31 protein-coding genes and 1 pseudogene are annotated in these 40,423 nt (G+C 41.4%); 16 read left to right on the top strand and 16 right to left on the bottom strand.

Features of this window, described 5'->3' with window-relative positions; genetic code table 11:
• The 7 genes and pseudogenes from V7K49_RS19595 to V7K49_RS19565 form a co-directional block, all read left to right on the top strand.
• A pseudogene (locus V7K49_RS19595) lies at positions 1-375 on the top strand (photosystem II D2 protein (photosystem q(a) protein)); the annotation flags it as partial.
• 845 nt (positions 376-1,220) lie between these two features.
• Entirely contained in the window at positions 1,221-1,502 is a 282-nt protein-coding gene (locus tag V7K49_RS19590; RefSeq protein ID WP_334872178.1) for a 4a-hydroxytetrahydrobiopterin dehydratase, read from the top strand.
• Between the two features lie 610 nt (positions 1,503-2,112).
• Positions 2,113-3,834 (top strand): iron uptake porin, encoded by a 1,722-nt coding sequence (locus V7K49_RS19585; RefSeq protein ID WP_335206972.1) that lies wholly within the window; start codon positions 2,113-2,115, stop codon positions 3,832-3,834.
• Between the two features lie 356 nt (positions 3,835-4,190).
• The gene (locus tag V7K49_RS19580) at positions 4,191-4,628 is read left to right on the top strand and encodes an RrF2 family transcriptional regulator (RefSeq protein WP_335206970.1); all 438 of its coding nucleotides are present in this window, start codon (positions 4,191-4,193) and stop codon (positions 4,626-4,628) included.
• A gap of 426 nt (positions 4,629-5,054) precedes the next feature.
• Positions 5,055-6,017, top strand: coding sequence for a cysteine synthase A (cysK, locus tag V7K49_RS19575; RefSeq protein ID WP_334721911.1), 963 nt, complete (start codon positions 5,055-5,057; stop codon positions 6,015-6,017).
• A gap of 15 nt (positions 6,018-6,032) precedes the next feature.
• Positions 6,033-6,734: a J domain-containing protein gene (locus V7K49_RS19570; RefSeq protein WP_334721910.1), complete on the top strand. Its 702-nt coding sequence runs from the start codon at positions 6,033-6,035 to the stop codon at positions 6,732-6,734.
• 310 nt (positions 6,735-7,044) lie between these two features.
• Positions 7,045-7,929, top strand: a complete 885-nt coding sequence (locus V7K49_RS19565) for a 6-carboxytetrahydropterin synthase (RefSeq protein ID WP_335206968.1) — start codon at positions 7,045-7,047, stop codon at positions 7,927-7,929.
• A 225-nt stretch (positions 7,930-8,154) separates the two neighbouring features.
• On the opposite strand, the gene V7K49_RS19560 is transcribed toward V7K49_RS19565, so the two are convergent.
• On the bottom strand, positions 8,155-9,144 hold the full coding sequence (locus tag V7K49_RS19560; RefSeq protein WP_335206967.1) for a PrsW family intramembrane metalloprotease: 990 nt from the start codon (positions 9,142-9,144) through the stop codon (positions 8,155-8,157).
• Entirely contained in the window at positions 9,137-10,057 is a 921-nt protein-coding gene (locus V7K49_RS19555) for a class I SAM-dependent methyltransferase (protein ID WP_335206965.1), read from the bottom strand. The genes V7K49_RS19560 and V7K49_RS19555 overlap by 8 nt, the downstream gene beginning before the upstream one ends.
• A 302-nt stretch (positions 10,058-10,359) precedes the next feature.
• Here V7K49_RS19555 and mscL point away from each other — a divergent pair, with 302 nt between their 5' ends.
• Positions 10,360-10,791, top strand: coding sequence for a large conductance mechanosensitive channel protein MscL (gene mscL, locus V7K49_RS19550; protein WP_334872166.1), 432 nt, complete (start codon positions 10,360-10,362; stop codon positions 10,789-10,791).
• A gap of 81 nt (positions 10,792-10,872) precedes the next feature.
• On the opposite strand, the gene V7K49_RS19545 is transcribed toward mscL, so the two are convergent.
• Positions 10,873-12,552, bottom strand: coding sequence for a DUF3352 domain-containing protein (locus V7K49_RS19545; protein ID WP_335206963.1), 1,680 nt, complete (start codon positions 12,550-12,552; stop codon positions 10,873-10,875).
• 534 nt (positions 12,553-13,086) lie between these two features.
• Here V7K49_RS19545 and V7K49_RS19540 point away from each other — a divergent pair.
• The 4 genes from V7K49_RS19540 to V7K49_RS19525 all read left to right on the top strand — a co-directional run bounded on the left by V7K49_RS19540 (position 13,087) and on the right by V7K49_RS19525 (position 20,384).
• A complete protein-coding gene (locus V7K49_RS19540; protein ID WP_335206961.1) occupies positions 13,087-15,729 on the top strand; it encodes a M1 family metallopeptidase in 2,643 nt (880 codons plus the stop codon).
• An 825-nt stretch (positions 15,730-16,554) separates the two neighbouring features.
• Entirely contained in the window at positions 16,555-18,279 is a 1,725-nt protein-coding gene (locus V7K49_RS19535; protein WP_335206960.1) for an ABC1 kinase family protein, read from the top strand.
• A gap of 29 nt (positions 18,280-18,308) precedes the next feature.
• Positions 18,309-18,683 carry a hypothetical protein gene (locus V7K49_RS19530; protein WP_334872159.1) on the top strand — a complete coding sequence of 125 codons (375 nt, stop codon included), beginning with the start codon at positions 18,309-18,311 and terminating at the stop codon, positions 18,681-18,683.
• Between the two features lie 858 nt (positions 18,684-19,541).
• A complete protein-coding gene (locus tag V7K49_RS19525) occupies positions 19,542-20,384 on the top strand; it encodes a glycosyltransferase (protein ID WP_335206959.1) in 843 nt (280 codons plus the stop codon).
• 165 nt (positions 20,385-20,549) lie between these two features.
• Here V7K49_RS19525 and V7K49_RS19520 read toward each other — a convergent pair whose 3' ends face one another.
• From V7K49_RS19520 to V7K49_RS19480, 9 genes are all read right to left on the bottom strand, one after another.
• Positions 20,550-21,587 carry an Npun_R2821/Npun_R2822 family protein gene (locus tag V7K49_RS19520; protein ID WP_335206957.1) on the bottom strand — a complete coding sequence of 346 codons (1,038 nt, stop codon included), beginning with the start codon at positions 21,585-21,587 and terminating at the stop codon, positions 20,550-20,552.
• Positions 21,588-21,603: 16 nt separating this feature from the next.
• Entirely contained in the window at positions 21,604-22,494 is an 891-nt protein-coding gene (locus V7K49_RS19515) for an Npun_R2821/Npun_R2822 family protein (protein WP_334872154.1), read from the bottom strand.
• Between the two features lie 3 nt (positions 22,495-22,497).
• A complete protein-coding gene (locus V7K49_RS19510; protein ID WP_335206956.1) occupies positions 22,498-23,475 on the bottom strand; it encodes an Npun_R2821/Npun_R2822 family protein in 978 nt (325 codons plus the stop codon).
• A gap of 3 nt (positions 23,476-23,478) precedes the next feature.
• A complete protein-coding gene (locus tag V7K49_RS19505) occupies positions 23,479-24,438 on the bottom strand; it encodes a glycosyltransferase family 10 domain-containing protein (protein ID WP_335206955.1) in 960 nt (319 codons plus the stop codon).
• A 51-nt stretch (positions 24,439-24,489) separates the two neighbouring features.
• Positions 24,490-25,701 (bottom strand): glycosyltransferase family 4 protein, encoded by a 1,212-nt coding sequence (locus V7K49_RS19500; protein WP_335206953.1) that lies wholly within the window; start codon positions 25,699-25,701, stop codon positions 24,490-24,492.
• A gap of 4 nt (positions 25,702-25,705) precedes the next feature.
• Positions 25,706-28,024: an ABC transporter ATP-binding protein gene (locus V7K49_RS19495; protein WP_335206951.1), complete on the bottom strand. Its 2,319-nt coding sequence runs from the start codon at positions 28,022-28,024 to the stop codon at positions 25,706-25,708.
• 231 nt (positions 28,025-28,255) lie between these two features.
• On the bottom strand, positions 28,256-29,407 hold the full coding sequence (locus tag V7K49_RS19490) for a glycosyltransferase family 4 protein (protein ID WP_334872145.1): 1,152 nt from the start codon (positions 29,405-29,407) through the stop codon (positions 28,256-28,258).
• A gap of 109 nt (positions 29,408-29,516) precedes the next feature.
• Complete coding sequence (locus V7K49_RS19485) at positions 29,517-30,359, bottom strand: glycosyltransferase (protein WP_334872144.1); 843 nt, start codon at positions 30,357-30,359, stop codon at positions 29,517-29,519.
• Between the two features lie 48 nt (positions 30,360-30,407).
• Complete coding sequence (locus V7K49_RS19480; RefSeq protein ID WP_335206949.1) at positions 30,408-31,331, bottom strand: alpha-1,2-fucosyltransferase; 924 nt, start codon at positions 31,329-31,331, stop codon at positions 30,408-30,410.
• A gap of 412 nt (positions 31,332-31,743) precedes the next feature.
• Here V7K49_RS19480 and gloB point away from each other — a divergent pair, with 412 nt between their 5' ends.
• From gloB to dnaB, 3 genes are all read left to right on the top strand, one after another.
• Entirely contained in the window at positions 31,744-32,517 is a 774-nt protein-coding gene (gene gloB, locus V7K49_RS19475) for a hydroxyacylglutathione hydrolase (RefSeq protein WP_334872140.1), read from the top strand.
• A 280-nt stretch (positions 32,518-32,797) separates the two neighbouring features.
• Positions 32,798-33,256, top strand: a complete 459-nt coding sequence (gene rplI, locus V7K49_RS19470) for a 50S ribosomal protein L9 (RefSeq protein ID WP_335206947.1) — start codon at positions 32,798-32,800, stop codon at positions 33,254-33,256.
• Between the two features lie 127 nt (positions 33,257-33,383).
• Positions 33,384-34,727 carry a replicative DNA helicase gene (gene dnaB, locus V7K49_RS19465; protein ID WP_334872138.1) on the top strand — a complete coding sequence of 448 codons (1,344 nt, stop codon included), beginning with the start codon at positions 33,384-33,386 and terminating at the stop codon, positions 34,725-34,727.
• A gap of 166 nt (positions 34,728-34,893) precedes the next feature.
• Here dnaB and V7K49_RS19460 read toward each other — a convergent pair whose 3' ends face one another.
• The 3 genes from V7K49_RS19460 to V7K49_RS19445 all read right to left on the bottom strand — a co-directional run bounded on the left by V7K49_RS19460 (position 34,894) and on the right by V7K49_RS19445 (position 36,746).
• Complete coding sequence (locus tag V7K49_RS19460; RefSeq protein ID WP_334872136.1) at positions 34,894-35,415, bottom strand: FKBP-type peptidyl-prolyl cis-trans isomerase; 522 nt, start codon at positions 35,413-35,415, stop codon at positions 34,894-34,896.
• 78 nt (positions 35,416-35,493) lie between these two features.
• Positions 35,494-35,817 carry a phasin family protein gene (locus V7K49_RS19455; protein WP_322653544.1) on the bottom strand — a complete coding sequence of 108 codons (324 nt, stop codon included), beginning with the start codon at positions 35,815-35,817 and terminating at the stop codon, positions 35,494-35,496.
• 524 nt (positions 35,818-36,341) lie between these two features.
• Positions 36,342-36,746, bottom strand: coding sequence for a 2TM domain-containing protein (locus V7K49_RS19445; protein WP_334872134.1), 405 nt, complete (start codon positions 36,744-36,746; stop codon positions 36,342-36,344).
• Between the two features lie 603 nt (positions 36,747-37,349).
• Between V7K49_RS19445 and V7K49_RS19440 the strand changes: the two genes are divergently transcribed.
• Complete coding sequence (locus tag V7K49_RS19440; RefSeq protein ID WP_335206946.1) at positions 37,350-39,536, top strand: FAD/NAD(P)-binding protein; 2,187 nt, start codon at positions 37,350-37,352, stop codon at positions 39,534-39,536.
• A gap of 182 nt (positions 39,537-39,718) precedes the next feature.
• Here V7K49_RS19440 and V7K49_RS19435 read toward each other — a convergent pair whose 3' ends face one another.
• Complete coding sequence (locus V7K49_RS19435; RefSeq protein WP_334722700.1) at positions 39,719-40,369, bottom strand: PEP-CTERM sorting domain-containing protein; 651 nt, start codon at positions 40,367-40,369, stop codon at positions 39,719-39,721.
• Between the last annotated feature and the right edge of the window lie 54 nt (positions 40,370-40,423).

Raw genomic sequence — 40,423 nt, 5'->3', positions numbered from 1 at the left:
GCTAACACCTTCCGCGCTTTCAATCCAACCCAGTCGGAAGAAACCTACTCAATGGTGACGGCAAACCGTTTCTGGTCACAGATTTTCGGGATTGCTTTCTCTAACAAGCGCTGGTTGCACTTCTTCATGTTGTTCGTGCCAGTCACAGGCTTGTGGATGAGCGCCGTCGGCATCGTCGGTTTAGCCCTCAACTTACGGGCTTATGATTTCGTTTCCCAAGAATTACGGGCGGCGGAAGACCCGGAGTTTGAAACCTTCTATACCAAAAATATTTTGCTGAATGAGGGTATCCGCGCTTGGATGGCTCCTCAAGATCAACCCCACGAACAATTTGTATTCCCTGAGGAAGTTCTACCTCGCGGTAACGCTCTCTAAGTATTAAAAGCCGACCATGATCTGAATAAGAATTGTGGTTGCCAAGAATTGACACCACCCAGATTAAATAATCTCCTTGGCATAAGCCAAGAATGTGTCAATATTCCCCATTCTCCAGTCATCTCCCGCTTATTGGTGGGGGATTTTTTTATATATGGTTAATATCTCTAAATTTATGTGTTATATTAGATGAAGGTTATAAACCCGGAGCAGATGCTCTGCCCTTTTGAGACTAAGACCGCTTAGGCAACAAGGAGGTGATGCCCATGATAGAAAGTAGTAAATGCATGGGTCATCAGGTTGCAGTTAGCCGGCTGTGTGCCGGGGCTGTTCTCTAAAAGTTAGCCTTAGTCATCCTGAGATACTAAGTTAGCTCAAGTAGCTAGGCAAGCTCGGAGTTCCTTCCGGCAGTCTGGTTGCAACCTGAAGACCCGCTAGACCGCTCTGACTTAGATCACCTGATCTAAATCAGAGCGGATAGTTTTTTATGGGTGATTTTTGTTTTATCAAAGGTTGCTTTTGAAAACTTAGATGGCGATGCCTGCGGTGGTCACTGAGCGGCTGGTGAGCATCTCGGCTTCGCTCGATGGAGCCGCAGTCAAACCATGCCGAAGTATGGGCAAAGCCAACGCGTTTAAGTTTTCTTAAAAAGAAAAATATTTTGGCTCAAACCTTGGCAACTAATCAGATGTGAGTAATAGCGTCTATCTACTAAGTTTGATTTAAATATACATACACGCATTATGCCCTAGTTTATCCTCCCATACCTTCTGTGTGGAGAATAAAAGGGTTTGCCTTCATAAGATGCATGTAACAGATATATAGGTATATAGGAATTTTTTGATATGGCACAACTACTCACCGAGGCGGAAATTCAAGAAAATGCAAAGGTTTTGTCAGGTTGGACTGTTGAAGACTCCAAATTGCAGACTACTCGCAGATTCAAGGATTTTATCCAAGCAATTGAGTTTGTCAATAAGCTGGTGGAGCCGGCTGAGTCAGCAGGACATCATCCAGATATAGAAATTTCCTACAACAAAGTGAAGATTATCCTGACAACACATGATGCAGGCGGGCTGACGCAGACAGACTTTGATGTAGCGCGGGCGATTTCCCAAATCAACTAAGTGATTTTTCTGATATCTTACACTAGAAAACTGGAAGTCACGGCGACGCCAGACTCAGCGTTTAGCAAGCTTTAAAAGTGTAACTATGGGTTTTGCCTTTCGAGGGCGCAGGTTTCAAAACCCTTGATTCCTAAGCTGGTGTTTGTGATCACAATACCAGACAAGCAAACTTTGTTTGTATAGCCAAGCCAGTGTGTTTTAACTGGTGTTCTATTTCTACTAGGGCTAAGTACAAGAAGTTATTTTTGCTGACAAGCTGCTAAGTGTCTAAAGCTTTGAGCAATTTAGCCAAGTAGGGAGCAAATGCCCTAAACCCTACTCCCTACCTAGATATTTAGATAAGTATGTGTGACAGTTATTAAGCCGATCACTCCAATCTTGCCATCTAGATCAGATGTTTTATAATGTTATGATATAAACATATGTTTTTGCATAAGTTAATTACATAAGTTTTTAACCCCAAGTTAATCGTTTATTAGCTTTGCAAAAACTAAAATTGTAGTAGTGGCAACTATGCCTCATGCACAGGTTTCAATGATATGTCACATTTTTGAGATTTTAAGTGCAACGAATACAATTATCTAAACAAGGTGTGAGGAGTAAAGAAAAGATGTCTAATCTCTTGTGGAAATCCTTAGTGGTTAGCCCAGCAGTTTTGGGAGCAACATTGTTAGTTTCGACAACAGCAATTGCGGCTCCAACCACAACCACTAAAGTATCACCAGCCAAACAACCGGCTGTAACGGAAGTTGCCCAGCAGCCAGAAATATTGGCTCAAACAACCATAGATCAAGTTAATCGCTACAGCAATGAAGGCAACCAAAATAACTCTCAGTCTCAAGTAACATCGGTTTCTCAATTTTCCGACGTACAACCCACCGACTGGGCATTCCAAGCATTGCAGTCCTTGGTTGAGCGCTATGGTTGTATTGCAGGTTACCCAAATTCTACTTATCGCGGTAACCGTGCTTTGACCCGTTATGAATTTGCCGCTGGTTTGAATGCCTGCTTGGATCGGGTTAACGAATTGATTGCCACAGCAACAGCTGACTTGGTGACCAAACAAGATTTAGCGACTTTGCAACGGTTGCAAGAAGAATTTTCCGCAGAATTGGCAACCCTACGTGGTCGTGTCGATTCCTTAGAAGCGCGAACTGCTGAATTAGAAGCTAATCAGTTCTCCACTACCACAAAATTAGTCGGTGAAGCCGTTTTTGCAGTTAGTGATGCCTTTGGAGGTAAAACTGGTGACAACAACAAGGCCGTCTTCCAAGATCGGGTACGTTTAGACTTGCAAACCAGCTTCACAGGTAGAGACGTTTTACATACTCGTCTCGCTGCTGGTAATGCACAAGCCTTTTCACTAAGGGATAACGCTGGTAATCCGATCAACACTGCTGAAGGCACACAAACGTTTGAAGTCAGTGGCACTGGTAATAACAGTGTGAAGATAGACCGCTTGACCTATGAAGCTCCCATAGGGCCAGCCCAAGTTTACATTGCAGCTAGTGGCGGACGGCATAGCCATTATGCCGCTGTCAACAACCCTTACTTTTTTGATACTACTGACGGCGGTAATGGTGCTTTGTCTACCTTTGCTTCTGAAAGTCCCATCTATCGGATTGGTGGCGGTGCAGGTATAGCACTCAATCTACCCCTGGGTAAAGGTGGCGGCATCCTGGGAAATAGCTCAATCACTGCGGGTTACTTGGCATCGGAAGCTAATAATCCTGGTCTTGGTTCAGGTCTGACCGACGGTGATTATGCTGCTTTAGGACAGTTGAACTTTAGTGTTGGTAATCGCTTGGCTTTAGCTGCTACTTATGTTCACGGGTATAGTGGCGCAGGTGGTTTCTTGTTCAACTCAGGTTCCACGTCAGATGGAACTTTTGGAGATATTCAAGTAGGTACTGGACAAGCTAACGTTCTAAGTACTACAAATGCATCTTCAAGTAATTCTTATGGTGTCGAGGCTGCCTTTAGGCCCAGCGACAAACTGTCAATTAGTGGCTTCGTCTCTTACCACAATATCACCGGCTTTGGTGCAAATGATGATTTTGACGCTTGGAGCTATGGTGTTGGGCTAGCCTTACCTGATTTCGGTAAAAAAGGTAACGTTTTAGGTCTTTTTGCTGGTGTCGAACCCTATTCCTTTAACCGACCAGGTTTTGTTGGTAATGATAAACCCTATCACTTTGAAGGCTTCTACAAGTATCGCGTGTCAGATAATGTCTCAGTTACCCCTGGTGTAATCTGGTTGACCTCTCCTGGTCAAAACAGCGATAACGATAATGCGTTTATCGGTACACTCAGAACAACTTTCAGCTTCTAGAGTGCTGACTATCCACTGACAATTTTGAAATCTATTGATCCCCGCCATCAGGCGGGGCTTTTTGTTGTCGGTAGCAGCAATAAACCCCAGTAGGTAACCGGAGTATACTAAAAAGGTTAAGAGCTGTGAGTTAAGAATTAAAAAGTTCTAACTTACGGCGTGAGTAACTTTTTCTGAGCGAACTTTTCTAATAAAGGTTGGCGGTTACATGTTGCCTAATATCCTAACTCTGCCAATTTTAGATTTTGGTCGCACCTTTGGTGCGCTTCCAGCGCAACTTGGATTTTAGATTTTTCCTTCAATCTAAAATCAAAATTGAATGACTCCTAACTCCTAACCCTAACTTATTGCTGCTTGTGGAACTATCGTGTAAATCTGAATACGCAATTCTAGCCTTATTAGAGATGGCCGCTCATTACGAAAGCGGCGAACCACTGCAAATTCGACATATTGCAGCACAACAAAACATACCCGATCGCTATCTGGAACAGCTACTAGCAACCTTGAGGCGTGGGGGTATAGTCAAGAGTCAGCGTGGATCAAAAGGTGGCTATCTGTTAACGCGAGAACCTCGAAAAATCATCCTTTTTGAGATTTTGGAATGTTTAGAAGGGTTAGAGGCGCGGACTTGTGAAGAAAACGTTAATCTCAAAACGCTAGACAGTTCGGTTATAGAAGAAATTTGGCAAGAAGCAAGTCGCGCGGCAAATTCAGTGTTGCAAAAATATACGCTCCAGGATCTTTGTGAAAAACGAGATTCCCGGCGGCAGTTGGATATCATGTATTACATTTAGTCAAGAGTTAAAAGTCATTTGTTGATGACTTTTAACTCTTGACTAATAACTAAGTAAGTAGGCAAGAATAAATCAACCTATGTTACGCAATGTAAATATAATTAAATTAGCTCGCAGGAAGCGGCTCTCTCCCTAGAAAATAGGGCTGGAGCCGCTTCCCCTTATCACATTGGGAGACGCTCTTGCTACGCGTAGCGTCTTTAAGAGTTGCCATGCCGCAGGCTTTACGCTGCGCTATCGTTAGTTGTTCATGGGGGAAACTCCCTACAGCCCTTCTCAAAACAGGAGACGCTCTTGCGTTCGGGCATCCTACGGCAGGCGCTAGCCTCTCCCAATGTGAGAAGACCGCGCTAACTCCCAACAAACCTTTAATTATTCATACCCACTTAACTTAATAAGTAATAACTAATAACTAAGGACTAAATTATGCGAATAGCTCGTAACATTACAGAACTGGTTGGTCGTACACCCCTAGTGCAGTTAAACCGCATTCCCCAAACAGAAGGATGTGTTGCTGAAATTGTAGTGAAACTGGAAAGTATGAACCCATCGGCATCAGTCAAAGACCGGATTGGGGTGAGTATGATTAACGCCGCCGAGGAAGAGGGGCTGATTACTCCTGGGAAGACAGTATTGGTAGAACCCACCTCTGGAAACACAGGAATTGCCCTAGCAATGGCAGCAGCAGCCAAGGGTTATCGATTAATTTTGACAATGCCAGAGACGATGAGTGGGGAGCGTCGGGCAATGTTACGGGCCTATGGAGCAGAACTGGAACTAACACCAGGAATGGAAGGCATGAGTGGGGCAATTGGGCGAGCGCAGCAAATGGTTAATACTACACCAAATACCTATATGTTGCAGCAGTTCCGCAATCCAGCCAATGCAAAAGTGCATCGGGAAACCACAGCAGAGGAAATCTGGGAAGATACCGATGGACAAGTAGATATGATCGTGGCAGGGGTCGGCACAGGTGGTACGATCAGTGGTGTAGCAGAAGTGATTAAAGCACGCAAGCCTAGTTCTAAAGCGATCGCAGTTGAACCAGCTAATAGCCCAGTTTTATCTGGGGGACGGCCAGGGCCACACAAAATCCAAGGAATTGGCGCTGGGTTTATTCCCCAAGTGCTAAAGATAAAATTGATTGATGAAGTGATTACTGTCACCGATGAAGAAGCGATCGCTTATAGTCGGCGTTTGGCAAAAGAAGAAGGGCTACTATCTGGTATTTCCAGTGGAGCCGCTTTATGTGCAGCAATTCGCGTTGCCCAACGTCAAGAAAATAAGGGACGTTTAATTGTGATGATTCAGCCCAGTTTTGGTGAGAGGTATTTGAGTACACCGTTGTTCCAAGACCTGGAGGCAAGATTAGCCGCTAGCGTCAGTTAACGATAAATTGAATTAATGGTCAATTCTAAGCACGTTTCTAACCATTACGAAACTCTCAAAGTTAGTCCAAGTGCCAGCCAAGCGGACATTAAGCAAGCTTATCGCCGCTTGGTTAAGTTGTTTCATCCTGACAGTAATCAGGAAACAGCCGATCACGAGCAGATTATCCGCATCAATGCAGCCTATGAGGTCTTAGGCGATAACCAAAATCGCCGTAATTATGACCAACAACTGCAAGATGACTCCCAAAAATTAAATAGCGATCGCCTACAGCGGACAGCATCAGCGCAAAAGCATTACCAGACAAGACGAAAAACAGGACGCGATGTTGACGAGCAAGTAGAGGAATGGCTGCGCCAAGTTTACCAACCAGTAAATCGCTTGCTTTGTACTATTCTTTATTCGTTAGAAGAACAAATGGATCAATTAGCCGCTGATCCCTTTGATGATGAGTTGTTAGATGAATTTCAGGAATATTTAAAAACCTGTCGAGATGACTTGAAGCAGGCACAAATTACTTTTCGCTCCCTGCCGAATCCGCCTAGTCTAGCAAGAACAGCGGCTCACCTCTATTACACTCTCGATCAAGTAGCAGATGGACTCGAAGAGTTGGGTTACTTTCCTTTGAACTACGATGAGCGTTATTTACACACAGGTCAAGAACTATTCCGCATAGCTACGGGATTACACTGTGAAGCGCAAGCGTCTGTTACATAGTCATTACATTGGGGAGCCACTGCGTTGCCGGGGTTACCCCGGTTGTTCGCGCAGTGTCTCCGACAGGAGAAGCAAGTGGCGTCATTGGGCATTGGGCACTTGTACTGAGCATCTCGACTTCGCTCGATGGAGCTGGTGTCGTAAAGCCTGCGGCATAGCTACGCTTAGGGCGCAGCCTCTCCAAGAGTTGTATTGGGCATTGGGCATGGGTCAATTTCGCTGGATGACAAATGACACAGAACTTAGGAATTAGTTTATGCTGGAAACAGAAAAAGATTAAGAAATTTTAAATTCTGCTCCTAGTGTACTCATGCAATGTATTGTTAATCGTCGCGGCCAGTTTTCGGCAAGTCATCGTTATTGGTTGCCAGAACTGAGTGAAGCCGAGAATATTGAGAAATTTGGTGCTTGCTCTAGATTTCCGGGACACGGGCATAACTATGTCTTATTCATCTCCCTAGCCGGGGAATTGAATGAATATGGCATGGTACTGAACTTGTCTAATGTAAAACACGTAATTAAACGGGAAGTTACCAGTCAATTGGACTTCTCTTATCTCAACGATGTGTGGGCAGAATTTCAACAAACTCTGCCCACCACTGAGAATATTGCACGAATTATCTGGCAGCGACTAGCACCCCACTTGCCTTTAGTCCGTGTGCAGTTGTTTGAACATCCTGAACTTTGGGCAGATTATATGGGAAACGCAATGGAAGCCTACCTCACCATCAGTACTCACTTTAGCGCCGCCCATCGGCTAGCTCACCCTAACCTTAGTAACGAAGAAAACACTGAGATTTATGGTAAGTGCGCTCGTCCCCACGGTCATGGACACAACTATCATCTAGAAGTTACTGTCAAAGGAAAAATTGACCCACGCACCGGCATGATTATCGATTTAGGGGCATTGAACCAAGTAATAGAAGATTATGTAGTGGAGCCATTCGATCACACCTTTTTAAACAAAGACATTCCCTACTTTGCCGAAGTCGTGCCCACTGCTGAGAATATCGCACTTTACATTAGTAATTTACTGCGATCGCCTATTCAGGAATTGGGAGCTAAACTTTACAAAGTGAAACTGATTGAAAGTCCCAATAACTCCTGCGAAATCTACTGTACAGAGTCAGAATCAGATTCAGTTAGCGCAGCCGTGAATCAGCCAGTATTAGCACGCACGGGTTTAGCTAATTGAAAATCCAGGCATAGGACATAGGGAGTTTATATCATCTCCATGCCTAATGCCCTATAAACGAAAAGAATCTAAAATTAGAACAGTTTACTTACTAAACATTTCTGCGTTCACGAAGTGTCTCGGAACGAGAATCGCCAGCAAATAGCTCTAGGTAAGCAGTCGTCCAAGGCACTGGAGTTGTTTGCATAGAAACCCCCTAGCATTTTCCTAAATCATATTTTAAAATTACCGTCGCCGGGCGGAATGTCGCAAATAGCGATAAATGCCCCAGGCTAAAACTCCAAAAAAGAGATTTAGTAAAAAGCGACTAAATATAAACCACAAAATATCAGCATCAAAAAGCTTTGACGGACTCAAGGGACTTAGAATCCTGGCTAAGAGAAACAGCCCAAAAATAGCATTTCCACCTAGCACGAGGGCAAACAGCACTAAACTCCTCTGCCAGTAACGGCGCTGGGGTATACGGTCTGAAATCAGGATAATTACAGGTTTACCTTGCACTTTTCGCAGTAATTGTTCCAGTCGCCAAAACATCCACAATAGAAATGGAAATAAACCATAGCTAAGGAAACGCAGGGGTAGTGAGTAACGCCAAGCACTAGATAGGACATTAACTAGGGCATGACAGATTACAGAATTTAGCCAAGCCCGAAAAATGAACTTTTTGTCTCGATTTAAGCGAGTGTGGGAGGAAATATAGATTCCTAAGGCATATCCCCAAGGCGCAGAGAACATGGCGTGGACTGGTGTACCTATAGTCCGGTCAAGAATTGATGCGGTATCGTGGAAAAGGTAAATCCAATTCTCTTCGGCAGTGAATCCAAGGGCAACTGCTACAGTGAAGAGGAAAACGGTAGAGGGAAGTAATCGATACCTGCGTTGTAGATAGCAGGTTGGGACAACAACCGCTACTAACTTGCAGCCTTCTTCAATTGGGCCTACTTCCACGAGCTGCCGCAAGGCTATACCAAAAAGCGTAGACGCGCAACGGCTTGTCAAGAGACATTGCTTAATCTGATGCCAGTCCCCAACCTTGTTGGCTACAATTTCAAAAATCCATTCGAGGCTAAGGGCTAAGATACCAGATATTGCCCCGATGATAAAGAACATCAGCAACCTTGACAGAGGTGGGGTAAATGGCACCCGACAATAGTAGTAGCCTAGCAGCAGCAACGGTGGTATCGCTGCCCACAGCAGTAGAGAAAAATCAACCACTCACCTGAGCGATCGCTGTACGGTGACGGTGGGTATTGTTGGTGATAGTGGGAGTTTGGAAACCCGCCTCAACAATAGCTTGCTCAATGTCCAAAGCAAAATATTCATCTAAATACGGTTCAGTACTTTTGAGCAACGTCAAAATGTAGGCTGGCATTTTCTTGTAAACTTCAGATTTGGGATTCATGTCCATGATTGCCAAGTAGCCACCTGGACGCAGCACGCGCCGCATTTCAGCAAAAATTTGTCGGGTTGCTGACTGGGGTAATTCGTGGCACATCAAGAAAATTGAGACTAAATCAAATGAGGCATCTGGTAGCCCAGTAGATTCAGCTTGGGCATGAAGCCAATTAATTTTAGCTTGACGTTGTTGGGCGCGGTAATTGGCAACGGCTAAGAAGTAGGGAGATAAGTCCAAGCCTGTGATTTTGGCATGGGGATAAATTTCTTGCATGGCAAAGGTACTCAAACCTACAGCACACGCCAAGTCTAGGATATCTTGGGGTTGATTGGGGATTTGCGCTTTGAGGATATCGTGGTAACTTTGGCGCAGTTTAGCATCTCCTTCGGCTCCAGCATCCTGCCAAATTCCGGCATGGACAGTACGAGCAGCAACTTCTAGCTCCCAAGCGGCTTTCCAACTGAGGTCGCCACCTTCGTAGGCATGGAATGGCCGCAAGTAGTATTCTGGGTAGGAAAGCTGAGGATTTTCTACTTGAGCTAGATCAGCCTTCCAATCACGCGCCTGTAGTGTCTCGACTTCTTGCGTCCAAGGCACACCAATTCTTTCGGCACGTTTAATCATCATTTGTCTAGCTTGATGCTTGGCTAGGTTAGCTAAAGGCTTGATTGCCAGTACCCCATTTACCAAGCGGGAAGCGAAGCCGGGAGTAGTATTTACAGCAGCGGTCATAAATTAATTCGCGTTCAACAGCTTTTTTACTTATGACATACTTGCTGGATGTCAGTCTAGAAATGAATTGAATTGTATAACGGCAGTCTGCCTCCTTTGGCTTGCCCAAGCAACAAATATTATAGAAGGTTGACATTTGGAGAGCAGCAAAGTTCTGAGAAAATGAGAATTAGGCTGGTTTACATTTTGGAATTTTATTCAAGACTGGTAAAATTTTGATACTTAGCAACATTTGTCTCAACAGGGATAGCAAAAAGCTGAGTGCCATTTATAACAGTAAGTTAAGCTTATTGGAGTCAAATATGGCCAGAGGAAGAAGAAGAGCAAGTGGCTTTTTAAAAGATTTTCAAGATTTTGCCCTTAAAGGCAATGTAGTTGACTTGGCGATCGCTGTGATCATTGGTAGTGCTTTTGGCAAGATTGTTACTTCCTTTGTTGAAGATGTGATCATGCCATTGATTAATCCCTTGGTTAGTTTTACTGCCAAAGACTGGAGAACAATCACCATTAGTCCAGGAATAAAGATTGGTGAGTTTCTTGGCGCAATAGTTGACTTTGTAATCATTGCCTTAGTTTTATTTGTAGCAATTCGAGCCTTACAAAAATTCAAGAGACAAGAAGAAGTCGCCGATGAACCCTTGCCAGATCCTAACCTTGTAGCCCAAGAAAGATTGACTGGCGCGTTGGATAGACTCAACCAAACCTTGGAAACTCGGAATAATCAAGTTTTGTAAGCGGGGATTCGAGGGATGAGGGAGCAGGGAAGCAGGGGAGAATAATCAATACCCAATACCTAATGCCCCATGCCCAATGCCCTACTTTGCAGTAGGCTTGAGAGCTAACAACATTTCTAATTCACTAGTAGATTTATCAGGACTAATAGCGGTAAAACCAATACCACGAATCGAATTCAGGATGGTGATGGTATCGGCGTTAGACGATACAAAACTATTGATCAGGGGCACAGTTTTAGTTTTATCCATATCCAGGTATAAATAGCCACCGTTGGGTCTTTGCAAAGAACCAGTAACGGCTTTGAAGACATCGCCATTGTCGAGAGATAGATTCTTGCGATCGGCAACTGCGTCAGCAATTGGGCCACCAAGAGCTACAAATACAGTATCTTGATCCAGCCAACCATGTGCCAATAAAGCTCCCTGTCGGGGAATTTGCCATTCAGTTACGTCTTTACCACCGATATTTCTGTTGGCGACGTTGATTTGTTGGGTTTTGGCGAGGGTATCCAATTTCGTCAAGGTGGCTTCGGCAGTTTTGCGATCGCTAGTGTCAAATACTAAAGCACCTCCAAAACCAACATTTGCTAACACCCCTTGATTAGATGGAATCGCACCAAAGGCGAATTCCCCATTCATCCAACTAAAAATATCCTTATCCAGGTCAATATTGACAAATTTCAGTTGTCCTCGCACTTGTTCCAAAGCTTGCTTCATTTCTGGATAATCTTTTGACTGTTCTACTAGCGTTTCCCAGCTACGGCTGATGCCGTTTCCGCTAACCAGAGCAAAGGTATCAGTGGGAAATTGCCCCACTATATTTCCCGGACTTGATTGATACTGAAATTTATTTAGTTGCGGATCTAAATTGGCGATCGCTTTTACCCGCACTCCCGCATCATCAACACCAACACCCGCCACCACAGATTTTATCTGCTTCAGTTGCGCCAAGGCTTGTGGAGGTAACTGCTTTGCCTGCGGACTTGCGGCAGCTAATTGCTGTACCATCCCTGCATAGTCTGGGACATAAATTTGGGCAAGGCTGTTTTTGACATTCACTCCTTTGTTGAGAATGGTGCTGGCACCTTCTTTACTGGCAAAAGAAGACTGTCCCTTAAAGGTGTCAATTGCTTTTTCTACAGCTTGCTTTTGGAGGGCTAATACCAAGTGACTATTATTTAAAACTACGCTATATGTCGGCTTGCCATTTTCTCTAGTTTCGATAATTTTTTGACCTTGGTAGTCAGATTCCTGGAATTTTACCCCTTTTTGTGACTTCAATTTATTAGCAAAATTCAAGGCACTGAGTTTATCCTTGATTCCCACCACCATCAGGATATTCGCTTCCTGCTGTAGATTTGTTGGTACATTAGGTGCCCCAGAGGGCACGTTTAACTGTGCCGGTTTCACAGGATTTGGTGGCAGTACAGCAATCATTACATTACCAGCCCAAGGCTTTATGTCTTTTTCATAAGAAACGTTACTGCCACTGAATATTTGCTTATTGAAATCTTCCAGACTTTTTGCCACTAACTTTTGTGCTTCTGGAGTGCCAAACTGCTGTAACTTTGCCCAACCTTGAGAGTCAGTAGTAATATAAGTTGCCATCAACGCTGTTGAAGGTACTACTTTAGCACTGCCTAGAGCATCTGAGCTACCTCCTGATGGGCTTTTAAAATACGTATAAGCCGCTATACTTCCAGCTACAACTACAGCAGCGCCAATAGCAGGAATGAAAAGCTTTGATTTACTTTCGGGCATTTTGTTATCCTCTTTTGCTCAGATTGTCACCGAGATTTATACAAGTGTCATTGTAGAGTTTTCGGATTTATTAATAATTTCCGCTCATTGATCGGTATTTACTGATAAAATTAGTAGTCCTATAAGTTAGCGGTCTAAAATTACTCTCAAAAATACTTCAATGGGATGAGGAGCGAATCCGCAAATGATATGCTGTTCATTTCAAACAAAATAGCCTGTTCAACAGAGGCAAGCTATCCTAAGTTATAAGAATAATTAGGAGTATTTGTACTTAATGAGAATCTATCGAGGTGTAAGAGACTCTTGACTCGATGACAAAAAAGTGCAAAACATCAGGAAAAGTATATGCGGGAGGGATATGGAAAAAAGTCCAAGGATCGGCAGCCGACGTTCGGAAATTCGGGTGAGATTAATTTCAATTCCCCAATCGCAAAGGGGAGTCCTCAATTGATTTAGGAAATACAGACACCGCTTTTTGCTTAATTACATCCAGCCAAGGCAGACTTTTCAGGATTACAAGGTCAGTAAGGATCAATGTCGAAGTCTTATTTTGATACAGATAATAACGCACACAAACCTTTTGAGTTACCGGGAGCAAGACCACACTACAACCCCGATCGCCCCGGACAGGTAGAGCATATTTTTGTCGATCTCAGCTTGGATATCCCTAAGCAAAGCTATCAGGGCAGTTGTAGCATTCGCCTCTTACCAATCCGTAATGGCATTGACCGTTTGACTTTGGATGCTGTCAACCTGAATATCGAGTCTGTGCAGGTGGACGAGGTGGCACAAAATTTTGACTACCAGGGGGAACAACTTTCCATCCAACTTTCTGAGGCGACCCAGATTGGTAAACGCTTACTGATTGCGATCGCCTACTCGGTGGTAAAACCGCAACGCGGTATTTATTTTATTCAACCAGACAAGCACTACCCAAACAAGCCTACTCAAGTTTGGACTCAGGGAGAAGACGAAGACTCTCGCTTTTGGTTCCCCTGCTTTGACTATCCAGGACAATTGTCTACTTCAGAAATTCGCGTCCGTGTTCCCAACCCTCTGGTTGCGATTTCCAACGGCGAACTGATTGACACTACAGAAGATGGTGATTACAAAATCTACCATTGGTCACAGCAACAAGTTCATCCTACCTACTTGATGACTTTGGCAGTAGGTGATTTTGCCGAAATTCGGGATGAGTGGAAGGGTAAACCAGTCACCTACTACGTAGAAAAGGGACGGGAGGAAGATGCTAAACGCAGCATGGGCAAAACTCCCCGTATGATCGAATTTTTGAGCCAAAAGTATGGCTATCCCTATGCTTTCCCGAAATATGCCCAGGTTTGCGTCGATGACTTCATCTTTGGCGGGATGGAAAACACCTCCACAACCCTGTTAACAGATAGATGCTTGCTGGATGAACGCGCCGCCTTAGATAACCGTAATACCGAAAGTTTAGTCGTCCACGAACTCGCGCACCAGTGGTTTGGTGATTTGGTAGTGATTAAACATTGGTCTCATGCTTGGATTAAGGAAGGAATGGCTTCTTACTCTGAGGTGATATGGACAGAACAGGAATATAGTCTAGAAGAAGCAGCTTACTATCGTTTATTGGAAGCTCGTCGTTACATTAGTGAAGATAGCAGCCGCTACCGCCGGCCAATGGTAACACATGTTTACCGGGAAGCTATTGAACTTTACGATCGCCACATTTACGAAAAAGGGTCTTGTGTTTATCACATGATTCGGTTTCAATTGGGAGATGAATTGTTTTGGCAGGCTATCCAAACATTTGTCGAAGATAATGCCCATAAAACTGTAGAAACAGTAGACTTACTCAGGGCGATTGAAAAGGCTACTGGACGAAATCTTTTGTTCCTCTTTGACCAATACGTTTATCGTGGTGGTCATCCCGATTTTAAAGTAGCTTACTCTTGGGATGGAGATGCTAATTTGGCAAAAATTACGGTAACTCAAACCCAAGCTGCTGAAGGTAAAAATGGCAGTAAGGATTTGTTTGATTTAAAAATCCCTATTGGTTTTGGCTATCCGCAACAAGAAGAAGTCAGAAGTGAGGAGTTAGGAGTTAAAAATAATTCCCAACTCCAAACTCATAACTCACAACTCAAAACTTTTGTAGTGCGAGTAAATGAACGTGAACAAAGCTTCTACTTTCCCCTAGAAAATAAGCCCCTATTTATCAGCTTTGATGTTGGGAATAATTACCTGAAAACAGTAGCTTTGGAGTATCCAATACCAGAGTTAAAAGCCCAGTTAGAATCTGACCCCAACCCGATTTCGCGCATCTATGCAGCAGAAGCTTTGGCGAAAAAAGGCGGGTTAGAAGCGACAAAAGCACTATCTGCGGCGCTAAAAAATGACCCCTTGTGGGGTGTGCGTGTGGAAGTGGCTAAACAACTAGCCCAAATTAATTTAGACCAAGCCTTTGATGGCTTAGTTCTTGGATTAAAAGATAAAAATGCTTACGTGCGACGATCTGTAGTGGAAGCACTTGCTCAAATCAAAACTGCTGAAAGCTATAAAGTTGTGAAAAGCTTGTTGCAAAAGGGCGATCCCAGCTACTACGTGGAAGCAACAGCCTCTCGTGTGATCGGGGCGATCGCATCTGCAAATTTGGAAGAAAAACCCAAGGAAGACAAGGTATTAAAGCTGCTGAAAGGCGTTTTAGAAGAGAAAGCAGGTTGGAATGAAGTCGTGCGGAGTGGTGCAGTTGCTGGTTTAGCTGAATTCAAAACTTCGGAAACAGCCTTAAATCTGCTAATCGAATACACCAAACTTGGTGTACCCCAACCTTTACGTTTAGCCACAATTCGCGCTTTAGGAAAGATTTCTGTAGGTCAGAATCCGGTTAATTTGGAACGAATTTTAGAAAAATTAACAGAACTAGCCAAAGAAACCTTCTTTTTAACGCAAGTGGCCGTAGCAGCAGCATTAGGACAAATGGAAACACCCAAAGCAGTCAGGATTTTGCGATCGCTAGCTGAACAAGCAGTCGATGGGCGTGTACTTCGTTATGCTGAAGAAGAAATTTCTAAGGTACAAAAGAATATTGGTTCAGAAAAAACCCTGCGTCAATTGCGTGAAGATTTCGACCAACTCAAACAACAAAACCAGGAATTAAGAAGCCGTTTAGAAAACTTGGAGGCCAAATCTAAATAGCACTACATGATAATTAAAAGTAGCTAATTGGTAATTGGTAATTGTGGCAAAACCACTACCAATTATCAAATTTATAGCAATCCTAAATGAGAATTATATTATGAGTCGCGGGTTGATTCATCCACCTAAGTATACATTTTGTCCTGCAAGAAAGCGAACAGATAGATGGGCAGTTTATAGATTGCTGGTTTATTGAGCGTCAGCAGGAACCTTCTCGCTCTAAATTAGTGATAGTAGTACTGAATCCCTATACCCTTACTCTGGTTAGTCAAGAAAAGTCTGTTTCTGTTAGGAATAACTTCTGAATGGGCTGTAATTACAGTCACAGCAGTCACCTATGGTGCTATTTTATCAACTTCATTATGACAAGTGTTTTAGAAGACCATGACCGCAGGAGTATTCAAGCAAAGCTAAATGGGTGGCTAAGACAATCTGAATTTTAAAATGATTAAATCTAAGACAGTAATAGTACTACTGCTCCAGATAACTGTTAGTAAATAAAGTTACTTAACTATCGCAGTTTTTTTTAATTTGTATACATCAAACATAGGTAAATATTTATATTTTTATAAACAATGGTTAAGAAAATATAAAATCATCTGAAACTTGGATAAGTAGTTGTAGTTTTATAAAGTATAATTAAGAAAAAGATAAACAAATCTAGGCAGTAATATAGGCTAAAATCGCCTCTAACACTATCCCCAAAGGATAAAGTTCTAGTTGTTTTAGATAAAAGACTACCGCAATCCTGAACTTGCAACTAACTTGTGGGTCAGCATAAAAACCATCATTGTAAATTTTTCAGTTGAAGAGGCAAAAAAAGGCGTGGGTCAGTATCAACCTACTCAGCTAAAACTCTATAATGCAGATGCGATCGCTCGCTACTATAGTTATCGTCCCTGGCTAGCATGGGGGCGACTGCTGAGAATTATCTCCTCTTTTGCAGGATTTTTACTCAATCTCAAGTGGGATGAATGGCAAGATAAAGTTGAGCAGAACAAGGGTAAACGAGCTATCCAGTTGCGAGAACTGCTGACCAGGCTCGGCCCGACTTTTATTAAAGTTGGTCAAGCCCTCTCTACCAGACCTGACCTGATACGCAAAGATTTCTTAGAAGAACTGATAAAGTTACAAGACCAGTTACCACCTTTCGATAATGCAATCGCTTACCAAATTATCGAAACTGAGCTAGGCCGTCCAATCCATGAAAGTTTTAGCGAACTGTCACCTAACCCAGTAGCAGCAGCTAGCTTGGGTCAAGTATACCGTGGTCGTCTGATCAGCGGCGAAGAAGTCGCAGTGAAGGTGCAACGCCCCAACTTACACCCGGTGATCACACGCGACCTATATCTGATGCGTTGGGCAGCAGGTTGGCTAGCTCCTTGGTTGCCTTTAAATCTTGGTCATGACCTAACTTTAATTGTGGACGAGTTTGGTACGAAGTTATTTGAGGAAATTGACTATATTAATGAAGGCCGCAACGCCGAGAAATTTGCTAGCAACTTCCGCAACGATCCGCAAGTTAAAGTTCCAGGTATTTACTGGCGTTATACCAATACCCACGTTTTAACCCTGGAATGGATTGACGGCTTCAAGCTGACAGATACTAAACGCATCCGCGAAGCAGGTTTAGACCCAGAGGCGATCATCCAAATTGGTGTTACTTCAGGATTGCAACAGCTTTTAGAACATGGTTTCTTCCATGCTGACCCTCATCCCGGCAATTTGTTTGCGATACCCGATGGACGTATGGCTTACATTGACTTCGGCATGATGGATCAGTTAGAGGAAAGCTCCAAAGAAGCACTGGTAGATGCACTAGTGCATTTGGTAAATAAAGACTATACCGACTTAGCCGAAGATTTTGTAAAATTAGGATTTCTGACTCCAGACACGAATATTTGCCCAATTGTGCCAGCATTAGAAGCGGTGCTGGGAAACGCTATTGGCAAAAATGTCAAGGATTTTAACTTCAAAACTATTACCGATGAATTCTCGGAACTGATGTACGAATATCCTTTCCGAGTTCCGGCGAAGTTTGCTTTGATTATTCGTTCCTTGGTGACTCAGGAAGGTATTGCCCTGAGCCTCAACCCAGATTTCAAAATTGTTGAAGTGGGTTATCCCTATATAGCACGGCGGTTGCTGACAGGGGAATCGCCCCAATTACGGCGGCGATTATTGAATGTGTTATTCAAAGATGGTAAATTCCAGTGGCAGCGGTTAGAAAATTTGATTGCGATCGCTCGTAGTGATAACAACTTTGATGTATTGCCCACAGCCCAGATGGGGTTCCAATATTTAATGTCCGAAGAAGGCAGGTTTCTGCGGCGACAACTGGTACTTGCTCTTACCGAAGATGACCGCCTCCACACCGAAGATGTCCAACGCCTGTGGAACTTGATTAAAGATGACTTAAAACCGGATCGTTTACTAAATGTAGCGATCAGTATTTTAACAGACTTATCCAGGGAAGGCGCAGCTGCTATCCTCCCAAAAGCTACATTCCTTAGGTCTTTTGCTGGAAATCAGTCAACAAACAAAAAATAAAAATTATTTAATATAAATTAGGAGTTTTCATGTACTATTTTCCTGTGCAACCGCCTTATTTTCTGTTACTTGTTGGCTTTCTAACAGCATTAACATCTGGTTTGGCATTATCTGGCACTTTGAAAGTAATTGTGCAGAAATGGCCAAGCGAACGCACGGAAAATACTAAACCTCGTTCTTCACTGAAACAATTATTTGTGCCATTTCTTGGCATAACTGCCGGTACTTGTCTATTTCTGTCTTCAGGCTTAGAAATATTTGGCTTTCCCTCGTCTTTGGCTTTAGGAGTCGGTCTACCAATTAGTCTGTTTACTTGTTTATTAATTTGGTTGCAGTTAGGAAGTATGATGACCTTTATAGAACGCGAAGGTATGCGATCTTTAGATTTAGATTCTATGTCATAGATTTAAAACAATATGGTTAAGTTATTATTAACTGAACTGTATTGATATGTAAAACACTTTACTAATATACAACTCAACCTAAATGCTCACCAGCGCTGGTGAGCATTTATACTTCTGGTAAGCTAATGTACTTTTAATTCGCATAACTAGGGCGCTCATGTTGCCCACCCCACAAGAGTTTAAATTCCAGGTAATATGCAAGTTAAATGTCCAACAGCTTCTGAGGATTTGTCAAGGCTTTGTAGAGATGCTATTAATCACCTCTTCACATCTATTAGGGCTTGGATAGGATTTAGTAATCGGATAAAAATAGGTATTATTACAGTAGTCATTACCCGCATTATATATGTAAATATAGTGTTTGATTGAAATCGGAATAAGCCGTATAATTCTGCTGTCTATAAACGTATTTTTGATGTTAGTTTCAGTCAAATTTTATTTAAAAAATAGAACCTTATGAATCAACAAAAAGTAGACGTTTGTTTTTGTATTTTAGCTTTGGTAAAAGATATTGCTCTCATCCTTTTCTATTAGCTTAAGATTCAGTGAAATTGCGTTTTGAGATTACAAAATAGCGGATGTTCTACTGATTATTTCACATAGGTGGAGTCTTCTTTGAGAGGATGTTTTAAAAGTCCTTTTGTCGGTAGCAAAACGTTCTAGATCCTCTAAATCTCCCAATAAATTGGGGGACTTTGATTTTGTTTTCCCCCTCAAAAAGGTGAGCCAGCGCGGTCTTGGGGTTTCCCCAAGTGGAGCGACTGGCGTGGGCTAAGGGGGATCAATAAGTGCCTAAAATCACAGCCAACCGCTTTTCAAACAACCTCTGATGCACAACCCAAAACTTGGAGGCTAAATATGACTACGAAAAACTATAGCTTTATCTCTGTACTTACAACGGATGACTACTTAGAAGGCATTTTGGTTTTGAACTATTCATTAGCAAAGACAAATTCAAGATATCCTTTTATACTTCTAATAACACCCAATTTATCCAAGGAAGTAATTGAGTCCCTCGCCAAACATAACATTAATTGTATTACTATTGAAAACATTAATAATCCAAGTATAAGAAATCAGAAAACATATCGATGGCATTTCACCTATTCAAAGTTGAATATTTTCGGACTAAATCAGTTTGACAAATTAGTCTATTTAGATGCTGACATGCTGATAGTTAATAATATCGATGAACTGTTTGAAAAGCCTCATATGTCTGCTGTCAATTCAGGAGGAATGTTGCCCAAGCTTTTGTCTTGGACAAAGCTAAATTCTGGACTTATGGTTGTTGAACCATCTAGAGAATTATTTGATGACATGTCATCTAAAATTGGCAAGATAGAGAGCGTTGCGTCAGGGGGTGACCAAGACTTCCTTCATGCCTACTACTTCAATTGGCCAAATCAAAAAGACCTTCATCTTGATCATGGATACAATATGTTCCAGATTCATCTGGATGAGTACAATCAATTATTTGGCTATGATTTTAATCATGCTCAAAAGCCTATAAAAATAATTCACTACATCGGTGAAACCAAGCCATGGCATTTGTACAAATCAGCTTATGAGAAAAAGCATCCATATAGAACCCTGAAAGATTTTATTCGTCGTTTTATAGGTTATTCAAAGCATCGGATGATACTTAAAGCAAATGAATTGTGGTTCAAGCACTACAGGGATTTGACCTTTAGGAGGATCTAAAGTTTTGGATACCTCAGCCACCACTTTTCAAACATCCTCTAATCTTTCTCATTTCCAGAAAGGATTTTGATGTTGCTGGTTGGCTCAACAAAGAAGGTGGATAATTTTCAACTGTGCAAAGGCTAATAAATAAGCTGATTTAACTGGTATAGCTTTGCTATATTATTAGTACCCATTAATTCTATCCTTGAAGTTACGATACTTTAGCTTAATATTATTGACTCTTTGCTGAATAAAACTACTAGTAGACTTTTGCAGAAGCACTAGCTGGTTTGGACGCGTAAAGGTTTGAGGACGTTGTTCAGGCGATTTTAAATAGCGATAATATAAGAAAACATCGCGGTAAGGAATATCAACATCTTCACCCTCACAAAGCCGCACAAAAGCTGAAGAAGATATACTCATATAGTGTAAGTACGTCAACCTCCGCCCTTCGTCGTAAAGGACGTTATTTACCACATCAAATTGAGAACTCCAGTGGTTACCCGTTGCCTGTTCGCAGTCATGAAAAGCAAAGTTATAATACGAAATCCCACTTCTCAACACCATGTAGTTAAATAAAGATTGGTCAGGCGCTAAAAAAGCCATAACATCTGCCTCACCTGATGTTAATTTGTTGAGTAAGTCGGCTCTTATAGCTGTAGAAAAAATATTTTTCTTACTGGCAAACCAACCAGCACAAAATACTTTAGATTGCAAGTTCTCTGAGTTAAAAACTTGCTGCATCTGCCCTGGCGAACCATCAAAAATAAATTTTAAATCAGACTTATACTGAAAATCATTGACTACCCAATCATAGGTATCTAATTTTTCATATACATCATCTACAGGCCCCATTAATAAAGTATCTGCATCAAAATAAATAAATTTATCAAAGGGACCATCCACAGCACAAAATTTGCGATGCATTGGTAACTCATAGAGTTCTGGAAAACCCCACTCTCGCCAAGTTTTTTGTGCTCTAGGGTAATTTTTCCATATCTGGATAGCAAAGTTATCCCAATAAGCTATGGAATCATAATTTTCAAATAAGGTGACATTATCTCTAGATGCAATCTCTACCTTTACTTTGTCTAACCGCTGATTATATGGAAGTATACAAATAGGAATTTTCCTGCCTGCATTAGCTTCTATACTGTTGAGCAACGCAACTAATTGGTCATAGACAACATCATTCGCTAGGATGTAAATGCCATCAATCATTGGGATACTCCTAATATTAAGTGCGGGCAACAACAAAGGGAAATAAACGGCGAGTCAGTTTGGGAATGAAAGCGAATTTGCCCTCATGGAGATAACGATAGTGTTCCCACAATTGCCAATAGGGACTACCAGTTTTAATCCGCGTACCAGCCCAATGAAGATATTTTAGTCGTTGTCCTCGGTCATAGAGGGCGTATTCTTGCTGCTGGAAATTTTGCGAACCTGCCCAACTACCAGGTCCTCCCCCAGGAATTTTAACGAGATTACCACGCTTGGCAATCAGCTTGAGCACAAGATAATTCAGAATAGGTTGGTCTGTAACTCCTTCAGAAAAATCAAAATATTCGCGATGTACTGCACACTCGCGCAAAGCTTCATCCATCTGTTGTTCGGTAATAATTCCTTTTCTCGAAGCCCAAAAGCCACTGTTAAAAACATCTTGAAGTTGGGCATCGGAAAAAATTTGCTGCTCTTTCACAAATGGGTCAAAGATATTTCGCAGCTTGTCATTGGCATGATGGTAATCACAACAGAAGAAATCGACTTCTGAAAGTTTGTCTAAATTGTCGGCGATTTTTTCAAAAACGACAATATCCGTATCTATATAAATAAATTCATCTAAAGGGCCAAACCACACCACCAGTTTACGCATTTTGTTGGGTAAGGCGAGAAAATCTCGATCAAAAATTTCTCCAATGCGTTTGGTAAATTTGTCAATAAGTTCTAAATCTGGGAAAATTTTGACGTTGTGTAAGGTAGCAAGCTGTTCTGCTACCTTCTGATAATTTTCATTAAAAGGTATGAGATAAACGGTTACTTCTGGGTCATAGTAACGAATGCTATTGAGTAAGGCAATAGCATTATCGATAACACGATCATTGGCAACAATATAAATTCCCCTACTCATAAATTATCCTTGGTTAATTAACTTAAATTTTCGCAAAGCTCTTGTAAGTAAATTTGGTATTGGAGCATCATTATAATTCTTAGGTGGGTTTTGAAAGACTGGACGCTTTTCTGGTTCGTGTAGGTAACGATAGTAGAGAAATAAATCTCGATAGGGAAACTCAATATTTTCTCCTGCACAGACTGCTTGATTGATATTAGGAGGAATACCAATGTAATGCAGGTAAGTTAGTCGATTACCTTTGTCATAAAGAATTTTATCTTTTTCTTTAAAATGTTCAGAAGTAACAGAGTTGCCTGTAATTTGATGATTTGGTAAATGATGGGCAAAGTTATAAACTGGAATATCAGACCTCATAAACATATAGTTAAGAACTGGTTGGTCTCCTGTTGGATAAAGTATTTCTCTCTCACCTGCTCTCAAATAAGATAATAATTTCTCTAATTTATCTGGTTCAAACAGAGCTTTTTTAGAAGCGTAAAATCCAGAACAAAATATTTCTGTTTTGATGCGATTTTCATCAAAAACTTGTAGTAGTTTAACTGAATCAATTCTATAAACTTTATCTGGATATTTAAACTGAAAATCGTATACAACACAGTTGTATTCATCTAATTTCTGAAAAATCAAATCTAGTGAATTCATCACTAGAGTATCAGCATCCAAATAAACAAATCGCTCAAAGGGTCCATCAAATGCACAAAATCGTCGATGACCACCATAAATTCTGTATTTATTTTTGTTCATACTAGCAGGACTGACCGCTAGCATAAATTGATCCCAGCGGTTGATTGATTCTTGATTATCGTAAAGAAATACATTAGGACGTTTAGCTATTTCTTCAGCAATTCGCTGTGTCTGATCATCGAAAGGATAGATACAAACAGGAGTTTCTGGCCCCAAGATAACATCGATACTGTTGAGCAAAGCCACCAGTTGATCGAAAACATAATCATTGCCAAGGGTACAAATACCATTCATAATTTATGAGTGTTGATCAACAAAGTTTGACAACCAGTTAAGCAGGTTTAATTTGTGTAAGATGATTTGACGTGCCTCTGCGATCGCATCTTTGGCAGCATACCAAGCATCAGGCGTAGCTGTCACTTCTTGGATGTAAGCAATGCCTTTTTCATCTAAACTGGGTAACCGCAAAAAACTACCCGGTGGCAATAATTTATCAGCAGCCGGACCACCATAGTAAATTGGTAGACACCAGGCAAGCAAACTATCCCAAAGTTTCTCACTCACATACCAATTATTGTCAGCATAGTTTTCAATTGACAGATTGTAATAGTATGGTGCCATCCCATACCACTTGTTACCCAATTCTCCCGACTTTTCTGTCCATTCTGGTAAGTTACGCCCATACAAATCAAACTTAATGCCACTAGATTGTAGGGACTGCAAAAAGTCTAAACGCTGGCGATGATTAACTGTCCGGTTAATTCCTGAAGTAACCCAACTACATGAGGAAACTTTTTGGGGAGGTGGCATTTCATTTAAATCTTGAAATGAATTTGAGTGATACCAAATAGCAGGCATATAGTCGGGAGTAGGAGCAAAATCATCAGGGCCAGAAACGTAGCCACAATACTTCTGGGCTTGTTGATAATTATGATTATTTATTTCTACAATTTCATCTAAAGGCGGTTCTCTTAGTAAATAAATAATCCGCTCTTTGTTGACACCACGCAGTAGAGAATCAACATTTACTACTGATTTTTGCTGCTGTTTACGAAAATTATCTAACCAAGATTTTTGTGGCGATGCTTGGAGAAAATCAAATTGATACATCAGCAGAAAATCTGGTTTTGCTGCCAGTGCCTGCATTTGCATATTGCCCCAAACTCCAAATTGATTCGGGGTTTGTTGCCACAGCCAATCAGCTCTAGTTTCTAAACCTCGATAGCTGCTAATCATACCTACAGTTTTAATAGTCATTTTAGTTATTATTTGTCATCAGTTATTTTACTTAATTTCACGCATTTTCCCTTACACAATAAGTGAGGGAAGCAGAGATTCATCAACATAACTAAGGATTTTTGCCGCTCGATTTTCCCAAGAAAACTGCTTGACAAACTCGATACTATCTGGATAACCTTCTACTTTTCTGGGACGAGTTTCTAAAACCTGTTTCAGACATTCGGCAAATTTGCTGGGGTTATCTGGCTCACACCAAGCAGTAATGGACTGAGTATCTTGAAACTCAACTAATGAAGGAATTTCTGTCGCTACAATGGGAGTTCCAGAGGCGAAGTAGTCAAATAGCTTTAAGGGGGATGTGAAAGTTGCCGCTTTTCCCGAACAATGAGGGTGAGCTAAAACATCGGCTGCTTGTAGCAAAGATGCTAACTCATTATGCAAGACATAGCCCAAAAATTTAATATTATCAACCTGTTTTTCTTTTACCAATTGCTGATAATATTCGACTTCTGCTGGCTTACCACCTGCACAGGCAAATTGCACATTAGGCATTTCATTAGCCACATCAATTAGTACATCAATACCTTTAAATTGCTGTAATGCTCCCGCATAAACTACCAAATTTTGGTTTTCGTCTCGCAATAGTTTTTTACGCCATTCTGCTGCTTTTTCTGGTTGTCTCTGCATAAATAAGCGATTGAAACCATTGTGCAGCTTAATTACTTTTTCTGGTGGCATCCCATTTTTAATCATGCTTTCGCGGATGGTGTCTACAACTGTGACAGCAATTTGCAACAGCGGACTTTTAACAATTTCTGGCTCAAATGGCTTATCTTCGTGATGATGGTGTTCGTAAATTGCGGGAACGCCATTTTTGATGGCAGCTTTCACAAAATTCCAGTTGCGACTGTGAACAAGTTTAGTAGTTGGAAGTATGTGAAATGGTAAATAATATTTGCTTACAATAGTGTTAGAGTCAGCAAATTTGCTCCGAAAATGGTCAATCGGCCAAGGCATTGATAAGGGAGCAACTTTTAATTTTTCATGGAGGTTGTAATATCTAATAAGTTCTATTGGTGTTTGTCTAGGTTGAAAAGGACGAGCTAAATTAGCTATATTAATAACTTTTGCTTTTTTATCAGGGTATACTAAAACTGTTGAGTATCCCAAGTTTGCAGCGGCGTTAGCTGCATTTGTAGACTGGACTAGGTGAGCCTCTGGCTGCGGTAAGTCTTCACCAATGAAAAAAATATAGTGTTTTTTTAAAGCAGGATTTTTCATAATTTTAGAAATTAATACTATTCTCAAAATTTGCTAAATTATCGAGCAGATATATAGCAGATTCATAAGTTTCAGTAATTAATCCATTTTGTTCTTCTGTGGTGAATATCAAATTATCAGCTAGAGAGCGGAGAGAGCTAAGGATGAGATTAAGAGAAGTCCGAAACTCAACGGAGATATGATTAAAGCTTTGAGAATAGGTACTTATAGCATCTTGATTTTGATCAGAAATTGAGATGAATCGCCCCTTCATTTGCAAGTTAATAACATCCTCAAAAACATCTATGGTGTTGAGAATTCTCCAAGCTGATTTGTAAGAGTCTTCAATTAGTTCCTGCCGTTCTTGGGAATTGTCTACCAGATCATCAAGTAATAAGCGCAGGAACCCAATCATCGAGTTGAGTTGCGTCCGAATTTCGTGAGAGATACGGAGCCAGCTTTGATTGTATTTAGCAGTTTCAGGATATTCAGCAAATTTTTTGGAGTTTAGGCGCATTGCCTTAAGAATTTTTGTCTGAATCAAGTTTTTATTAGGGCGATCGCTAAATTGCATTGAGTACAAACGTGAGTAGTAACCACCCTTTTGTAAAAGTTTTTCATGGGTTCCTACCTCTACTACTTGTCCTTGATCTAATACGGCTATTTGATCGGCTTTTTGGACTGTGGAAAGGCGGTGAGCAATTACTAGGGTGGTGCGATCGCGACTAAGATCATCGAGTGCAGCTTGTACTAAGCGTTCAGAAACGGTATCTAAAGCGCTGGTGGCTTCATCTAAAATCAGAATTTGGGGATTTTGGAGTAGGGCGCGGGCGATCGCTAATCTTTGCCTTTGTCCACCAGATAACATCACGCCGCGATCACCAATCAAGCTGTCAAATTCCTCAGGCAATTTGCTAATAAACTCATAGGCATTTGCCCGCTTGGCCGCTGTAATAATTTCATCCTCAGTAGCTTCTGGTCGCCCATAGGCGATGTTATTTCGCACCGAGTCATTAAAAAGAAAGGTATCTTGACTGACAATTCCCATTCGCTTTCGCAGGGATATCACATCGAACTCCCGCAAATCGATGCCGTCAATGGTAATACTGCCAGCAATCGGGTCATAGAATCTGGGTAAAAGGTCTGCCATAGTGGATTTCCCAGCACCAGAACTGCCTACTAATGCTAAGGTTGTGCCACGCGGTAAATATAAATTCACATCTTTAAGTACCAACTTTTCATGACCAGGGTAGGCAAAGCAAAGAGAATTAAAAGACACGCCCTCTTCTAATTTTGTATAGGGAAGCTTACCTTTGCCCATGAACGGCTTATCGTGCAGGCTTAAAAACTCATTGGTAATATCCACACTAGCGGCGGTACTGGCAAAGTTGCTGCGAATAGTATTTAACTGAGAAATCAATGGCAGCACTCGCAGTAGTACTAATAAATATGTCAGAAGTACGGTAGAAAGAGAAGAAACTTGGTTAGCAAAGAAGGTTTTACTCAAAAGTACAATCAGCAGTAAAGCTGTAATACCCATCACCTCACCCACAGGTGTAATTGCTTCCGAATTAACCTGAGATTCAAAATCTGCTGTTTCGCGATCGCGAATTAATTTTTTAATCCGTTGATATTCTTTTTCTTCATTTCCGGTTGCCTTTACCAATCGAATTCCGTTCAAAGTCTCCAGCACAGCAATTGAATATGCTCTAGACATCTGACTGAGTTGCTTACCAAAATTTTTAGACCGGGAAATGGCATACTGATTTATTAACGTCACCAACGACAGCAAAAACGTAGCAGCAATTGTCAACTGCCAAGAAATTGACAGCAATAAACTCACAAAAACTAAAATTGTGATTCCCAGAATAACTATCTTGACTGTACCACCTATAGCACTTGCAGCCCGGCTAATTTCTCCACCAAGAGAGTTGATTAAATCACCAACCTTGGTCTTGGCATAATAATCTATATCAATTTCTAGTAATAGCCTTAACCCGGTTTCACGCATATCTGATGTCAGCTTTCGGGTTAAAGAACTTGATGCTAAGGCGCTGGCATAAGTAGCTAAGTTCTTTAAAAGAATTGTGAATATAATCGCCCCAGCCATTACTCCTATACGGTAAGGTTCTGGAGTATTATCAAAGGGAGATATCAACCTTTTTAGGATGGGAGGGGCACCACTTAAATCTACTCCTTGTCCCACAATTTTTAAAACTACTGGCACAATTAAAGCTGTACTTATTCCATTAAATAAAGCTCCAGAAAATCCTAACAATATTGTCAGCAGAATCAAACCTGGATAGGGTTTAGCGAATCTTAGTAGTAGTTTTCTGGTAGACATTGGGTATTTTTATGCAACTTTCACTTATTAATATTATTCACAAATTAATTACCAAATTTGCTAAAGTTCAAATAAATCAAACTAAATAACCTTCATGTCTCAACTCCGTTAAAACACAGTTCCACCTACAACACCAGCTTCTAGAGATTTTGCCAGATAGAATACCAGAACTGCTCTGGCACAATGAGGGAATGAAAATCTCTTTTTCAATGCCCCACGCCCAATCAAGATTCACAACCGGGCAATTACTGACTTGAGCACAGAAGCCATAGCCTCTATGCTATAGTGTTCCACACATCTTTCTCTTGCCTTGATACCTTGCTGGTTTGCTGACTCTAAATTTTTAAATATCAATTGAATTTGTTCAGCAAGTTGTTCAGGACAAGCAGGGTCAACCAAATAACCAGTATTACCTAAAATCTGGGGAATATCTCCAACGCGCGTTGATAATACAGGTTTAGCCATTGCCATCCCATCTGTCAACTTCAGGGGAAACTGAGCGCGAGCAGTCAAAGTATCTCGCTGGGGAACAACTACAATGTGAGCAGCTGCTACAACTTTAGGCATTAATTCTACAGGGCACTTTGGTAACTTAATAATCCAACGCCCCCACTTTTGAATCAATTTATCGTCATAATCATCGTAAGGACTACCACCCACAATCACTAATCTTAAATCTGGCTCATGTAACAAATTTAGCGCCATTAGGATGTCTTCAACCCCCTTGTGAGGTCGTGGTGCCCCAGGAAACATGAGAATTCGATACTCAGAAAGACCATAATCCGTTCTGCTAGACTCAGAATCATACTTCTGGGGGTCAAACATTGCGGTATCTTTACCATTAGGTACGTAAACACCACCGAAGCGTTTTTGGAGAAAGTGAGTATCTATCGTTACTGCATCTGCTTTTGAGACTAAGTTTTCCATCCACTGGAGATACAGTGGATGATCTGGAAATTTCAATGCCCCATTTTTCTTGAAAATGTCGCGATAAAATTGCTTAAGACTAGGACGATATTTCCACTCATCACCTCCGTGCCAACTGAGTTCCCAGTCATCCATATCTAAAATTAAAGGACGACGACCACTAAATTTTTTCAGTAGCGAGAGACCAAAACTTGTAAACTTTGGTTTTACTGCATAAATAATATCTCCATCTATTTTTTGCAGGAGTTGACGAGCAGATATCAGAAATTCCGGATAATTTGTACCTGCAAGAGAAACAACTGATATGCAAGCCGGAGGAATCGCATACAGTTCTTTCCCATAAATAAAACCAACAATCTCTACTTGATAATTGAGGCTTTGCAGTACTTGAGCTAGTAAAAATGCTCGAATACTACCGCCTCCAGATAGATCACCAACAACTAATGAAACTTTCAATTTTGAAATTTTCTCCTGTCAATTCGCAATTTCAATATTAATAAATATTTAAATTCTGCCAGAGTGTCATACAGGAAAAAGACCCGTGCATATCTTCATAATGAAAATGTCATTTCTTGCGCCAGGGATTTGTAACTTGATTCGGTAAAAATACTTTAGCGAATCTGTCAAAAACCCTTGTATATAATGAACGACTAATATTTTTAGCATATTGAGGTCGATAAGGATAGGTACAATGAAGAACTTTAATTTGTTCCTGAATATTATAAGCATCCTCCCATTTACTGAGATAATTATAGGTGGGTGGTAGGATTTTCATGTGAGGGCGTACAGATGCGATCGCAGAAGCAAAAGCCCCTTGGTCTTTTAAAAGTAATTTATCTTGGTTGTTTTTGACAATCTCAAAATAACGTTGAAATTCATCAAAAAATACCTTAGTTACTTCTGTTTTACAAAAAGCTATCAAACCGCTATTATATTGCACACTATCTGCTTGCAAAGGTAACCCGATAGATTGCAGAATTGGCAAAACCTTTTGTAAAAGGTCTTCTTGCTTTCCACGTAATAAATTTGTGGCTTTAACAATAGAAGGTTGCACATCTTCAGTTAATAGCAAATCATATTCATCTAAATATTCAAATACGTCGTTGATATCGGAAAGTAAGCAAATATCTGAATCTAAGTAAATCGTTTTATCAAATTCAGAGGCTTCATAGAGAGCCAGTTTTGCTTGACGTGATGCTAAGACAGTATTTTCATTTGCAGGGGCCGGCTTTAAAATTACATTTTTAAAAGCCTTCAAAAAAGGATAGAGTACTATTGGAACTTGGTCAATTAAAATAATGATTGGCTCTTGATGAAACTTTCTAATTGCCGCCAAAAAATGAATACAATCTTGAAAAGGGTAAAGTCCAGTTAAAATTGTAATAAATCCTCTACTTTCTGTTTTCATAAATAAGTTAAATAATTATTACTTTTAATCCTCGTCTGTCAATCTAATTTAATGTGTCCATTCCCAGAAACTTTTACTCCAGTCTTCGTTATAGTAAAAAACTCCTTTCCATTGGGAAAAGTGAACAAAATCTTCGATTTTTAACGTTTTATTCACATCCCTAATCATATAGAGAGGTCGCTCACCGTAAAATGATGCCCACATAGTATAACTACTAGGAGGACCAATAATATAATCACATTCAGCTAAAGAATACATATCTTCAATTATATGATTATTGCCATAAACATAAGATAAATGTTGGAAATAATCCTCCTTTTGCTCCTGATTTGAGCAAATCAAAAATGTCACTTTTTTATTAGGAAATAGTGTTTGTGCCGATTTCATAACCTTTAAATAATCTTCAACTAAATAAAAATATCTGCCATTTTGATGTTGCTGATAATCTCCATGACGGACATGGACTCCAATGATCACATCAGTCTGGCTACGAATCTTGGATATGAGTTTTGCTACATTTAACTGATACTTCTTTAAAGGTTGAAAGTAAGCACGAATTTTTTCCGCATGTTTTTGTAGATTTGATATATCATCTACAAACCATCCATCGCGAAATACCCATCCTTGAAAAAAGTTGATCGACCGTGATTTTAATTCTTTTGTGATGCTTGAATTACTCCAGCTAAACGGCTGATTACGCTTAATATTAATTGTGTTAAAGCGTCCGCTTTCAGCTAAATAACGATTGATATTATAGTAGTATTTACGTAGCAATTGGTTTCCGGCAATTGAAAATGGTTTAGAAGGGTAGCAACATAAAAAGTCTTTATCTGTTGAGCTAAAAAAATCAGCATACTCTTCAAATGCTGGGTTTAGAACTGTAAGATTATTTTCACTGGCAAATGCAATAAAATTAGCAGATAACAATAACCTGTTACCTAGTTGTCCAGATTTGGCAGAGATTACTAACATGTATAAAACCTTTAAAAATGAACAGTGATAATATTTACTCAACCTTTAATATCCAAAGGAATATACATAGAATTTTAATTCTATTAAATCTCACAGATGAAAGAAAATATCCCCAATGATTGAATCGATTTTTTGGTATCCTTAAAACAGGAAATAACAAAATAAATCTAACTTTGTATTTGCGGTTATTTCCAGAGGAAATTCACTGATAAATCCAGAGAAATTTTGCTTTTTTCTGGTATAGTTACCGTATACCTACGGTTGTATATTATCATATATTAATCAGGCATTACATTTGGACTAAACCAAGTATAAATACTTGATATAATTTATGCAGGTAGCCTGGTTACTTGCTGAGACTTAGGATTGCTACACAATACCAAAGATTTATGTTGTAAGGGAGGCAGAGGTAATGCAGGTAATCCGTTTGGAAGCACTCTCAGACAACTACATATTCTTGTTACATGATCGCAAACAAAATATCGCTGCTGTTGTCGATCCAGCAGAGTCTCAACCAGTATTAAAGAAACTGGCAGAATTAAAAGCTGAGTTGGTAGCAATTTTCAACACACACCATCATAACGATCATGTGGGTGGTAATAAGCAATTAATGCAACAATTCCCCCAACTGATAGTTTATGGAGGAGCCGAGGATCGTGGTAGAATTCCGGGACAGCAGGTGTTTTTGCAACAAGGCGATCGCGTCCATTTTGCAGACCACATAGCTGAAGTTGTCTTCGTTCCCGGACATACCCGCGCTCACATCGTTTACTACTTTCCCCCCGAAAAAGCTGGTGAGACAGGTGATTTATTTTGCGGCGATACCCTATTTTCTGGCGGTTGCGGTCGCTTGTTTGAAGGAACAGCAACCCAAATGGTGGACTCTTTAAGCAAACTGCGCTCTCTACCCGATGATACACGCGTCTGGTGTGCCCACGAATACACCTTAAAAAATCTGCAATTTGCCCTAACTGTGGATGGCGACAATGCCGACTTACAAAGACGCTTCAATGAAGTCAAAGCTTACCGTAGTCGAGGAGAAGCTACCATACCCTCGCTACTGGCAGTAGAGAAGCGAACCAATCCCTTTTTACGTTGGGATCAGCCATCATTACAATTAACTGTTAAGAGTAGTGATGCAGTCCAAACCTTTGCGCGTATACGGGAAATGAGAAATAACTTTTAGGCATTGGGCACTTGTACTGAGCGGCGTCGAAGTATGGGGCATTGTTTGTTATCCTTCTCCTGCTCTCGTGCCTGCCCTGCTCCCCCTGCTCCCTCATCCCCACTCTCCACTGCCCACTCCTTCAATTTTCTAGCGTTAATAGTTGCGATCGCACCCTTCCTTTCGCTACGATCTGTAAGCTTTAGGGTATAGGCAAAGAAGCTTGGAATACAGCATTGACATTGTGAGCTATCCTACCCAAACCCAAATTAATCAGATTTTACAGGAAAAACGAAAAACGATGGCGAAACGTGTGCAGTTAGTTTTAAATCAAGATATCACCAAGCTGGGAAAATCTGGTGACTTAGTGGAAGTAGCTCCTGGCTACGCTCGTAATTATCTGATTCCCCAGAAATTGGCAACCAATGCCACTCCTGGTATTCTCAAGCAAGTAGAACGCCGTCGTGAGCAAGAGCGTCAACGGCAATTAGAACTCAGACAACAAGCCCTTGAGCAAAAAGAATCTTTAGAAAAAGTTGGCAACTTGACAATTGCCAAGCAAGTTGGTGAAAACGAAGCAATTTTCGGTACTATTACTACCCAAGATGTTGCAGATGCCATTAAGGCAGCCACTGGTCAAGAAGTTGATCGGCGTGGAATTACCATCCCTGATATTAACCACCTTGGTACTTATCAAGCCGAAATCAAGCTCCATTCTGAAGTAGCGGCACAACTCGATATTCAAGTCGTCGCTAGCTAAAAGACAGCAGGGGGAGCAGGAGGAGCAGATGAAGCAAGGGTAAAAACAACTCCTAACTCTTGTACAGACGCGATTAATCGCGTCTCTCTACTCCTAACTAGCTTTCATCTCAAAACTAAAATCGTTTATGGCTGAAGAACTGAGTTTTCAAGGCGATGGTAGCGATCGCTTACCACCCCAAAATATCGAGGCAGAAGAAGCCATCTTGGGGGGTATTTTGCTAGATCCAGAAGCGATTAGTCGAGTTAGCGATCGCCTCCTTCCAGAAGCTTTTTACATTAGCGCTCACAAAGATATTTATCAAGCAGCTGTGAGGCTCCATGCCCAAGGTAAACCCACAGACTTACTCTCTGTCACAAGTTGGCTGACTGACCATGAGATCCTTGCCCGCATTGGTGGTAGAAATAAGTTAGCAACTCTGGTAGACCGCACAGTGTCGGCTGTGAACATCGACGCCTTAGCAGGGTTAGTGATGGAAAAATACCTGCGGCGACAGTTAATTAAAGCTGGCAATGAAATTGTACATCTTGGTTACGAGACAGAAACCGAGTTACCAACTGTTTTAGATCAGGCAGAACAGAAGGTCTTCGGTGTTACTCAAGAACGTCCCCAATCGGGTTTAGTTCACATTTCTGATACTCTAATTAATAATTTCCAGGATATTGAGGATCGAAATCAAGGCATCGCCTTACCTGGAATTCCCTGCGGATTTTATGATTTAGATGCCATGACCAGTGGCTTTCAACGTTCTGATTTGATTATTGTTGCTGGCAGGCCATCAATGGGAAAAACGGCCTTCTGCTTGAACCTAGCTCATAACATCGCCGCTTCTTATAAATTACCAGTTGCTGTTTTCAGCTTGGAAATGTCAAAAGAGCAACTGACACAACGGCTATTAGCTAGCGAAGCGCAAATTGAAAGTACTTATCTGCGAACTGGACGCCTCAGCCAAACACAGTGGGAACCTTTAAGCCGTGCTATTGGTATCCTCTCAGAGATGCCAATTTATATTGACGACACGCCGAATATTACAGTTACACAAATGCGTAGTCAGGCAAGAAGACTGCAAGCTGAACTTGGAACTGAATTAGGATTAATTGTAATAGATTACTTACAATTGATGGAAGGAGCAGGCGATAATCGAGTTCAAGAATTATCAAAAATTACGCGTCAACTTAAAGGTTTAGCACGCGAACTATCTGTACCAGTTATTGCTTTATCTCAGTTGAGTCGAGGGGTGGAAGCGCGTACTAATAAGCGTCCGATGTTGTCAGATTTAAGAGAATCGGGTTCGATCGAACAGGACGCGGATTTAGTAATAATGTTGTACCGCGATGAATATTACTCTCCAGATACTCCTGATCGCGGCATTGCAGAAGTAATTATAGCTAAACACCGGAACGGGCCTACAGGGACTGCGAAACTTTTGTTTAATCCACAATTTACAAAGTTTCAAAATTTAAAAATTTAGCTATTAAATTGGGGACTGGGGAGTAAGAATTTTAGATTTTAGACTTCGGCTACGCTCAGTCGAACGATTTTGGATTAAAGAATTGAAATTTAATCTAAAATCATCAATCCAAAATCCAAAATTGAATTGCCCCATGCCCCATGCCCCATGCCCCATGCCCTAGTTCCTACTTAACTCCCAGCAATTCCACATCAAATAGCAGAGTGGCGTTAGGTGGAATCACGCCACCAGCACCACGAGAGCCATAGCCTAACTCTGAGGGGATGATTAACTGACGATGACCACCTACTTTCATGGTGCTAAGTCCTTCATCCCAACCTTTGATTACTTGTCCGACGCCAATTTTAAAGCTGAAGGGTTGACCGCGATCGCGTGAACTATCAAACTTAGTACCATCTTCTAGAGTGCCGACATACTGAACTTCAACCGTTTGTCCAGGTTGAGGAGTCGCCCCAGTCCCCTCTTTTAACTCGACATACTTTAATCCAGAGGGGGTAGTTACGGCATTAGCATCAGACATAGTATTACTCGCAATTAAGATATTGTTTTCAGTTACAGTTGTGGGCGCTGACGGCGTTTGGGTTAACTGGGCAGCAATGGCAGTATTCTGTTTACCGCTTACTTGCCCCACAATCAACAGCACAACACACACCAGCATGAACGCCACGCTGAGGAAAATTGGTTTCAAAATCAGTTCTCCTTACTTAGGTATCCTGGCAAAAACATTACCAACAGGACACATTTAGTTTAAATCAGAAAGGACATCCTAACGCCAAAGCTTATTTTCCAAATCGCGCAATTGCCGCTCTAAACGGTCAATTCTACCCCGCAGTTCATCCACTTCCGACTGACGAGCTACCCCCAAATCTTGCATCATATTTCGCATTTGCCGTTGCATTTGGACATCCAAGTTTCCCTGTTCCGACTTTAATTGCTGGGCAATATCATCTATTACCGCCTTGGCTTGCTCAGGATTGAGCTTACCGTCTTTAACTAAATCATCGCTGACTTGGCGCAGTTTTTCTGCTACTAAAGACGTTGTGCCAAGGCCCACCATCATTAGCTGTTGCAACCAGTTGTTGTTGTCCATACTCCCCTTCCTTTTACTTATTTCAAACCAGCCGACCCTTGCTCCTGAGTATAGGCAATCAAGCTATGCTAAAAGCGTAGTTATTCTAGCCTACAGCTCTATTTTGGCAAATTAGTAAACACAGGGTTCAAAGGGCGTGGTTATAGAACTCCTCAAGTTTAAGGTTGTCCCAGATTTACGGGAAGATTTTATCCAGAAGGACGCACAATTTGGACAACAGGGCTAGCTGAATATGCTAGATTTCTCGGTAAAGAGGTTTGGATCAGCCCCAATCACCACACAGAAGTTATCCTGATCATTCGTTGGGCAATGCGATAACAGTGGAAAGCCTTACCCAAAGCAGATTTGCAGACTATTGAAGATAAATTCATCCAAGCACTGGGAGAGTCTTATCCAATAGTGAAGTCAGCAGAGTATCAAGTACGGAAATTTCCCCATTTGTAGGTGAAAAATTACTCCCAACTCGTAGGGCTGCATAACTGTGCGTTGGTGTCTCCATTTTTCAAAGTAGGGAAAAGTTAAATTTATGCACGCCATTTCTGAAAGGCTATCTCGTAATCCTCTGTTTTAGTCTGATAAACACTCCACCAATGAAAAAATAGTCCTAACCCCCATCCTAATACTGGGAAGATAGCCCAAAAATAACTAGGACTAGTTATTAAATTCAAGAGAATGAGGAATAAATTCACCGCTAGGAAGGAAACAAAGTGTGCCCAAAAGCCTCTGCGTCGGAAAGTATTAAATGTGCGTAGCGAACGTTCCTCTTCTTGTTGAGCTAACCACTTTTGTTCGGTTGTTTCCAAAATATTAGAAGAAATACCTAACTCAGATGCCATTTCTACAAGCTGTTCTCGTGAAAATTCACCTTCCTGTTTACGAGTTAGTGCTATTTGAAGGATTTGTTGCACATCTTCAGAATCGTAAGTCATTTTAATTACCTTATAATTTTGTGTGTAAATGTGCTTTTGATTTCATGAAGTTTTCGATAGACTTCGGTCAATTCAGTTAGCGAATGTCTCCAGCACGCTACGCGAACGCCTCCACATTTTGCACCCAATATTTAGTTAAATTCACAACCTTATTATTTTCTCACAATCGATTTAGGGCGACTGTATTTGTCAATACCTCTATATTGCTTTTATGACATTAAGCCAAACATTATCTAAAACTTGAATACTAGTAGTGTCAGAAAATATTGACAATTGTAGAGGTAAAATTCTCGCTTTTGAAAGGTTTTTTGATGTTAACTAAAAACCCCGGTATTTGCATCGAATTTGGATGCAATAGACACATCAATGTTAGATAAATAGTTTCAAAACCTTGTCTCGTCTAGATTTTAGTTTGTGTAATATGACGATCGCCACTCTCTCGATTTACAGAATTGGACACTCAAGTGCAATTCCCACTTATTCATGTGTGTATGTGGTTTTTTGAGTCAATTCATCCGCCTAACAGCTTGCGACAAGCGGAAATTTCAGTTTATCGGCCGTAAATTAATCAGTAGAAAGCAGCAAGTGCAACTCACACGTTTTATGAACAACAGCATTTTTAACCTAACCGTCTCTCCAGTTGCGATCGCCATCATTGGTGGTGGCTTTAGCGGTTCTCTGGTTGCAGCTAATCTTTTACGCAACGCAACCATGCCATTGTCCATCAAGTTGATTGAACGTAATTCTGAAATAGGTAGAGGAGTTGCTTACGGGACACCAGTGGACTCTCACTTGCTGAATGTGCCAGCGGATAAGATGAGCGCATTTGATGATCAACCAAATCACTTCCTGAACTGGCTGCACAGCAACGGGTATGAACAGGTAACTCCATGTACCTTCGTTCCGCGTCGGGTTTATGGGGACTATGTGCAGGCGACTTTAAAAGCAGCACAGGTAAATGCAGCAGCTAATGTGCAGCTAGAGAAGATTGTGGATGAAGCGATCGCCATCGAAACAAAATCTGATAATACAATAGTGTACCTGAGCAGTGGTCAATGTTTGCATGTGCAAAAGGCGGTGTTAGCGTTGGGCAATTTCCCGGCAATTCTGCCTAGACCAATTGCCACTCTCAAGAACGACCATGTTAAAGATGCTTGGTCTGCTGATGCGATCGCTGACCTAAATCCAGAGGATGCTATTCTGCTGGTGGGCACTGGGTTAACAATGGTAGATGCGGTTGTTGCCTTGCACCACCAAGGGTTCCAGGGACAAATTCATACCGTCTCGCGGCACGGATTGATGCCCTGTAGCCACAAATCAACAACTGCTTATCCGGCATTTCTTGATGTAGAAACTGCACCCAAAACGGCGCGAGGACTGCTGCATCTGGTACGTCAAGAACTGCGTGAGGCTCTTACCCAAGGACACGCCAGTTCCTACAACCGCGGGAACCCCGGCAACGGACTGGCTGAAGATTGGCGGGCAGTAATCGATGCCATCCGCCCAATTATTCCAGAACTTTGGCAAGCAATGCCATTGCCGGAACAGAAGCGATTTCTGCGCCATGTCAAAGCTTACTGGGAAGTTCACCGTCATCGGATTGCTGAAGAAATTGCCGAAGTACTGGATGCTGCAATGGAGTCTGGTCAACTGATCCATTACGCAGGTCGGATTCAAAGTTGTCAGGAGTTTGAGAATGGAGTGAATGTGAAAATCTGTGAACGGGGGACGCACAAAGATATCGTTTTGCAAGTTAAGCGAATTGTCAACTGCACCGGCGCAAATTGTGATTACCTCAGATTGCAGCACCCATTGGTCGCTAGCCTCCAAGAACAACGGCTGATCCGTCCTAACACATTGTCAATGGGAATCGACACTGCCCGAAATGGTGCGCTGATCGATGCAGATGGAAATGCATCTCAAATGCTGTACACCTTGGGGACACCGCGCAAGGGCAATCTTTGGGAAACCACCGCTGTTCCTGAAATTCGGGTTCAAGCAGCAAGTTTGGCACAGGAGTTACTGAAATCCCTCAATCCAAAACCTGATGCTACTACTTTCGTGTTAAAGAAACCTGCTATGTTTTTTCGTCAACTATTCGATAAAGAATCTTGTACTTATACTTACCTAATTGCCGACCCAGAAAGTAAAACAGCTATCTTAGTTGATCCTGTATTGGAGCAGGTCGAACGTGATCTTCAGATATTGCGACAATTGGGGCTGACTCTGCGCTATTGTCTGGAAACCCACATCCATGCCGACCATATTACTGGGACAGACAGACTCAGATCACTTACGGGTTGTTTGGGGATTCTACCTGAGAATGCAGCGGCTACCTGTGCAGACCAGTACATTGCCGATGGCAATATGTTGGAATTGGGGAACGTGCAGATTCGGGCAATCGCTACCCCTGGTCACACTGACAGCCACATGACATACTTAGTCAACGACACTCACCTATTAACTGGAGATGCCCTGTTCATCCGGGGTTGTGGTCGTACCGACTTCCAAAGCGGCGACGCTGGATCACTGTATGATGCCGTTACTCAGAAGCTATTCACATTACCGGATGACACCTTGGTATATCCTGGTCACGACTACCAGGGACAGACAGTATCCACCATTGGCGAGGAAAAGTGCTGGAATCCTCGGTTTGCAGGACGCAGCCGCAACCAGTTCATCGAATTAATGAAAAACCTCAACTTACCCAAACCTAAAAAGATGCTGGAAGCTGTACCTGCAAATCAGCATTGTGGCAAAGTTCTAGTTGCATTGGACTATCAAATTTGAAAATTTAGCTATGGAATGGGTAAGCCGATGTCTACAACAGGCTGTGACGCTCCTGCGTCGCTAACGCTACGCTATCGGTGATGCACTTTTTCTATTGAGATTGTATGGCGATGTCTAACGACAAGGCGCTGCGTGTCTACGCTCTGTTGTTTTCCGAGAGTGACAAAAAAGGGCTATTATTTCTAGCTAATTGCCTTCTTTTTCTTCAGCCATATTCCCAATAGTCCAGCAATTGCTATTCCTCCAATAGTCGATGGCTCAGGGACAGGTTTTACACTCACATTATCCAAGTATAAGAATCCATATTTATCCCAATTCCCAAACTTTAACTCTGTGGATGATGCGTCTGCCGTGAAATTGAACTTATATGGCGTGTATGGTTGAAAAGAAATGTCTTTTTGATCAAAAATCTTATTTCCACCTACAAATGTCTGAAATTGATTATCAAGGTTAGGGGCCTCATCTATAGATGCTAAATGGTAACTAAGTTCGTATTGCTGACCAGGTTGTGTAGAAAGGGTCTGTGATATGTAGCTGAGGTCTATAAATCCACTAAGTGATAAGCCCTGATTACCACTATCATGCTGAGGAAAATTGCTTATTCTTATCCCTGATATATCCATCGGATCACCAGACTTAGTCCAGTCTGTAATATTAGGATTTGTAACATTGGGATTATTAGGATCTACGAGCGGATCGAGTTCAAAGCTTCCATTTTTAACAAGTTCTGCCGCTTGTGCTGCTGCATTATAAGTATTGGTGATTACAGCAGTGCTAATTAAGGTAGTAGTAACACTAAAAGCAATAATTGAGAGTTTTTTAGTTAACTTCATAAAACTTGACTCCAAATAATTCCAAATTCAGACAATTAAAACAAGTTGATAGTT

The organism is Nostoc sp., from assembly GCF_036919675.1.
GTDB lineage: Bacteria > Cyanobacteriota > Cyanobacteriia > Cyanobacteriales > Nostocaceae > Nostoc.
This window is presented reverse-complemented; position numbering and strand designations above follow the sequence as displayed.

Excerpts from the sequence above, each read along its gene's own strand:
- V7K49_RS19590 (WP_334872178.1), top strand. The coding sequence starts at position 1,221 with ATGGCACAACTACTCACCGAGGCGGAAATTCAAGAAAATGCAAAGGTT.
- V7K49_RS19585 (WP_335206972.1), top strand. The coding sequence starts at position 2,113 with ATGTCTAATCTCTTGTGGAAATCCTTAGTGGTTAGCCCAGCAGTTTTG.
- cysK (WP_334721911.1), top strand. The coding sequence starts at position 5,055 with ATGCGAATAGCTCGTAACATTACAGAACTGGTTGGTCGTACACCCCTA.
- V7K49_RS19570 (WP_334721910.1), top strand. The coding sequence starts at position 6,033 with ATGGTCAATTCTAAGCACGTTTCTAACCATTACGAAACTCTCAAAGTT.
- V7K49_RS19565 (WP_335206968.1), top strand. The coding sequence starts at position 7,045 with ATGCAATGTATTGTTAATCGTCGCGGCCAGTTTTCGGCAAGTCATCGT.
- V7K49_RS19555 (WP_335206965.1), bottom strand. The coding sequence starts at position 10,057 with ATGACCGCTGCTGTAAATACTACTCCCGGCTTCGCTTCCCGCTTGGTA.
- mscL (WP_334872166.1), top strand. The coding sequence starts at position 10,360 with ATGGCCAGAGGAAGAAGAAGAGCAAGTGGCTTTTTAAAAGATTTTCAA.
- V7K49_RS19545 (WP_335206963.1), bottom strand. The coding sequence starts at position 12,552 with ATGCCCGAAAGTAAATCAAAGCTTTTCATTCCTGCTATTGGCGCTGCT.
- V7K49_RS19540 (WP_335206961.1), top strand. The coding sequence starts at position 13,087 with ATGTCGAAGTCTTATTTTGATACAGATAATAACGCACACAAACCTTTT.
- V7K49_RS19530 (WP_334872159.1), top strand. The coding sequence starts at position 18,309 with ATGTACTATTTTCCTGTGCAACCGCCTTATTTTCTGTTACTTGTTGGC.
- V7K49_RS19525 (WP_335206959.1), top strand. The coding sequence starts at position 19,542 with ATGACTACGAAAAACTATAGCTTTATCTCTGTACTTACAACGGATGAC.
- V7K49_RS19520 (WP_335206957.1), bottom strand. The coding sequence starts at position 21,587 with ATGATTGATGGCATTTACATCCTAGCGAATGATGTTGTCTATGACCAA.
- V7K49_RS19515 (WP_334872154.1), bottom strand. The coding sequence starts at position 22,494 with ATGAGTAGGGGAATTTATATTGTTGCCAATGATCGTGTTATCGATAAT.
- V7K49_RS19510 (WP_335206956.1), bottom strand. The coding sequence starts at position 23,475 with ATGAATGGTATTTGTACCCTTGGCAATGATTATGTTTTCGATCAACTG.
- V7K49_RS19505 (WP_335206955.1), bottom strand. The coding sequence starts at position 24,438 with ATGACTATTAAAACTGTAGGTATGATTAGCAGCTATCGAGGTTTAGAA.
- V7K49_RS19500 (WP_335206953.1), bottom strand. The coding sequence starts at position 25,701 with ATGAAAAATCCTGCTTTAAAAAAACACTATATTTTTTTCATTGGTGAA.
- V7K49_RS19495 (WP_335206951.1), bottom strand. The coding sequence starts at position 28,024 with ATGTCTACCAGAAAACTACTACTAAGATTCGCTAAACCCTATCCAGGT.
- V7K49_RS19485 (WP_334872144.1), bottom strand. The coding sequence starts at position 30,359 with ATGAAAACAGAAAGTAGAGGATTTATTACAATTTTAACTGGACTTTAC.
- V7K49_RS19480 (WP_335206949.1), bottom strand. The coding sequence starts at position 31,331 with ATGTTAGTAATCTCTGCCAAATCTGGACAACTAGGTAACAGGTTATTG.
- gloB (WP_334872140.1), top strand. The coding sequence starts at position 31,744 with ATGCAGGTAATCCGTTTGGAAGCACTCTCAGACAACTACATATTCTTG.
- rplI (WP_335206947.1), top strand. The coding sequence starts at position 32,798 with ATGGCGAAACGTGTGCAGTTAGTTTTAAATCAAGATATCACCAAGCTG.
- dnaB (WP_334872138.1), top strand. The coding sequence starts at position 33,384 with ATGGCTGAAGAACTGAGTTTTCAAGGCGATGGTAGCGATCGCTTACCA.
- V7K49_RS19455 (WP_322653544.1), bottom strand. The coding sequence starts at position 35,817 with ATGGACAACAACAACTGGTTGCAACAGCTAATGATGGTGGGCCTTGGC.
- V7K49_RS19445 (WP_334872134.1), bottom strand. The coding sequence starts at position 36,746 with ATGACTTACGATTCTGAAGATGTGCAACAAATCCTTCAAATAGCACTA.
- V7K49_RS19440 (WP_335206946.1), top strand. The coding sequence starts at position 37,350 with ATGAACAACAGCATTTTTAACCTAACCGTCTCTCCAGTTGCGATCGCC.
- V7K49_RS19435 (WP_334722700.1), bottom strand. The coding sequence starts at position 40,369 with ATGAAGTTAACTAAAAAACTCTCAATTATTGCTTTTAGTGTTACTACT.